The sequence below is a fragment of the Aliivibrio kagoshimensis genome (assembly GCF_050337105.1).
Taxonomy (GTDB): domain Bacteria; phylum Pseudomonadota; class Gammaproteobacteria; order Enterobacterales; family Vibrionaceae; genus Aliivibrio_A; species Aliivibrio_A kagoshimensis.
This window is the reverse complement of sequence record NZ_JAKJSQ010000036.1, coordinates 1-42,732: the sequence shown is the minus strand read 5'-3', so window position 1 is coordinate 42,732 and position 42,732 is coordinate 1. Positions and strand designations below refer to the sequence as shown.

The following is a 42,732-nucleotide window of genomic DNA, read 5'->3' as shown; positions in this document are numbered from 1 at the left end:
AATATTACCATTTAGTACACTAACCACTTTGGTTGAATGACGGCTAATCACATCTAAAATGATGTACTTATCCTTGTGGAGGTTGTTTTCACTATCTTCGACCATAAAACTACAGCCATTGTTAGAGAGATCTCGCAGTTTAACCTGCACCTCTCGGTCATCGATATGAATAATCCCCTTCATATCCACTTCAAATCGAGGTTCACGCCTCAGTTGATGCAATTTCATGGTTGAGGGCATTGCAACAATTAAAATTGGTATGGGTTGAAGAATCACATGCTGAATGAGCGTGCGAAATAAAATAATGGACCCTTCACCTTGACCGGATATGGCTTTTACGGTCAGTTTAAACCCTTCCTGCAAAAAGTGTTCTTGCGATTCAAGGCTGATTGCTGGGAACTTTAATAGTAGGTAACTTTGAGAGTCAGAACCAATAAACAGAGTATTACATTTCAATCTTTCACCTAGCGGCGTGGTAATAGAAATATGCACTAGGGTGCTTTTAAAGATCATATTAAGACCCGAGGGGCCAGTAGTGATTTTTTCTCTATTTACTTTATCAACATCAATGCTTTCACTTGCTTCCATGCTTTTATCTCAACGTAGAAATTTCATTAGAACAATAATTATTGACCCTATTATGCAATTTCACAATAAAGTTAGACTATTGAGTGGTGAGAATAGGTAATGCAATCTCTACCATTGCATTTAGATTGGTACAGCGCGTTATCCGCCTTCTGTAAGAGCTCATTAAGCGTTTTTTCCACATCACTGTTCGCGCTCTGATCGCAATTAAAATAACAAACCCCAAAAGAGACCGTAATCTCTCTATCAATCAAGTTGATATGTGAGAGAGCCTCTACCAATCTATCTATCACCAACTGCTCGATACCTTTACGAGTTTCCGGTAACCATAGTATGAACTCTTCACCACCAATTCGAGCAGCAAAGTCATAATGCCGAATAGAACTTTTAATGCATTGAGCCACGGCCACTAAGACGTCATCACCCATTTTGTGACCAAAGTGATCATTCACATATTTAAAATGGTCAATATCGATAATGATCAAGCTACCTTGCCCACCAAACCTATTGATTCTGTGTAGATCATTCAACACAAGCTGTTTCATCCCACGATGATTGGGCAACTCAGTCAAACTGTCGTGGAAGGATTGGTACTGCAGCTTAATATTTAACTCTTTTAGCTCAGTCTCTTGTGCTCTTCTTGATAGCTCAGACCCTATCCAAGATGCCATCAACTCAAGAATGTCAATGTCTAACTCACTGAACGGAAAAAAATGCGGCTCTTGACTCGAGAAGCTCAGCGTTCCATACGGCTTCCCGTTGCACAATATCGGAATCCCAACGTATGCCTCAACACCTAAGTGTTGATAACTGGCATGACTACTGAGATTTTCACTCTTAGCAATGTGCTCAATGGCTAGTGGCTTTTTTTGTTGATATGTCACATCACAGCAGGTATCGCTTAATGCAAACTCATCCCCAATTGAAATATCCACGTCTGATGGGGTCACACTGCTAATAACAGTGTAACGATCGCCTTCTATCTTAGAGAGGATAGCCGTGTTTAAATTAAACCGTTTTAATCCCATAGTAATTAATTGAGATATTTGGCTATCAAAGCCTTTTTCATAGTCATTACTTATACGATAAATCTCTCGAATTACCGATTCTGAACTGAGAATTTTATGAGTATGACGATTACTATCTAACCATTGAATTGCATCGTTCTTATTGGTGAAAAACCGTCTTTTATAATTCTCTTTTTCTACATTCATCATCTCAAGTTGGTACTGCAATAAATCATACTCTTTAACCACAAACAGAGTGGCAATCAGGTTCTTTAAAATGAGGATATCTATCCATTTTTTGACTGATTGTTGAAAAGCAATAGTGCCAATATCCATCTGTGTCGCATCAATCAAAAACACCCATGAAGAGGGTTTTTCTTTTTCAATAATCGAGCGAACTTCAAGAAAGAAATGGTCGGTAATTCTCTCTTCCCAGCAGCCAAAAGCCTTAACATCCACAGTGTTGTCATGAAAAGAAATCTCATAGTGTGAGGTATTGGCAGAAGGTAAAATAATTGGGCTTGAAAGAAAACGCTTAGTCTCTTCAAAATTGATCGGTTTTGAAATTAAGTAACCTTGAAGATTGTCACAACCATGATCGAGTAGCCACTTCGCTTGTAGTGAGGACTCCACACCTTCCGCTACAATCTCAAGATTCAACCCCTTCGCTAGACCAATGATAGCTTGAGTGATGCAGACAAAACTCTCATTTGAAGGAATACCATCAACAAACGATTTATCAATTTTTAACTTACTCACGGGAAGATCTTTCAGCCGCGAAAGCGAGGAATACCCTGTACCAAAGTCATCAATTGATATTTTCATACCATAAGCATTAAGCGCTTCAAGTTGCGAAAAAATAAGTCCACTTTCATCCGAAATCATCTCTTCAACAATCTCAAGCTCAATGTTACTTGCGGCAATATTATAGGTGGTGAGTATCGACTTTACTCTATCGACAAAGCCAGGTTCTATCAGTTGTTGTGGTGAAACATTGATTGCAATGGAGCTCACATTAACGCCAGCTTCAATAAAACGCTGATAATCATGGCAGACTTGTTCAATAAAAAAGTAACCAAATCTCGACATTAAATTCATTGCATTGAGTAAGCCAATAAAATGAAAAGGAGCAATAATGCCATGTTCAGGATGTACCCACCTTGCAAGAGCTTCAAGGGAGCACTTTTTACCTAATCGCTCATTTCTAATTATTGGCTGGTAAAAAGGGATAATATGGTTGTTATCCAAGGCGTAAATCAATTCTTGCTTAAAGAGCTCGCTATGCTCTAAAGGACGAATCTCGGAAGAGAGGTGTTGAGTGAAATCATACTCACAATGTTTTTGTTCAATCAAACTTGGTTTTGAATCGATGATCTCGCTTTCATTTTTCTTCATATGCAAAAATCTTACCTTTTGAGCACTCGTATAACCATGATGGCTACAATATAGAATTTATTATTCATCAAATTAGGAACATTAAAGAAATATACATCTCGTACATGCCTGCATAAAATACCATTAACTTAATACATTAATGAACCATTTAATATTATATCCAACTGACTATTTTACCTCTCTACTTTAGTATGAAGTTAATGATTGAATTAATTATTACTGCTCTACTCAAACCAACACAGAACAAAATGAAAACACATAAATAACTGTTTTACCTATAAAATAATTACCAATTAAAAGGAAAACCAGTTACATGATGGAAATATAAACCTATATATTCATTAATAATATTTTAATATGTTGCATTAAAAATAAACCTTATGATAAATAATATGCATCAACACTAATAGTATCAACTCCTTACAATATGCATATCTTGGAATATAATATCAACTCTAATGACTATTCAGTCAGAAATCAGCATTCCGTTGGTCAAGGTATACAAATCTTGTTACTGTTAACCCTCTCACTACATAAATGGAAAGCGCTATGACCCCTGCACCTATTAAAGACCTTATTGCCTTTGATGATTTTGCTAAATTAGATATTCGAGTAGGCACTATTTTATCAGTAACGGAGGTGGCGAAATCGAACAAGTTGATGAAACTAACCGTTGATTTTGGTGACCATACGCGTTCAATCCTTTCTGGTATAAAGCAAGAACGCGACAACCCACAAGAGATAGAAGGGAAACAAGCGTTATTTGTTGTGAACTTACCAGAACGAAAGATGGCAGGAGAGTTATCGCAAGGTATGCTATTTGATATTGGTTATGAAGATAAAATCACGCCTTGTTTAGCCATGCCGGAAAACCCCATTCCCAATGGCAGTCGGGCGGGTTAATTAAAATGAAAATGGATTATAAACAAATATTTGACCGTTACCCCGAACAGGCAAAAGCACCTCTATTACTGATTAGAAACTTAATAATAACTATTGCCCAAGAGCAAGGATTAGGCAATATTGAAGAGAGCCTGAAATGGAATGAGCCTAGTTATTTGGTCAAAACCGGGAGCGCCGTTCGCTTGGATTGGAAAGCGAAAACACCCGATCACTATTACCTCTTCTTTAATTGTAATACCAAACTGATCGATACATTCCGGGAACTCTACTCAGATACGCTTCAGTTTCAAGGTAATAGAGCAATAGTGCTGAGTATCCATGAGCCGCTTCCAACCGAAACCATTAGGCAGTGTTTGACCCTAGCGATGAACTATAAAACCATCAAACATCTGCCATTATTGGGCGCATAGAGAGTCATCCAAAGTGGTGGGGAGAAAAAATGAAGAAAGTTTGTGTTAATGACAAGATGCAGTCAGACTATTTCTATTTTTTAACCGAACCGATGGGGACCCATTTTTCACCCGACTTTGCTCCAGAGCTCACACCAGCACAAATGCTAGCACTGGGTGTTTTTGGAGGGAAGTATCTAACCGACTGCCAAGATGAGTTTCCTGCGGAATGGTTCATCCATGCTAAATTAAGCCCTGAACACAAAGATATTACTCTTAACTACTTCTGCGTTGATGCTTCACAACCGCTCAGTGAGTGGCAGAAGAAAGGCTGGATCCATACCGATGATCCACGGGGTTGGTTTCAATGGTATTGCCGCTACTACATGGGTCGTAGAAATGAGGTCGAAGATAACCGTCAAATAAAAAGGTGGAGAGCGTTTCGCCGACATGCTGGAGCCATCAAGAAGTATTGCGAGCCATTCGATCACCATTGCCGTCGCAAACAGCGACAAGCACTGCTCCATTGGGCGTATGATTCAAGAAACATGTAGTGACCTCATTTTTTATAATTTTCGCTCAATTAAATGGTTACTCTTTTAAGGAAATATGATGATTTTTACTACCACAGAAACCGTTCCAAATCGTGAAATTGCAGATATATTAGGTGTCGTCACTGGTAATGTTGTGCAATCAAAACATATAGGTCGTGACATTATGGCAGGTTTAAAGGGCATTGTTGGCGGCGAACTAAAAGGCTACACCGAGATGCTGACCGAAGCTCGAAACGTGGCCATTGAACGTCTTGTCACTCAAGCCAGTGAGCTTGGCGCAGACGCCGTTGTTGGCATTCGATTTACCACCAGTGCGATAATGGATGGATCATCAGAGCACTAGCCTTCTAGTTAACTCTTTTATGAAAATACCACGTTGTAAAAGTAACGGCTAACAGAGCTCCACTATAATCAGCAATAGGGAACGACAGCCAAATCCCTTCTACACCTAGCCACTTTGGTAGATTCAGCAACACAGGCAGCAATAAAATATAGGTACGAGTAGAGTCTAGCAACATGGCCGGTAACGCCTTACCCATCGCTTGAAACACCCCACTGCACATCATGCTACTAGCCGCACAGACAAATCCTAAAAACGCAATCGACGAGATGTCACTGGCCACCGCAATGAGCTGGATGTCATCGGTAAACAGGGTTAATAGCCATTGCGGTTTATAGACCAGAATTAGCGTCACGATACTTGTCCAGATGGTACCAAAGGCAATTGCCGTTATCAGAGACTGTTTTACCCGAGCAATTTTTCCTGCACCATAATTAAAACCCGATAAGGTCTGTAGAGCGATCACCATTCCTAATAGAGGTAAAAACAGCAGCATAAAGCTTCTCATCAGCAAGCCGTGTGCGCTTATCATCATACTGGCGTCACTGCCGCTATAGAGTGTAATGGCATAGATAGTAAGTGCGAGTGTAAACGCGAATCCACCATGGGATAAAAACGTTGGCAAACCCAATGCCAGCACCTGCTTGTGTGTCTGCCAATTATAACGAAGATATCTCCACTGCAATTTGACTCTGTCTGAACCACTAAGTTGTAGACGTATCGCTAACGTAAGCGACAGCATCATTGCGACTACCGTTGCCCAAGCAGCGCCTGCAACTCCCCACTTAAAGCCAAAAATAAACAGTGCATCAAACAAGATATTTGCAAGGGATCCAAACAACATCACTTTCATCATATCTTTTGCTTTTCCCGATGCTCTAAAACATTCACTTAATGTACCGGAAGCAAAACTAAATGCTGTAATGGATAAAATCGGTAAGAGATAGCTATTTGCATTGCCGAGTAAATTGCTAGGCAGTGCTAATAAATCAAAAAGTGAGTGACGAGAAAAGAACATAACGACACTGCAAATCAGACCAACAGTGATCGCAAATAACATACTATTAGAAAAAACTTGGCTCGCCCCCTCTCGGTCCCCACTGCCAAGCTTTCTCGAGATGATCGACGCCATACCCGTACCAAGTAATCCACTGATACTAATTATCAACATATGGATAGGAAATACCGCTGACACCGCGGCCATCGCTTCAATACCAACACCACGAGTGATAAAGATGGCGTCAATAAAGCTGTATAGTCCGTTGATCATCAGCGAAATAATGATCGGCAGTGCTAACAGCATAAATTGCTTAGTGATGGGTTGTGTCAGCAGTGGCTCTGAACTTGAATGCTCTGCAGGTTTTCTTATCGATTCAAGTGTTACACTGGCACTCTCTTGTACGGTACTTTCGGTATTCATATTGAAGTCCTTTAAAAATGAGATCCTCTCAGAAGTCTCCATAAATGAATAAATCCACCACGTTAGTTCACCTTTATCATGATTTCAAAATGAAAGATGTTCAACTCGCAATTAATCTCTAAATAACGTTCAAAAACATAACGATGTACAGGTACTATGTTGGCATTTGGTAGATATTCACTTAATAACCAGAGGTAGAACTGTTCGTTATCACTGCTAGTTCCTAAGAACTCAATCAACAGATACCGGCCCGCTGGTCGAGTTCGTGTCGCTATGCCCGCTTTATGTACCCAACTAATATCATCAAGTTGGTAACCGGACTCATAGCGGCAAACCTCTTCAGGGGCTAGCCACTTATTGTCCCAACAGAACGCAACAGACTTCCCCTCTTCAATGGCAATATCGTGATGTGCTAACCAATGATGCATCTCACTCCATGCCTCTTTAATACCTGCTAACGCATACCCTTGCTTACTGGCAATGCAACAGTAATGAGATTCCTCAACGTTCACCACATCAATGCGCTGTATTTTGTCTGTTATTTCATTTATTTGTAACTCTGAGAGGGAGCCATTGTATAAAAGCGATGGGGAAATTTCTTTTCCATACTTGCTAAAAAGTTTTCCATTCTTGCTATCTACCCCTTTTGTACCTTTGCGGTGATTCGATGCCGAAAAACCAAAGTAAGCTCGAAAGGCCTTTGAAAAATTAGCCGATGATGAAAATCCGCAAGCTTCGCTCACTTCACTCATTGAGGGTGGGTTTACTCTAATTAAACAGTGGAATGCTTTTTCCAGTCGTTTTCTACGCACAAATTGGTTAAAGGGTTCATTGGTCAATTTTTTAAAAATACGATGAAAATGAAACTCAGACAGATGTACTTTACTGGCAACTTCAGCAACGGTTAATGATTCTGACAAATGACCTGTAACATAATCGATAGCAGTTTGAACACGTTGTTGGTTACGAAGTGGCATCAATACTTACCTAGTAATACATTAATGCCAGTTATCATTATGCGATTAATGGAAGAAAGCAAGACATAACAACGCATAGCCAACCGTTTCGATAGAAGAAAACTAATCCAATACCACTGACTCAATAGCGTTGCGTCCCGCCTCTTTCGCACGATAGAGCGCATTATCGGCTGACTCATAGAGTTGTTCCATTGTATGTTTTGAAGTGTTGGATATTACAAGTCCAAAAGAAGCCGTCACTACCGGTTTTGAGCTATTAAATTGATGCTCTATCTGTAACTCTTCAATCGTAATTCTGAATTTTTCCGTAAAAGCGATGGCTTCATTTGGGTCTAACCCTGAGAATATGACACCAAACTCTTCACCGCCTAGTCGGAAACAGTAATCTGACGAGCGATGACAAAGACTTTGTAATGCACTTGAAACGAGAACCAATACATGGTCACCATTATGGTGGCCATAGTTATCGTTATACTGTTTGAAACAATCCAAATCGATCATAACAAAGCTCAGCCACTCATTATTGCGATGTATCCGGTTCATCTCTGCAGGCAGCACATGGATGTAATGACGACGGTTAAACAGCCCTGTTAATGGGTCGGTAATGGCCAGTTTCTCATTTTTTTTCTTCTCTTGTCGTAATTGCAATTCTATTCGCTTTCTTTCAGCCACTTCAAAACTCAATGTATTGTTCAAGTTTGACAGTTTATTAGTCCAATAACTCAATATGACAAGCACTAGCAGTGAAATCACAATCACTTTCCAGACTAAACTGTAATCGAAACCGTGCTCATATTGTAGAGTAACCCAACGAGAATAAATCGTTCTCTTCTCTCCTTCAGAAAGTGAATCTAGTGCCTTTTGCAAAATAGTCTGCAAAATTGGCCAGTCGCTGCGCACCGCCATACTGAGATCGAATCGATAGGGAGTAACACCTGATACTTTTAAATTAGTAAAACCCTCCCGTTGTATCACATAATTCACCGTGGCAATATTTCCTATATACGCCATCACCCTGCCAGAAGAGACTGCTTCTAATGCCGCTGTCACATTCTCCATTTCAACCTGTACAATGTTTGGATGAGTAGTCTGTATCATCTCTTGCGACGCATAACCTTTGATGACCGCTACCTCTTGGCCATTTAAAACGTCAATATCTCCAATAAAAGGGATCTCTTGATTGGTGATTATCATCATCGGAAATCTAAGATAAGGTCGAGTGAAATTCAAATATTTTTTTCGTTCGGAAGTGATCGCTAGGGCAGGGTAGAGATCCAATTCACGCCGCTTACTCGCCTCTATCACCTCTGGCCACGTCATCTCGGTAGTAGGTACCATCTCTATACCAAGACGCTCTTCTATCAACTTGATGTAATCTGCAGCAATACCTTGATATACCCTATTCTCATTAACGTATTCAAAAGGGGGCCAATCAATATCGATAGCCAATTTAATGCTCTTATGATTATGCAACCAATTGATCTCATTCTCCGTCAGTTGAAGCACTTTACTGCTTTGATAATAAGAATCGAGCAGATTAATGATACTGAAATTATAGAGTTTGCTGCCGTCGTGCACCTTTGACAGTGTCTTAAAGTCAATTCGAGCCCAATTATCTTCCATAAAAAGTTGGAACATTTGTATGTTTTGATGGTTTATTGAGTGCATTTGAGAATGAAACTGAGTCGATTCATTGACAAAGTCGTTATTACTTAAATAGTCTTTTAGCAGGATGATCCCCCACGCAGCCTCGGTAAAATGCCCTCCAATCGTGATATGACTATCTATGCTCTCCACAATATCGAGTGCGTCTGGTAACCAATCAATTCCACCAACAATAATACTGTCCATGGGTAATGCTAGCTCCGTCATTGCGTCTCGAATGCCTAAAGCTATATTGTCTGAAGCAGCCCAAACCACATTAATACTCGGATGCTGTTGATATTTTTCAATAAATAGACGCTTTGATTCACTACGACTCCACCCCTTTCCAGCATCAGTTTCAGCAACCACCCTTACTTTGGGATCATAATTAATAAATTGATATAGGCCTTGATTGCGCTGTTGAGTCGAAACCTCTTTCAAGTTGCCATTCACCACGAATAAATTTATCTGTTCAATATTGTTATCATAGGCTCTTTGAAGCAGCTGCTCTGCCAACAAAGCACCCAGTCTCTTATCATCCGGAAGAATCGCGCCAATCCAAGATTTGTATTTTGTGCGTGGAAGTAGATCGTTGGTCATAAAACCCGTGTTATACAAGATACTAGGGATATCATAACGCTCAGTGATCGCGAGAATACTTTCACCATTTTGCTCATAGTTCATAAACAAAATACCATCGACACCTTGCTCACAAGCATCAAGCACCTGTTGTACCATACGTTGGGATTGATTCTCAGCATTAAAAACCTGTAACGTTACGCCAAGGTCATCCGCCGCCGCCTGTGCAAACTTTATTTCTAAATGCCAAAACGGAGTATCCAGATTCGGGACAAACAGGGCAATTTCCGTCGCTAAGAGTTTGAATGGCATGAACAGGCATAAGAGCAGTACTAAGAAAGGTTTCATTAAACACAACTCCACTCACATGCTGAATTAACAAGTATAGGTCACCTATTGACAATACTGATAATAAAGGGACTGATAAGGAACTATCGTGAATTGTTTAGTTGTTATCGCACATCCATTAGAAAATAGTCTTTGTAAGTATTTAGCTGGCAAAACCATTCGGCATTTAGTAAATAAAGGCTATCAGGTAACAGTAAAGGATCTCTATGCTGAGCAATTCAACCCCGTATTAAGCCAAGCCGAGAGGGGAAGTTACTACGACGAGCAGTTAGATATAAGTCAAATGAGCGAAGATATCGAACAGCTTAAGCAAGTAGAGTCATTAGTATTGATCTTTCCGACGTGGTGGTTCAGTTTTCCCGCTATTTTAAAGGGGCGGTTTGATCGTGTATGGGCACCGGGGCATGCTTATGAACATGCTTCTGACTATGGTCCAATAAAGCAGTGTTTAAGTAATTTGAAGGAGATGAAAGTTGTCACTACTTTAGGATCCCCATGGTGGGTAGATACTTTTGTTTTAAGATGTCCGGTGAAAAAAGTATTAAAACTTGCTTTATTAGGCGCCTGTGCATCCAACTGCAAATTCAAAATGCTATCTCTGTATAAGAGTGAGGAGCTTACCCCCTCAAAAATCGAAAAGTTCGTGCATAAAATTGAATCTACCTTTTAATTTAAGATAAGCTGCGCAAAATCAGATCAGACATTTGATCAGCACCAAACTTCATCGGTATGGTAAACAGAATGGAATAGTTTCAAGGTTCATCATGAAAAACAGTCTCGCTTTACCAATCATTATCCTACTACTTTTACCCGCCTGTGCCGAGTTAAAAGCAACCGGTAAAGCAATCGGACACAAGACCAAAGATGTAACCACTTCCATCGGCCACGCCAGTCGAGACGTGGCCAAATCCGTCAGTTCAAACACCAAAAAAGTGATTGACGATATCAGTGATGAAACCCAATAACACAAAGAATCGTCACACTCTCTCACTACATCCCGTAGCGAAATGGTTTACCAGCATTCACCATATCACGGTGCACAGGAGCAAGCGCATTGGCGTACGACGCGAGTAATTGTATAGTATATTCACTGCGCTCCTGCATTGGTTGATCACTACATTCATTGTCTGAAGTTAAACTACTTTCGCAGTTTCTGAAAATCAGATGATCAGGCAAGAAACAGACGTGATTGTTCTTGTTTCCCGTCATTCGTAATTCACTGATTGGGTACACCCCATTAATACTCGATGAAACACTGACCAACAGTGCAGGCTTATGCGCCAACTCATTATCGGTAGTCAGCATCAAAAAGTTTTTCAACGCGGGGGTAGCCATGCCGTGCCACTCAGGAGTAATAAAAACAAAAGCGTCAGACTCTTTCAGCATTTTGGCAATAGGATCCCACAGCTTCCACTCATCGGTACCTTGCCATACTCCTTCATTCCACATAGGAAGGGCCAATTGGTGTAAATCGAGTATATCTACGTTATCAAAGTGAGGTGCAGTTAAAGTTTGCAGATAATTCGCCACCTTTACACTTTGAGAGCTCGCTCTTTGGCTTCCAGAAACAATCGTTATATTCATAATAAATCCCTTTTCGTTTGTTATATTTGAAGTGGTTTAGCTTGTGCTGGCAGACTAGGAGCTGCCAACACAATAGATAATAAAATTGAGAGTGCACCCAGAAGTTGTGGCCAAGTCATGGTTTGATTAAGGATAAAATAGCCAAGTACACACGCTGAGACACTGCTTAAAAACCCGAGAAATGAAACGGTTACAGGTGGAAGCTTTTCGATACCACGAAACCATAAATAATAACCCAACATTGCTCCTACAATACTTAAGTAGCCATAACCTAAGTAGTTAATTGAGGTAAGCTGTGAAGGCACTCCCTCTAACCAGAGTGAAACAGGAAATAAAATAATCCCACCAAACAGCAGCTGCCAACCGGTAAATCCAAGCATAGTCATATTCGTTGGGCGACCCCATTTTTTTGTAAGCACAACACCTGAAGCCATACTTAAAGTGCCTAAAATAGCAATAAATACTCCTTCAATATTAAGCTCTGCGGCACTGTTCAGCACTAACAATCCAACACCACATATGCCGAATACACTAGCAAGCAACTGTTTCGAAGAGAACTCAGTATTTAATAGATACCAGCTCATGATCATGACAACAACAGGCTGACTAGACATCACCATTGATGCCATCCCACCAGGAAGGTAAGTAGCGGCATAAAACAAACAATAGAAAAAAAGCCCGATATTTAAAAAACCAAGCGCCGCCATCCGTAACCACCACATCCCAGATAAGCTCGCTCTACTGATCAAAACCAGCAATATCCCAGCCGGTAACGCACGAATGGTTGAAGCGATAAGTGGGCTTTCAGGAGGAAGCGCCTCTGTTGTCACAATATAAGTGCTGCCCCATATTATGGGAGCAATTGCAGTCACACCTAGGGTTTTCATCTGTTGAATCCGATTCATATTTAGCCCGTTCCTTAATGATTAGCTGACTAATTTGTCTTTTCAAAAAGACAGTTTTTAAAGATTAAGGGGAAAGCAACTTTTAGTCAAGTATCTTTTTAAAATGATACTTTTCAGAAAACATTGTATACTTAGTTTTTAATCAAGTATCTTTTTGAAAAGAATCAATCAGGGCAAACCGATGGCAATAAATAATAGAGACAGTGTTGATCATATTTTAGCTCAGTGGGCTGCTGCGAGGCCCGAGTTGGACAGCTCTACCATGGGGGTTGTTGCACGCTTACGCCGGACAAGCAATATATGGACATCTAAATTAGAAGTGGTTTTTAAAGAGCATGGCATGAGTATTGTGGAGTTCGATATATTGGCCACCCTGCGTAGAACTAATGCTGCCGTAACTCCGACCGAGCTCTATCACGCTCTAATGCTCTCTTCTGGAGCAGTAAGCACACGCATTGAACAGCTAGTAAAACGTGGGTTTGTGCAAAGAGTCGCTAGTGAAGAAGATAGAAGAAGTTGTAAAGTAACGCTTACCGAGAAAGGGATTGAGCTCATTGACACAGCTGTGAATGAGCATGTTGCTAATATGGATAATATGTTGACTGTACTTAGCCACAAAGAGCAACAACAGCTCAGCCTACTACTAAAAAAAGTTCTGTTATCCGAGCATGAAGAATAAAAATATATCTAACTCAATGATTCGTTGAGTAATATGGAGGTTCTATGATTTTTACTACCACTGAGACGGTTCCAAACCGAGAAGTAACAGAGATATTGGGCGTAGTCACCGGTAATGTCGTTCAATCAAAGCATATTGGCCGTGACATTATGGCTGGTTTAAAAGGGATAGTAGGCGGAGAGCTTAAAGGGTACACAGAAATGCTTACAGAGGCTCGAAATGTTGCCATTGAGCGTCTGGTATCTCAAGCCAGAGAACTCGGTGCCGATGCCGTGGTAGGGATCCGATTTACCACTAGCGCTATCATGGATGGGTCCTCCGAAATAATGGCTTTTGGAACCGCGGTGAAGTTACAAAACTAGTGAGTATTAAAAAGGGAAGAGCTTCAGCTCTTCCCTTTTACCATATAGACTCATAACACCTTAGCAATATTCGCTATAAGGGTTCTTTTGGATCAATGGAATGCTCTGCTCAAACTCAGACAGCGTCACATCATTTTGAGTGAGGGTAACTGATCTTTCGTCCATCACACTCTCTCCAAACTGGTAGCGAATGGTTTCACTGCCAGTACATGCACGTTGATCTGATTGTTCGCTATTACTCTTAACAGTAAGGTTTCTTTGCTGATAAGCCGAGATGCGATCATCACCATATTTTTTAACCAGCATGCTTAGCGTTTGCGTAGGTGAAAGAACTAAAGCCGTTGCATTGTTACCACCAAACCCTTTGGCATTTAAAATTACCGCTTTGTAATTTTCACCGCAATGGCCTGCAAAATAGTGATCAGTCAAAATATTCAAGTGCGTTTGATGTACATCTTCAGCAACGTACTCAATGGTTTTAATCCCTGGGATCCAACCGTATTTCCAAACGCCTAAAGAAGCAGCTAGCTGATCACCGGCAGCGGCACTCATAGAGTGGCCTACGTAAGATTTAATAGCGGTTACAGACCAATTATCAATCTCAAACGTCTTAGCAACTTCATTTAAGATGTGGCTTTCAGTAACACGGTTCTGAGGTGTACCTGTACCATGTGCTTGTACAAAAGTCTGCTGTAAGCCCTTTTCACCTAAAATGGCTTTCGATAGTGCGGCCGCTTTAGCAACAGTGACGTAGTTACCGACACCCGGCGCTGAAATCGATTTTTTATTTGCATCCGCGTTCACAAAAACATCGGCCACTGAACCAAGGATATTCGCACCGAGTTTTAGCGCTAATTCATCATCCATTAATACCGCAAACTGAGACGATTCAGCCATGGTAAAACCTGCGTTATCTGAGAAAGGACGGCACGCTCGGCGATTATCAACCACATCACTATTATCTAACGCTTTTAGTTGTTCATCTTCAGCCAAAGCACCCATTACTCGGAAACCTTCCATCACCTCTGACACCACAGGTGCCTCAGCACTGCCGACAATCACGACTTTTGACTTTCCGTGTTGAATGTCGTGCATGCCTTGACGTAAGTTATAAAGGAAAGAGGCACACGCGCCCATATTGGTACCCGTTGTGCCAATGCTATTCACTACATAGCCGTTAACAAAATCGGCGGGCATCTCAGCAAGTGACAACGCCATCATCTTGGTACTCACACGACCACCAGTCAGCGGTGCTGCAACCATACCCGATAATGATTGATCATCAATTTGTGCCAATGCCGACCCAGCGTAAACCGAGACTTCATCTGGGCTGATGTGTTTGAGTACTTCTTGCCACTCAACACCCATTGAATTTAACGCATCTGAAGCACCATAAACGGTTAATTTCAGGCCACGAGGGTGAAAGCGCGAGTTGTACAGCGTACCAGGATCAAATCCAGCAGGGATATTACCGCCACTTGAGACAGGAAACGTCACACGATCTTCTAATAAAGCATCGATCGAGCCATGCACTGTGATGTGTGCTTTGCTACCAATGAGCTCAACCTTCCAATTATCTGGGATTTTATTAGGCAGTTTTGATTTTCGTAATGTAAAGCTCAACTGATCAGAACTGGTTGTTGATTCTGCTGTTTCTTGAGGAGTACTACTCAACGTAGCTTTATATTGATAAAGGATATTATCAGGATCAAAAGAGTCTATTCGGCGGACTAATGTTCCCGCTTTAATCGCTTCAATGATCTCAACACTGACTTTCTCATCGTGTTGAATCAGTCCCATTCGATGGGCTAAATCTTGCCAAGTACTGCTCATCTCATCATCAGAGAGCACATCGGCTACCATACGCTTATAACTGTGAAAACCTGAACTACGACCAGCGGCATTCATGCCACCGAGTCCTACAATTAATGGTAACTTTGTCATTTTGACTCCAAATCAATATTGCTATGTGTCTAGAATAGCAAGATAAATGGGTTAATCCTCTTACAAGTGCGCCAAAATAACTTATATTTGTGCCACTTTATCGATATCATATGAAATAGGTCTATTCGTATCACTCAGGCGTACCATAAATAATAGGAGTCATGCATGAAAGTGGGGTTTGTTCTCTACCACCGAGCCTTAATAACTGGGGTATCGTTAGCAGCTGAAATGCTCAACAGTGCGGCAAGTCTGCGCGATCGTAGCACTCAACGACGAGACCCTTTTGAGATAAAGCTGGTCGCGCCAACCCTGCAATCTCCATCGTTGACAGCTGGGATTCGTTTGCAACCTGACATCACTTTTGAAGATGAAACCGAGTTCGACATTATTGTACTGCCACCCATGTGGGGGAACCCCTTCTCATCGATTGGCCAGATCCCTGAAATTGTTCCTTGGTTGGTCAAACAGTACCAAAAAGGGGCGCAATTGGTTGCCACGGGAACCGGTGTTGCTTGGCTGGCAGAGACTGGGCTGCTTGATCACCAAGTGGCCACTACTCATTGGTACTTTTATGACAAATTTTCCGCCCGTTACCCTAACGTCAAACTCAATCGACAAGCATCCATTACCGCGGCAAACGGCCTATTTTGTAGCGCCAGTATCAACTCCCAATCCGAGATGATTCTCTACTTCATCATGGAGCGTTTTGGTCAAAAGATTGCCAATACCATTGAAACTCATTATGGCCACGAAATCTCGAAAACTAGCCACCAGCCTTTCTACCAAATTGGTGGTGAAGTGCAGTTCGATGAGTCAATTGCGTTTGCTCAAGATTGGATGAAGCGAAACGTGGCGCAAACCATCACCGTGCAACAAATAGCCCAAGCGAGTGGGCTTCCCTTACGTACCTTCAACCGAAAATTCAAAGAACAAGTTGGGCAATCCCCACACCAACATTTGCAAAAAATTCGCATGGAGATTGCACAACAACTGATTCGAGATTTCAGCTTATCAATTCAAGATGTGGCAGAGCAGGTCGGTTACAAAGACGCTTACCACTTTTCTACTCGATTTTTACAACAATTTTCGCTCACACCAAGTCAGTATCGAAACATGGTAAAAGCAAAGATTTACAATGTTGACTAGCGGAGTATCTCTTTATTAAACTCAGATGCAGGTAAACCCCGCATTAACATCATTAAAAATACATTAAATGACAAATATATCAACAACTTAATATCCACGTTCAGTTCTCATAATTACCATCAATACCTATACCTAAACCCATGAATAATAGTATTGTTTATGATTTAGAAATATGCAGCTTATTTCACAGCCTTTTACTTTATGAGGGTGAAATATTCAAAGTTGATGGAGTTGTGGTATGAAAAGGATATTCATCACTATTTTTTGCTTGATGGCATCAATGGTGACTTGGGCTGAAGGATCTTTCCAATGGGGTATCTCTCCTTCAGGACGTACCCAACCTCTAAAGCCCACTACTTCACTATTTATACACGCCACTGAAGGGAAGTGGATTCAATTTAATATTTGCAACGTCAACAATAAATCCACCACCATTGGCGTTTATAATACGGTAGTAAATGGTGAAGGAAAATTTCAAGCTCATGAACTAAAAGTGACCCTTACCTCTGCTCTACCTACAATGTCATGCAGTGACCCCATGACAGGAACTCTCGCAGCCAGCTCTCTTCAATATCAAGTTCCTGCTGGCGAGTCAGGTGTCTATATGATTAATATGGATTCTGATGAAAACGGCGTATCGTATGATAACGAAGTTCGACATAAACTTTGGGACCTATCAGCCACAGACGGCCCAACGGATCTCATTACACCTAGTGAAAGTACTGGTCAGGTCTTTTCATACACTTGGCAAAACTGGACCTATAGTGCGAGTCAATCAGAAGCAACCTCAACGACTCTTTATGTCCTTACAGATGGCGGTTTTACAGATACTCATTATGTATGGGCGCTAATGTTAAATGACTTCTCTGGTTACGGTTATGATATTTCAGCTAATCACATCGGACTGAATGCTCCCCATTCTGGTATGAGTATCTCTGAAGGCAGCACAACAGATCCCATCGCTCGATACCCAGTCTACCTCTCATACCCAAAAGCGGCGAACCCTAAGCCCGCCCCGATTCAGATACCCAACTTTGAACCGGGAAAAGAGCCGATATTCTCTAATGAGTCAGAAGATGCTGATTTTTTTAATCCCGATCTTAGTGAAAAGGGAGCATTTATTTTTACCCCTAATGTAACCGGTACCTACGCCGTGATTGTCGATACCAACAGTGACGGCATCTATGGCGATAACGATACGGTACTTATTGGAACAATGACAAAAAATGTCGAAGTGACCCAGCTCTGGACAGGTAAGGACTCTTCAGGTAACTCGCTACCCCAAGGGGAGTATGGTTCTCAAGTTGAACTGCGAGTCGGTGAATATCATTTTGTGGCACGAGATGCAGAAACCAGCGGTGGTGGCGTTGATAACGGCTTAACCATCATGCAAGCGACCAATGAGCATACATTTGAAGGTACACACATCTATTGGGATGACAAATCTCAATTAGGCTTTGAATCGAAGCTGTCGCCTTCGACCATCACCTCTTTAGCTGCAACGGGATCCCATAGGCATACTTGGGGAGATTTCACCAATAGCGGCATGGGTAATAACACCTACATCGATACTTATGTATACGGCAACAGTTTGCGCTACACCTTGATTTCCGAAGTTCAACATACAGGGACACCTGAATGGGTTGGAGGCAATACAAAGTCCGTACAGGTAATGGAAGGAGGCAATGAAGCCACTGATTTTGAGTTAGTTGACAATACAGGAACCGCTCCGTATACCTTCACTTTAGGTGGGGCGGACAGTGATGATTTCTCTATTGAACCAGGCAATATTCTTCAGTTTATAGCAACGACAGACTACCAAAACCCAACCGACCAGGGCACTGATAACACCTATAATATCGTGGTGATTGTCACTGATGGCGACGGTAAATCATCTCAACAGGCAATTTCCGTTAAGATCCTAGAGAACCAACGACCAACAGCCAATGACCTGACAAAAAATACTCCTGAAAACGTCACCTTCGAGATTGAATTACTCGCCAATGATGGTGACAACCACCCGTTAACTTACACCCTTGCTAACCTACCTGGCTTTGGCACTCTCTCTGCGTTAGTTGGAAACCGTCTAACCTATACCCCTAACACCGACTATATTGGCACCGATCAGTTTGAGTTTTTTGTGAACGATGGGATTCATTCATCTGCCAATAGTGTTATCCGTATCAATATTGGCAACGATTTTGACGAAGATGGCATTCCCAACTTCTTAGACTCAGATAGTGATAACGACGGAATACCCGATCTAATCGAGGGCACTTTTGATACCGACAGTGATGGTATGCCTGATCACATAGACATCGACTCCGACAACGATGGTTATCTTGATAGCCAGGAAAATGGTGATTTTAATAATGATGGCATCAATGACAGGTTGCAGGCAGCAACAACAGTAGAAACAGGAGTCAATGGGGCAGGTTCGTTGAATATATTCAGCTTGATAGCACTATTCGCTACATTATGGTCACGTTGTACCAATTTCAGTGTCCCACGACAGTTGCTGTTGATCGCTATCTCATGCACCTTGATAATTAGCCCCGCTACCCAAGCCTCGTGCGAAGTCTATAACAGTGAAGACCTACTCCCCGGGTGCTGGTATGCAGGCATTGGGCTCGGAGTATCTTATGTTCATCCAGATAAAAAAGAGACCTCTTGGTATGTAACCAAAGAGAGTGATAGCGCTTATAAGCTTCAAGTAGGTTATCAGTTTGACTCGCAGTGGTACGCCGAGGTGAATTACGTCAATCTGGGTAGCGCTGAGCTTTCTAATCACAACCCAATGATCTCACATACACTGGATGTTCCTTATCATAGTATGAATCTCTCACTGGGTCATATTTTCTTCGAGCATACCGCCCCTTGGAATCTCTATGCCCAACTCGGTATTGGCTTTTTGGATACAGACTCCAATCAAGAAGTCGAGCAAAACCACTCCTTTCAAACTATCGCAGGAGCTGGGGTACAGTGGGATATCAACTCTACTTGGCAGCTTAGGGTTGGAGCTGAAGTCTATGACATCGACGCTCAGTTTTATGGCGTTTCGCTGAATCACTACTTTGGTCAATCAGCCATGGAACCAGTAGAGAGTTACGTCATGAACATCACAACCTCCACGGCAATCACTGAAGCCGAAAAAGTGAAGGTTCAGATTCCAGTTAAAGTTGAAAAACCGGTGACCCCATTGAAACCAACGACACTCGTTGTTAACTTTGATAACGCCATATATACACTCAGTGAAGCTCAGAAAGACCACATTCAGAAGTTTGTGGCAGAGCTACCGCATCAAGTCAACGGAACCATCTACATTGCCGGTCATACTGATTCAGTGGGCGCTAAAATGGATAATAATCTCTTATCTCAACAACGAGCCCAAGAAGTGCAAGCACTGCTAAGTCATGCATTTGATTCCACTTATATCGAATTCAAAGTAGAGAGTTTTGGTGAGAGTCAACCTATCGCTTCCAATGACTCAGAAGAGGGGCGACAAGCGAATCGACGTGTCATCGTCATTACTCAATTAGAGGCTAACAACACGCTTTAATTAAAGTGACTAATTTTGTCATTTCTCGTTCACTCTCTTCATTCAGTGGGTGTCCGATATTAATTCGAACACAATCTTGATACAGAGGCAGTGAACTAAACAGCTCCCCAGGACGAATATCGAGTTGCTGGCTCTTTGTTGCCGCTTCAAAAGCGGCAGCATTTAAATTCGGTATTTGTAGCCACAATACCAATCCACCAAGAGGGCTACTCACCCGAACATTTCTGGGTAAATGTCGATCAAGAAAAGTGAGATAGTCTCGTTTATACTCCAGCAGTTCAAAGCGTTTTTTGCGTAGATATTTGCCATATAAACCACTATCAATAAAGTCTGCAATGGCTAGCTGCACGACAGTCGCCACCCCAAAACTGCCAGCGGCAAAGCGTGCTAAATAACCTTGTTGGTATCGGCCCGGTAGACACCATCCCAAACGATATCCTGCTGAAATGGTCTTTGAGATAGAGCCGCACCAGATAATATAACCATCTCGATCATAATACTTAGCGGGTAGTGGGAAATCATTACTGTGCGAAAGCTCAATGTAGACATCGTCTTCAATGATGGGTGTTTGGTATTGTGAAGCCAATTGAGCCAGACGCTGTTTCTGTTTCACCGACATCGTGATCCCTTGTGGGTTCATGTGACTGGTACAAAAAAGGCCTGCTTGAATACTCCCTTGACGAAGATGATGTTCCAGTTGATCGAGGTCTATTCCATCATTTAATGACGGGATCTCGACAATATTCAATGACATTTGTGATAACAATTCAATCAAGCCATTAAAACAAGGGGAGCTAATGGCTACGGCATCTCCCGGTTTGGTGCACACCTCTAATGCTGACTTAACAGCAGAGATACAGCCATGAGTAATCACCATGTCGTCTGAAGCAATTGGGAAACCCTGCTTGGTAAAATGTTCAGACAGGGCATTGAGCAGAAAGGGTTCACCTTGGTAAGCAGGATAACGAGTCACAGCGTCTCCCATTCGTTTCATTGAACGACGAAAGCACTTCTCTAACTCTGAACACACCTCTTCATTTAAGGCGGCTTTGGATACCCCCAACGGACCAGAATATACTGGAGCATTATAAAGCGGACGAGCTAGTTGAGAGACCCTGCTTGTAAATTGACTCCATTGAGGCCGCTGATGTGACAAGTTCTGAGTCGATACATAAAAACCCGCTTGCGGCCGGGCAGAGATCCACCCCATAGACTCTAACTCTTGATAGCAACTTACCGCGGTAGACACACTAACCGCATGCTGCTTAGCCAGCTGCCTTAGCGAGGGAATTTTGCTTCCTTGAATCAGTTTTCCGCTTTGAATATCACTAACAAACTTATCCGCTAACACTTTATAACGCGCCATTACCCACCTACTGTACTGTTTTTTATTTTAATAATTGTATCTGTATTGCTTTTCCATCTCAAGCGACACTGTCCTCACACTAATACGATAAAACGCACGATAAGGAAGTCACCATGAATAGAAAGGATTTTGCAATCACCGCATTAGTCATGCTGATTTGGGGGTTCAATTTTGTCATGATTAAACTCGGCGCCAGTGAGATAAATCCGCTGATCATGACAGCAGCTCGTTTTACCTTAGCGGTAATACCGTTAATATTTTTTATTCGCAAACCCGATGTCGCGTGGCGTTACTTGATCGGTTATGGCGTTATCTTTGGGGTGGGAGTTTGGGGAATGGCCTCTTGGTCAGTCACCGCTGGCGTTACTTCCGGCATGTCATCTGTGTTATTACAAACGAATGTATTGTTCGGCATTGTGGTTGGTATTGTCATTTACAAAGATAGATTAAGTACAACCAAAATAGTGGGTTGCGGGGCTGCGCTATTTGGCTTAGTTATTTCTATTCTCACCACCAATGGCAACGTCACGGTGTTCGGATTAGTGTTAATTATGATTGCTGCTGTGTCATGGACAACCATCGGGATGATTGTCAAAGCGTCTAAGGTCAAACAGGCGTTTGCGTTTAACATCTGGGGAATGCTATTTGCACCTATCCCTTTAGTTTTACTGGCGGTCGCTCTACACGGCACCGAGGTGTTACATCAGGCCTATGAAGTCTGGAACTGGGACATTACACTCGCAGTTATGTTTCAAGCCTACCCGACAACCCTATTCGGTTACTGGGTATGGAACCGCATGTTATTGAAATACCCTTTTAGCACCGTTGCACCACTTAGCTTGTTGGTTCCCATTTTTGGATTACTCAGTGGTTATTGGGTTTACAACGAAACGTTATCAACCGCACAAATCTACTCATGTGGCCTATTTTTATTGGGGATATTGATGATTATCTGGGTGCCAAAAAACGGCCTACTCTTAAGAAAACAGGCTGACTAAAGTTGAATTGCTCTGTTTGACAACCTTAGAACTCTTGGTTCATTTTTTCAAGACACTCTAACAACACCTTCGCTTGGTCAGCATCAACATGTCGAAGTAGGTCATTGACTAAGTCAAGGTGGAGTTGATTGTGTAATCGGTGGATCACTTTGCCTTCCTCGGTCAATGTAACCACAATAGCGCGCCTGTCGGTTGGATGAGCACAGCGCACTATTAAATGGGCATTGACCAATTTTTCAATCTGAACAGTTAATGTTCCGGTGGTGATACCGAGCTTTGTTGCCAGCTCTTTCATTCGTAAATCACCATGTATACCCAGCACTTCTATGGTGTGTATTTGAGCCAACGAGTAACCGGTCTCTTTAACAACAGATTGCTCCCAAGAGGACATTTTGTCGTAAAATTCTGTCAGTGTTTGATTGAGCTTTTCTAAGTTTCGCATAGATTTAGTTCATGAACTTCGAGGGTCAGGTGGTAAATATTATCAAATTTTGCCAATAATTGTTTGTATTCAGCCACCGATTTATCACTATTTGACTCAATAGTAATCGCCGCAGAGTAGTGATTGCCACTCACTTTCCACATATGCATATCCTTCACGCTCGCAAAAGGGGCAAGTTCATCTTTAATTGATTGACGATACGCTTCATCAATATTTTCATCCAGCAAAATGGGGCTGGTCTGTTTGATCAAACCTATTGTCCATTTTGAAATAACAATGGCACCCACAATTCCCATTAACGCATCTAACCAATTCCAGCCATAATATTTCCCGAAAATAAGCGCAATAATAGCCAACAACGACGTGAGTGTATCTGCCAGCACATGCAAATAAGCCGCCTTTAGATTATGATCGTGATGGTGGTGATCATGGTCATGTCCGTGATGATGATTATCTCGAAGTAAAAACATGCTCACTACATTTACGATAAGCCCAATAACAGCAACAAGAATCGCCTCATTAAACTGAATAGCTTGAGGGTTAAACAGTCGGTGAACGGATTCGACGATCATTGCCAGAGCGACAATGCCAAGTGCAATCGCACTGGTGTAACCACCTAATACACTGACTTTACCTGTTCCAAAAGAAAATCTATCGTTATCAGCATGTTTTCTTGCATAACGATATGAGAACAACGCGATACAAAAGGCCGCGGCATGAGTACCCATATGCCAACCATCGGCTAATAATGCCATTGAACCAAAAATTGTCCCCGATACAATCTCTGCAATCATCGCGGTAATTGTCAGTAAAAGAACGTAAAAAGTGCGTTTTTCGCCACTGTGATGATGATCTGAATAGTTGTGATGGTGTTCAGTAGAAAATTTCAATCTAGCCAACTTGTTTGATAATCAAAATACTTGATAGTAATTTAATTTGATGATCAAGGTTTGTCAAGGTTACCTTCACCTCATGCTGGCAATGATCACTTGATTAAACTCGAAGCAACCATAATAAGTCTGTCCTAACTCCAATGGTATTGTAGTCAGTTGTGTAATGGCCATGACCGAATGTACTTTATCATTACCGCCGATATCCAATACTAACTCAACGTTCTCACCCAACTCTTTCATGGTGAGCAGCTCACCGTTTAGACAATTGTGCACTTCTCCGGTTGGCGGCGAATGAGTAATGCTCACTACAGGGGCTTTAAACAGCAGTAAAATGGAGTTATTGAGTGCCAGTTGCAGCTTTTGAGCGCTGGCATGAGTCACTAACGTCTCTACCTTTTGACCGCTCGCTAACACCACCGTGATGTGATCATTAAGTCCGTGAGACTCAATGGCACTGATCTGTCCCGTTAACTGATTTCTAGCGCTGGTTGTTAGAGAGAAATGCGCCATAACATCCAACAGGCTGTTCATGGCGATCGAATCATCAAGCAGTGCTTCTAACGCCATCTCTTGAACTTGTGCGGTTATGGAGTAGACCTTTAAAAGACGCTCACCAAACTCCGTTAATGTCGCGCCGCCGCCTCCTTTGCCCCCTTTTTCACTCTGAACAACAGGAAGAGACAACGCATTATTCATGTCATTTACCGCATCCCACGCCGCTTTATAACTGATACCTGCTAGCTTAGCCCCTTGACTGATCGACCCCGTTACCGCGATCTGTTCAAGCAAAGCAATTCGCCTTGGATTAGCAAACTGTTTTTTTCCTTGTGACAGGGTAAGTAAGGCGTTTAAATCCATTTTTCATCCAAAATATCATGGGGGTTATGTCTTTTTATTATCCCCTTCCGCACAAAAAATACCAACCTCAATCTGTGTTCTTTATCATGCAGTTAAGCCTATTTTGAATATAAAACACCCCTGAGTTCAACAATTGGAGATGATGCACTTGAATATTCGATATATACTTTGGTATATATCGAATCAGAATAATTAACAGGCAGTAATCATGATCTTCTCCCTTCAAGCGATTAGCCGACGTCGAGTCGCTGTTTTTCTTATGAGTTGTTTAGCCTCCCTTCCCAGTTTGGCGGCGGAAAAAGTGACAGTATTTGCCGCTTCATCACTGACCAATGCGTTAAATGAAATTGGTCAACGCTATGAACAGCAAAACCAAGATGTAAAGGTTCTCTTTTCGTTTGCTTCCTCGTCAGCCTTAGCTCGCCAAATTGGCCAAGGGGCCCCAGCTGACCTCTATCTCTCTGCCAATCAGAAGTGGATGGATTTTGTTGAGCAAAAAAGTGCCGTTAATGGACGCAGTCGCATTACATTATTAAAAAATAGCCTGGTGTTAATTGCCCCTAAAAAGAGTGATATCAATACGATTGATATCAATGGCGCGTGGGACATTTTGTCAACAGTAGGGGACAGCCGACTTGCAGTAGGCGACCCGGATCATGTTCCTGTTGGCTTTTATGCTAAACAGGCCTTACAAACACTGCACCTATGGAAAACGGCAGATCCCCTACTTGCCCGTGCTAACAACGCACGTGGCGCATTGGTATTGGTTGAACGTGCCGAAGCCTCATTAGGGGTTGTTTATGCGACAGATGCTCGCGTTGCCCCCAACGTAAAAGTCGTCGGTGTCTTCCCTGCTAGCAGCCACAAACTCATTGAATACCCATTGGCAATGGTGAGTAAAACGCCCAATAAGGCCACTCAAGATTTCTATCAATATTTGCTTAGTGCACCAGCAAAAAGTGTCTTTGAGCACTATGGTTTTGGAGCAAAATAACCATGCTAACCGATTACGAGATTGCCGCTTTAGTATTAAGTCTTAAAGTCTCTTCCATTGCTGTGCTGTGTAGCCTGCCGTTTGGTATTTTTTGCGCATGGTTACTGGCACGAGTCGAGTTTCCGGGGAAGTCTATCGTCGATAGCCTGATTCACTTACCACTGGTATTGCCACCCGTTGTGGTCGGTTACTTGCTGCTCGTCAGCATGGGCCGACAAGGATTCATTGGCCAATGGTTGTATCAGTGGTTTGGGCTTAGCTTTAGTTTCAGCTGGCGCGGTGCGGCTTTGGCGGCGGCAGTGGTCTCATTCCCTTTGATGGTGAGAGCGATTCGTCAATCATTAGAAGCGGTTGATGTGCGTTTAGAAGAGGCAGCAAGAACCTTAGGCAGTAGCTGCTGGCGAGTATTCTTCACCATCACATTGCCCCTCACCGCACCCGGTATTGTTTCAGGCATGATCATCGCTTTTGCTCGCAGTTTAGGTGAATTTGGCTCCACCATCACCTTTGTTTCCAACATTCCTGGAGAAACACGTACCATTCCATTAGCCATGTATTCATTCATTGAAACCCCCGGCGCCGAATTTGCAGCAATGCGACTGTGCATTATCTCTATCGTGATCGCCATGATGTCTCTCATTGCCTCTCAATGGCTGACCAAAAAAGCCCAACAAAGGACGGCCAACGCATGATCACCATTAACATTGCCAAGCGGTTAGGTCATCTCAATCTTAACGTTAACGCCACACTGCCACTTAATGGGGTCACTGCCGTATTTGGTCGTTCAGGTGCAGGAAAAACCTCGCTAGTGAATATTCTTGGCGGGCTCACGGATCCTGACAGCGGATTGATTCAATTGGGAGATAAAATACTGTTCAAAAAAGGAAGCATTAACCTCCCTCCAGAGAAGCGCCGTATCGGCTACGTCTTTCAAGAGGCGCGCCTGTTCCCACATTACAAAGTGAGGGGTAATCTCAATTATGGAGTGCGTCGATCCGACCCAGATCATTTCAACAAAATTGTGACACTGTTAGATATTGAGCCTCTATTAGATCGCTTTCCAATCAGCTTATCGGGGGGGGAGAAGCAGCGAGTCGCCATTGGACGCGCTCTGCTTACTTCTCCAGATCTGTTGTTAATGGATGAACCCTTAGCGTCATTGGATCTTCCTCGCAAACGGGAACTCATTCCCTATTTGCAAACCTTAGCTCGCGAGCTCAGTGTTCCTATCGTGTATGTGAGCCACAGCCTTGATGAGATTTTACAACTGGCGGACTACATGATCGTCCTCAATCAAGGTGAAGCGGTTGCCCAAGGCACACTGACCGATGTCTGGAATAGTGAGCAGATGCGCCCTTGGTTACCGGCACAAGAGCTCAGTTCATTACTCTATGCATCGGTGGCGGGTAAACACCCGATCTACTCAATGACCCAGCTTATCATGGATGATGGCAATCACCTTTGGATTAACGGAGAGCTTCCAAAATCGAAAGATAATAAACCGATTAAAGTTCGAATTGAGGCCAATCATGTCTCTATTTGTACCGAACGACCAAAAGGGTCGAGTATTCGAAATGTGTTAAAAGGGGTGATTAGAGAAGTTCATCATAGCGAAAGTGGTGAGCAGATACAGTTAAAATTAGCCCTTGGTAACGATGAATTATGGGCCAATGTTACGCCTTGGGCCTGTGACGACTTGAGTCTTGTGGCAGGTAAATCGGTTTATGCGCAGATAAAAGGGGTATCAATGGGCCAAATTGACATTGCTCAATCCCATTAAGCTTTGTTAATTGACTTTGTTAGCCAAAGAGTGCTCCAACAATGGAAGCAGAGTTTGGTAACGTGTTGGTAACGTGCGATTACGTTTACTGACCGCATATAAGGTCTCAATTACCTGTCGTTGTGGTTGATGCAGATACAGCTGATCAGGGTGTGCGAATCCGGCAATGGCACTTTGGGGCAGAACCGTAAATCCAATGCCTTGAGATATTGGTAAAAGTATCTGGCTCAGCTGGTTAACATAACCCACGGTGGGCAGATCTTCTGCTCGCAATAGTGAAAACGCCTGACTGCCGCTCTGCTCAAAATAGAGCGCGAGATAGTGCAGCGCATCCGGATGCATGATCACCCCACACGCTTTAAGTTTTTCAATGTCAATTGTTTGACCTTCATAGCGTTTCGGTAAAATCAGGCACAGAGGCTCACTACCGATAATCTTAGTGTGAAACTGACTGCTATTGGGTGCGTAAGTCACTACACCAAAATCCATACTTCCCCGTTCAATGTCATTGAGTATTTTCTGGTTCGGTGCCGCTTCAAGGTGAATCGACAGTTCAGGGTATTGTTGTTGTAGGGTGAGTAACTTTGGGTAGAGCAACAACGCAAGTGAGCCTGAACAGGCAACCTGACACTCTCCTGCATGAGGGTTATCAAAATTCAAACTCGCTAATAACGCCTCTTCATCCTTGGCGACTTGTAGCGCATACTGATAGACCAAACGCCCCTGTTCGGTCAATTCAAAACTTTTGTTAAATCGCTTAATCAACATATGTCCACAATGCTGTTCAAGCTTTTTAATGTGTTGGCTTACCCCTGGCTGAGTCATATACAATTTATCCGCCGTCTGAGTAAAGTGCCCCACGTCAATCAAGGTTCTAAAGGTGTGTAGCCAAATAGGGTTTACGCTCATCTTCCGCTCTCTTATACTACGGCAAGTTGACGGTTCACGGTAATTTTCGCTTGAACCAATCCAGCCATAACAATCACCAAACACCCCGCCATTTGCAGTGGAGAGAGAGACTCATTAAACAGTACCCAACCCAGTGCAATCACGGAAACTGGCTCAACGTAAGCTAAGGTGCCAAAGGTCGCTGCGGGCAGTTTTCGCAACGCAATGATCGACAATACAATACCTAAGAACCCTGGGATTAACCCCGCTAGCAACATCCAACCAAACTGCTCAGCATTAATGGTAAACATCTCATTCCAAGCGAGAGGTAGCACGCACAGAGCACCGACCGCCAACTGATAACTGCTACGCGTAAAATCATGAATGGAGTCATGAATGGTGCGGTTTACCAAAATAAAAGCGCTGTAACAGCTCAATGCTGCCAAACCAAAAAGCAGACCTTTAAACTCAGTTCCCGATAGCGATACGTTAAACTCCATCACCATGGTGAACCCAAGAAACGCGCAGATAATAGCCATAAACTGCGACGAATTGAGTTTCTCATTCATGAAAAAATGAGCGAAAAGTGCCGCCACGACAGGTGCTAAATAGATGGTCATGATCGCCATCATCATATTCATATAGAGCATTGCTTGAATATAAAAAACCATGAATGCGGCAAGAAATCCCCCGTTAATCAATAATGAGAGGCTCGGTTTTTTAAACAGCAACGCAATTTTGTTCACCTTCAATAAATAGAGTACTAGAAATAGTACGCCAAAAAAAAGACGATAGAAGGTGATGGTCTCGGAACCCACTTGGGCATATTTAGCAATGGTTCCCACTGCCCCCATGCTGATCGCCGCAATAATGGCAAACATAGGGTAAAGCCAGGAGGAGAGAAGATTTTTTGACATGAGCTCGACACGTTAACCAGTGGGTCCTTCCACTGTATCAGCAATCCTGCTTTTACGCATCAAACCATCAATTTTTAACTCGAAAACGTCTCACGAGTCCGGTTCGCATACGCAACAAGGGAGAGCATTACCGGCACTTCAACCAGTACGCCAACCACTGTCGCTAACGCCGCTCCTGAGTGAATACCAAACAAGCTAATGGCCACTGCGACCGCCAATTCAAAAAAGTTTGATGCTCCTATCATCGCACCAGGAGCCGCGACGTTGTGTGGCTGTTTCCAACGCTTCATCCATACGTAAGCAACGAAGAAAATCAGGTAGGTTTGAATCAACAGCGGAATCGCAATAAACACAATATCAACCGGGTTATCTACGATAGTCTGTGCTTGAAAACCAAACAACAAAATCACAGTACCCACTAGACCAAAAATGGACATCGGTTTTAACCTAGCACTAATAACATCAAGCTTCTGCTGGTTATGGATGAAATAACGAGTCAGTGTGCCTGCCACCAAAGGGATCACCACAAATAGCGATACCGATAATAATAAGGTATCCCAAGGCACCATCACATCAGTAACGCCCAGTAAAAAAGCGGTGATCGGAGCAAAAGCAACCACCATAATCAGATCGTTAATCGCGACCTGCGCCACCGTATAATTGGCATCTCCTTTGGTTAATTGACTCCATACAAACACCATGGCAGTACAAGGCGCAACACCTAATAAAATCATCCCTGCAATATATTGATCACCTAACTCTGGAGAGATCCACGGACCAAACAGATAACGAATAAACAGCATCGCAAGCAACGCCATGCTAAAGGGTTTGATTAACCAATTCACTACCAAGGTGATGATGATCCCTTTTGGTCGTTTATGAATATTACGTACTGAGGTGAAATCCACCTGCATCATCATCGGGAAGATCATTAGCCAGATTAACACCGCAATCACCATATTAATCTGGGCATATTGAAGGTTACCAAGAAAAGAGAACAGCTCAGGAAAAAGCAGGCCGAGACCAATCCCCGCCAGCATACCAAAACCGACCCAAACACTTAAAAATCGCTCAAAAATACCCATTACTTCTGCCTTTTATTCATGTCGTCACAGGATGGACAAAATGTTGATAAATCAATTGGCGCACACGCACTCTTCGGATCATCAACACAACACGCCTCTGTCATGTAGGTGATCAGCTCCAGCATTACACTCAAATTGGCACGATAACGTTGATATCGCCCCTCTTGCTCTACCGACACCATTCCTGCGTGTAACATCGCTTTTAAATGAAATGATATTGAATTGGGTGCGATATCCATCTCACGCGCCATCTCTCCGGCGACTTTGCCTTCACGTCCCGCTTTGACCAGCAATCTCCAAGCTTCTAACCGAATACCTGAAGAGAGAGAGTCAAAAATGGTAGTTGCTTGTTCGTTATTCATACTCACCCCTATATTATGATTCGATAATACAAGAATTATTGAATTAATCAACGAAAATTAAGCCTCGACAAGAACGAGGCTTAATATTAAGACCAACTCCCTGTTGTGGAGCCAACGTTACATCGTCGGTCTTTCTATCTCAAAATGGCTATTCAGTGGCATAGAGCGACGGTAGCCACGTGATAATTGCACATACTTAATCCATAAGCGCTCTAATTGAGTTTTGGCTTTAGTTGGGTTATTTACCACCTTCACAAAGTGTTTCTCTTCGCTGTTCTCAGGCAGTAATTCACCATTCTCTAACGACAACATGGTGTCTCCATACCGTATCAAAAGCTCCTCCTCAACCAAGGTAAAATCCCCTGATTTAGCAAAACCTCTGGCGTACCTTTGGTCATCAAAAAATCGTGTTTGACCATGGCGAAATTCTATTTCAGACATGTCGTTCTCTTTTTAAATAACGCCCACAATTGAGCAATCCTCTATCGCGAAAAATAGTCTCAAGTGAGTAAAAATAGAAACAAATTTTTTTTGTCGAAAGGATAAAAATGATTTGTTAGTCAGCGTGAAAAAAACTTGATAGATTCTCGCTTCTTGAAGCTCCGGTGCCACTCTCAAGCGTACCCTTCAAGTAATAATCCATGTCGTTGTGGTATTGGTGACGACTGTATCCCCCATGCAGTCGTTAATAGTCTCTTTTAATTATTAATGAGTGAAATGAAAGAAAAAATTGTTATCGGTTGGCGAGAAACTCTTGCTCTTCCAAGCCTAGGAATCCATCAGATCAACGCAAAAATTGACACAGGAGCACGGACCTCTTGCCTACACGCCTTCAAAGTCGAACGCTTTGAAAAGTGTGGAAATCAATGGGCGCGATTCTGGATTCATCCAATACAAAACGACTTGGACACAGTGGTAGTTTGCGAAGCTAAAATCATCGATCAACGCAGTGTTAGAGACTCTGGTGGTCACGAAGAGCAACGCTATGTTATCGAAGCAGATGTTCAGCTTGGAGACCGCACTTGGTCCGCTGAATTTACCTTAACTAACCGCGAAAATATGAAATTTAGGATGTTGTTGGGTCGCACTGCGATGCAAGAGCATTTGTTAGTTGATTCATCTTTGTCTTACACCATCGCTTTCAAGGAGTGCAAATAATGAAAATTGGTATTCTTTCACGTAACGCGTCACTTTATTCTACTCGTCGTCTGATTGAAGCGGCACAAAGTCGCGGACATGAAGTTAACGTTATTGATACGCTACGCTGTTATATGAATATTAACTCTGACAAACCAGAAGTTCATTATAAAGGCGAAGAGCTGACTGGATTTGATGCGATCATCCCTAGAATTGGCGCGTCGGTGACTTTTTATGGCACTGCAGTACTTCGTCAATTTGAGATGATGAATGTATTCCCGGTCAATGAATCAGTGGCCATATCACGCTCTCGTGACAAATTACGTTCCATGCAACTATTGTCACGTAAAGGCATCGGTATGCCTATTACAGGTTTTGCTAGCAAGCCGGATGATGTTAAAGATTTATTGGGTATGGTTGGCGGTCCGCCTGTGGTCATCAAACTGCTTGAGGGCACACAAGGTATTGGTGTTGTTCTCGCAGAAACACACAAAGCAGCAGAGAGTGTGGTTGAAGCCTTCATGGGGTTAAAAGCCAACATCATGGTGCAAGAGTACATCAAAGAGGCTGGCGGTGCTGACATCCGATGTTTCGTGATTGGCGATAAAGTTATCGCGGCAATGAAACGTCAAGGAGCAGAGGGCGAATTCCGCTCAAACCTTCACCGTGGCGGCAGTGCATCTTTAGTTAAGATCACACCAGAAGAGCGTAAAACAGCAGTGGCAGCCGCTAAAATCATGGGGTTAAACATTGCAGGTGTTGATTTGCTACGTTCTGAAAGAGGCCCATTAGTGATGGAAGTGAACTCATCACCAGGTCTAGAAGGCATCGAAGCAGCAACAGGCAAAGATATTGCTGGACTCATTGTCGAATTTATTGAGAAAAATGCTGGGCAGAAAGGAACGAAAACACGTGGCAAAGGCTAAAAGAAATCATTCATTTGAAATATTGAATAATCACATTGCCCCTGGCGAGAGAAAAGTGGTTGAGGTAGAAGTAGCAAAACTTTACACCCACTCACCGCTCTCTATTCCGGTGGAGATCATCAACGGCCAGTTCGCTGGTCCAACATTGATGGTCAATGCTGCTATACACGGTGATGAACTTAATGGCGTTGAGATCGTAAGACAACTTATCAACACCATTGATCCGTCAAAGCTAAAAGGTACCGTTATCGCGGTGCCTATTGTTAATGTATTTGGTTTTATCCATAAATCTCGCTATTTACCCGATAGACGTGATCTTAACCGCTGTTTTCCAGGCAGTGAAAAAGGGTCATTGGCATCAAGAATGGCTTTTACCTTTTTTGATTTGATTGCAAAGAAGTGTGATTACATTTTGGATCTGCATACTGGTGCAATACACCGTACCAATTTGCCACAAATACGAGCGAATTTAAGCAATGAAGAGACGCTCAGGATTGCTCAAGCCTTTGCTACGCCAGTGATTATCGATTCACCACTGCGTGACGGTTCACTGCGCAGTGAAGCAGAAAAACAAGGTATCCCAGTGCTAACCTATGAAGCAGGAGAGGCGTTGCGCTTTGAACCCATTGCCATTAGCGCCGGATTCCTGGGAGTAAAACGAGTGATGCAGGCCATTGGCATGTTACGGGCAAGCAGAAAGAGAACCGCGCCCCCTATCATTGCCAAATCCACTAGCTGGTTACGTGCTGAAAGTGATGGCATTCTACGCACCATTGTCACCTTAGGCGAAAAAGTTGAGAAGCGGCAAGTGCTGGCTTACATCAGCTCACCACTGGGTCACAGTGAAATAGAGCTACGCACACATAAAGGCGGAATTGTTATTGGCCAGCAGACGCTACCATTGGTCAATGAAGGTGATGCCGTGTTCCACCTTGCTTATTTTCAGCAAGATGATAACGAAGTAGAACAAGCAGTAGAAAACTACATTGAAGAGGTGGGTGATCTTGATGTGGATCCACTGACTACTGGGCAAATAAACCTTAATTAATAGAACGGAACAGTGACAGTGAAAAACCCGATTCACCTAAATAGGTACATCGATGCAAGAAGTTAAGTTACTTCTCCTATCGCTTCTCGATCTCGGCCCATTCAGTTGGGCCGCTCTTTTTTGTTGTGCCTTTAACGGCACAATAATCGGTGTCGAGCGACAAGTGCGCGGTAAACCAGTGGGCATACGAACATCGATACTGATCATATCAGGTACCTATCTGTTCATGTCTCTGGCAGCCTCTCTATCAAGTAATCCACTGGATCATGCCAGAGTCCTTGGTCAAATCATTACTGGCATTGGATTTCTAGGCGCAGGGGTTATGATGACATTGGATGGTAAAATCCATGGCGTGACTTCAGCGGCCATTATCTGGATGCTCGCGGCAGTCGGCTTAATGATTGGTTTGGGTTACTTACACCAGTCAGTGATCATTACTCTGCTCACCATCAGCGTTCTACTTGGCGTAGATAGGGTGGAGAATAGTTTTAAAGCGCTTACAAGAGGTGTTCACCACAAGTTTCTTAAGCGGAAAACATCAACACACTAGACAGGTCCGATCAGAAAACTGTTGCCTCAGATTCACGTGTGCTATCTTAATCTGCCCAAATATATAACAAAGCAGAAGACACGGAGTTCACTGATAATGAGTGTAGAGCAAGCCTACTATTTTAGTGTTGCCTTGATTAATTTGGTATTCGCTCTTGCAGGCACCAGAGTTAAGGAGCATGAAGGAAGTTCTAATTCCATACAGTTCTTTATGATCTCCTTTTTTGCCTACTTTATCAGTTGGTTCGTATACGTATTTGAAGTCAATAAAACTCTTGAGATTATTGGAGCCTTAACGGCTTCAACTTTTGTATGGGGCATGGTCATGTTTGGTGCTAAACGTTGTGCAGTAAACATACCTTGGCAGTTACCCATAGGGTTATTCACCCTTCAATGTTTCACGCAGATTTATACCTTACAACAAGATGATTTGACACATTATTTTCATGTAAGTGCGGCTTTTCTTCCTATCGCATTTTTTGCCATTGGATACATGTTTTTAAAATTAAAAGTGGAGCGGAACCCGTCAGATATTGCGGTGGGATACGCGTACATCGCCATGGCTCTTGTTGTTATTGGTCGTTCAATATTATTAGAAACCTCCCCAGAATGGTTCGCCCAATCTAGTTTATATTCACAAATTATCTGGCCTGCCTTTTGCACCACTATCGGTGTTTTTGCTCTATTAAGTTACACAGAAGAAGCTCAAAAAAGAGTGGTGAAAGAGTCTAATACGGATCTCTTGACTGGCTTGAATAATCGCCGCCTGTTTGATGTTGAGCTCAGTAATTTTTTGGCCAGTTCACCCAATTACGGTGCACTTATCTTTTTTGACCTCGATGGATTTAAACCAATCAACGATAAATATGGTCATAACATAGGTGATCGAGTTCTTATTGAGCTTGGGATTCGCTTAAAAAAATCAGTACCAAGCAATCAAATCTTAGCGAGGTTGGGGGGAGACGAATTCGCTCTGTTACTTACCGACATAGGAGACGTTCAATCAGAAGCGAGGAGGCAAGCTAAGAAGATAGCACAACGAATGCAAAAAGTGATAAAAACGCCCATTCGTTTTGGAGAGTACACCATTCAGGTAACAAGTAGCATAGGGATTCATATCATCACTCCCGGTAGCCAAAATGAAGTATTGATACTGACGGAGGCTGACAACGCCATGTATCAGTCTAAAGCGATAAAGAAAGGCAGCATTACTTTTTCTGACGACTTAGCTAAGTCCGGCTACCTAACAGCAAAAATCGGTGTTAGCGATATTGACCAAGAACATGAAGAGCTTGACGGCTTAATTCACTCATTATTAAACAGTAAGACAATCACGCCAGAGAATATCAGGAGTCTAAAACGGGGTTTAAAACGGCACTTTAACTCTGAAGAGAAACTGAGCAGTGAATTAGAATTAAATATGACAGCCGAACATATTCAAGATCACCATAAGATACTCACGTTGTTTTCAGATATTGATACAAAATCAGATAGCTATTTAACGACAGAGTTCGTGACTATGCTTAGTGAACGAGTATCACAACATACAGTTGAGCATGATCAATTGTTATGTAGAGTACCCCAAACACCTTAGAGTACTCACATTGACATTAGTTAATATCGAGAACGATTTTCCCGCGAGTTCGACCCGACTGACTCTGCAAATGAGCATCAACGATCGTTTCTAGTGTGAAATGATGTTCAATCAAAGGCTTCAGTTGTTCGGATGCGACGAGTGCATTCAGCTCTTTCAAGATTCGACTACTTGGTTCAATAAACACAAATGCGCCTCGCGCTTGGTGAGCTGCGGCTAATGCTTCATCAGGTTGCTCAACAATCGATACCAGCATACCGCCTTGTTTCAACAATTCCCAAGAGAGCTTTTGTATCTCGCCACCTAATGTATCGACCACAACATCAACGGGTTCAATTTGTTCGTTCAATGGAGCCTTTGCATAATCGACAGCTTGATCTGCACCGAACTCTTTCAATAATGCTTGGTTTGCTGCTGATGCCGTCGCAATAACCGTTGCTCCTTTTGCTTTCGCGATTTGAATCGCTAAATGCCCAACACCACCAGCACCTGCATGAATAAGCACTCGCTGTCCCGCTTCTACTTTTGCGACATCAACCAAGCATTGCCATGCAGTAATACCCGCTAGTGGTAGAGCGGCAGCTTCAGAGAAATCAAGTTTTGATGATTTCAATACCGCTTCATCTGCTTTCACCGCAATAAAGTCAGCATAGCTACCGTCACGATTGATCGCAGGGCGGCTGAATACTTCATCGCCCACCTTAAACTCAGTAACCTTGGAACCCACTTCAGTGACGATGCCAGCCACGTCCCAACCCAGAGTCACAGGTAAGTCATAAGGAATAAACGTTTGTAAATAACCTTCACGAATTTTCCAGTCCACAGGATTTATGGCTGCAGATTTTACCTGTATCAAAATATCATCATCGTTGATGATCGGCTTTTCTATATTGTCTAATTGTAGAGTTTCGGTGCCACCATATTGGTGAATTCGGACAGCGCGCATAGGGAGTTCCTCTTGTGATTTCTTTGTATCAAATATCGATTATAGCGCTTCGCCATTAACCGTTAGTTTTACATCAATGTTTCCACGTACTGCATTTGAGTATGGGCATACCTGATGGGCAGTATTCACTAGCTGAACCGCTTGCTCTTGATCTAGGTCTAACTCTACAGAGAGACTCACTGATAACGCAAAACCACCGTTATCATTTGGACCTATACCTACTGTTGCAGTGGTTGGTGCTGATTGAATGGCCACTTTCATTTCACGGGCAACGTGCAAAATTGCGTTGGAGAAACACGCTGAATAACCCGCTGCAAATAGTTGCTCAGGGTTTGTTGCTTCCCCTGTTCCACCCATCTCTTTTGGATAGCTTAACGCGACAGAGAGTTTATTATCATCGGTAGAAACTTGTCCGTTACGCCCTGCAACTGCTGTTGCTGATGTTGTGTAAAGTGTCGTCATGAGTATTAATCCTTCATCGGTTGAGTATTAGTGCGTTATTCGCACATTAATGTTCAATGTTAATTGCGCGAAATTCAATTGCGCACAACCTAGTTTGAAGAATAGTAATTGAAATAAACGCGGTGCGCAAGTATATTGTGCACAATTAATTATTATTTATTTAGGCAATCAACATGAACGAGCAAGAAAAAGAGAATTATCTCAGCTTGGATAATCAGGTCTGTTTTGCGCTTTATAGCGCTTCCAATGCAATGGGACGTGCCTATCAACCGCTATTAAAAGCCTTAGACCTCACTTATCTACAGTACATTGTTATGATGGTCCTTTGGGAGAAGCAATCAATAAACGTCAAACAGTTAGGTCAAGAGATGCATCTAGACTCAGGCACGCTTACCCCACTGTTAAAGCGCTTAGAGGCAAAAGGCTTTGTCAATCGAACTCGAAGTCAGGAAGATGAAAGAATTCGTGTTATTTCTGTCACCGAACTCGGCATTCAGTTACGCGAAAAAGCGAAAAATATCCCAAGCGAGATGATGTGCATGTCTAAGATGAACATTGAAGAGCTTATCCAACTCAAAAAAGAGTGTGAACAGTTACTGGCAAACCTCACGGAGTAAACCTTATGGCAAAGCTATCGAGTCCATCTTGTGACAGAAACAAACAGCCCATCGTCGAACAGTTGTCTCACTACTTCAAAGACAGCAAGCGTGTGTTAGAAATTGGTTCTGGCACTGGTCAGCATGCCTATTTTTTTGCTTCTCAGCTCCCTCACTTAAACTGGCACACCAGTGATAGACCAGAAAGCCACCCCAGTATCCATGCATGGATTGCCCATTCAGATTCCGAAAACATCATCAAACCGATTGAATTCACCGTTGGAATCGATGGATGGCCAAACCCAGATATCGACGCGGTATTTACCGCAAACACCACCCACATAATGCAGCCACATGAAGCAAAAACCATGATGGAGATGGTCGCCAACAATCTGCCTAAAGGGGCGATATTTTGTCAATATGGTCCGATGAATGTCGAGGGTAACTTCACCTCAGAGAGTAACCAAGCCTTTGACCAAACCTTAAAACAGAGAGGATTTGGCGGCATTCAAGATATTGAACAATTAATCATTTGGGCGGAGGGGTTGGATCTCATTGCAACCATACCAATGCCCGCTAATAACTTTCTATTGGTGTGGGAGAAGTAATGTCGAAACCAAAGGAAAAGGGAAAGAACCTGGGCATTCTGTTTGAGCTAGTCAGATTTGTTCAACCCTACAAGGGACGAGTCGCCGCTGCACTTATCGCACTGGTTTTTACCGCCGCACTAACCTTATCCATCGGCCACGGTGTACGTATTTTGATTGATGAAGGGTTTGCCCAACAGTCAATACAAGATCTTGGTACTGCGATTCAAATCATCCTTACCATCACTGTGTTTATCTCTATCGGCACCTTTTTCCGTTTCTATTTGGTCTCTTCTGTGGGTGAGAGGGTCAGTGCTGACATTCGACTTGCGGTATTCAATCACGTGATTACTCTACACCCTAGCTACTTTGAAACCAATGGCAGTGGTGACATCATGTCTCGGATCACTACCGACACCACCTTACTACAGAGTATTATTGGCTCATCATTCTCAATGGCCATTCGCAGCGCGTTAATGTGTGTCGGTGCCATCATCATGTTGTTTGCTACTAATATCAAACTGGCTTTAATCGTCTTAGCATCGGTCCCTTTCATCCTAGTTCCGATATTAGTGTATGGCCGACGTGTTAGGGCGCTATCCCGTCAGAGCCAAGACTCTATGTCTGATGTGGGAAGCTACGCTGGTGAAGCGATAGAGCACATTAAAACGGTTCAAAGTTATAGCCACGAAACCCAAGAGAGCGCCTCGTTCTCAATTGAAGTAGAAAAAGCCTTTGAGATTGGTCGTCAACGCGTTAAGCAACGTGCCATTTTAATCTCAGGCGTTATCGTGATTGTATTTAGTGCTATCTCCGGCATGCTATGGGTTGGTGGAACCGATGTTATTAATGGCACGATGTCGGCAGGAGACTTAGGTGCCTTTGTCTTCTACGCCATCATGGTGGCCTCATCCTTAGCAACCATTTCCGAAGTACTTGGCGAACTGCAACGCGCAGCAGGCGCAACAGAAAGGTTGATTGAGATATTGCAGGTTGAGAGCCATATCCTTGCTCCTAGCCAGCACGTCACCTCAGCTGACACTCTTTCCGCAGAAGTGGCGTTTGAGGATGTCACTTTCCACTACCCTTCTAGGCCAGATCAAGCGGCCACTGACCATCTAGTATTAAAAGCAGAAGAGGGAAAAGTTCTGGCGCTGGTTGGCCCGTCCGGTGCAGGAAAAACCACTCTATTTGAACTGCTACAACGTTTTTATGACCCCCAATCAGGATCGGTTACTCTTGGTGGCGTCGATATTCGTCAATTTGATCCCAACGATCTGCGTAGACAGATGGCATTGGTGCCACAACAACCTGCTCTATTTAGTCATGACGTCTTTCACAATATTCGTTACGGTAACCCAACAGCCACTAATGAGCAGGCGATAGAAGCGGCTAAAAAAGCTCATGCGCATGAGTTCATCATGTCACTACCACAAGGCTATCAAAGCTTCCTTGGTGATAAAGGAGTCAGGCTCTCAGGAGGTCAACGCCAGCGTATTGCCATCGCTAGAGCCATCTTAAAGGATCCCAACATACTGCTTCTTGATGAGGCTACCAGCGCGTTAGACAGTGAGAGTGAGCATCATGTCCAGCAAGCCCTGCAAGCGTTGATGAAAGGCAGAACAACCTTAATTATTGCGCATCGCCTTTCAACCATTCAACATGCAGACCGAATAGCCGTATTGGATAAAGGTCATTTAGTTGATGTGGGCGATCATCAATCACTACTGAAAAGTTGCGAGCTGTATCAACGTTTGGTTGAGCTGCAATTCAAACAGCCATAAACCGTCGAGGTCTATTGTGGACAATGAACAAAATCGAGTAAAAAAAGCCACGCGTATTGAGAGCGTAATGAACTCCGCCATGTGGCACTTAGGCCAACGAGATCTCACAGAGAGTGAATTGCTCAAGAAGCTTCGAGTTAAAACAGATAATGAAGAGTGGATAGCCGGCACCCTAGAGAAACTGCGTGGTTTTGGCTATCTCAAATCGGATAATGAATTTGCTGAAAAATTCGCAGAACGGTCGTTTTCCAGCGAATATGGCTCTGGCTACATTCTCGAAAAACTCAAAAAAAAAGGGCTCAAAGAAACACAGATCCGTGAAGTCATTACCCAAGTAAAAGCAGATCGGCAGATCGATGAGCAGACCATCTTGAACGATCGAATTAATCAGCACTATCAAGCCTTCGACATGAGTAAAGAGAAACTCACCTCTGCCCTGCAAAAAAGAGGGTTTAGCTACTCTCAGGTCAATGACGCGATAAAACAACACGCTTGCTTCCATCAGCTGCAAACCAATCTAGAGATCAAAGCGGAAAAAGCCGATTTAGAGAAAGAGGTGATGAAATATGTACGTAAAGGCAAAGGGCTTACCGTTATTCGCCAAGAGTTGCGTCAACGTAAAATCGACACCACCGATCTTGATGACTTAGTAGAGCGGCTAATTAACGCCGAAGCGATCGATTTCTATACCAACTGCTTAGAACAGCTGCAGAAGAAGTCCTACGATCTCAACACCCATAAAGAGCGCAGCAAAGCCTATGCGATGTTAAGTCGTAAAGGGTTTTCATCAGAAGAGATTAAATACGCCATGAGTGAAGAGGAGTAGATACATGATGAAGGTGAATGAGTGCGTCTCTTTTATGTTGATTGATAACGGCAATGTCTTACTTGAAAAGCGCTGTAAAAATAAAAAAACAGATGCAGGGGTAACGAACATTCCTGGCGGGCACATTGAAGAGGGTGAAAATCAGGTTCAGGCATTATGACGTGAAGTGAGTGAGGAGTTAACGGTCACTGCAACGTCATACAAGCATCTTTGCTCACTTTATCACCCAACGAGTGAGTTACAGTTAATTCATTATTACATTGTGGATGGCTGGGAGGGAGAGATCTCAGCACAAGAAGCCGAAGAGGTTCAATGGCATCCATTGTCATCCGCTCCAGTCGGTATTGAAGCGGATCATTTAGCTTTATCTGAATTCCGCAGAGTGGGTGTAAAACTACGAAACACTCTATGCTAATAGGACTATTGACCCTATAGCGGGAAGGCGAAATGGGTTATCGCCCTCGTCATGTATCAGTCCGAATACAATTAGCCTCGGTTAATCGTGATATCGGATATATATCCACGTTTTGTACTCACCAACGCTTGTTTTAGCATACCTGCAGCTTCCAATGCAGTCATGAAGGTTGAGGTATTAAGATCTTTGCCACTGGTTTCCCAAAAACGGGTCGCCATTCCACCGGGATAGACGGAGATTATCTTCATCGGGCAATCCTTTAGCTCTAAACGCAATGACTCAACAAATCCACGTACCACCCATTTTGCAGCGCAATAGGTTGACTCCCCAGATTTCCCTGCTTTTGCAGCCGTTGACATGACTACAACGACATCCACTTTTTGGTTGCGATATCTCCGAACCAATTCTCGTAAAAAAAAGATCGTTGAGGTCACGTTATTATCGAGGAGCTGCTTAATCGCAATGGGGACTTGTTCTTCAATACTGCCAAAGTAGCCACTGCCGGCACAATGGATCACAGTGCTTGGTGCTTCCGTTAACGAATCGAATAACTCAGATACGCTTCGTGGATCACATAAGTCAGCACTGCAGGTAACGACTTTATCATTCAATGGAGCACTTATTTGCTCTAGACGTTGTTGATTACGTCCGGTCAGAGTCAATAACGCACCATCGTCACTATACAAACCCGCCAACGCTGCACCTAACCCACTGCTCGCTCCAGTAATCATGATCATAAAAATTCTCAGGCAATTTATAGTGCCCCTAATGTAGCCTGTTTATTCATCATTTTCATAATTCAAATAACAACTTGAACAAAGAATAAAATCCCCTCCAATTTTTACCATATGCAATTGGACAATCTTAAAAGACAACACTACCTTGGATAGAGCAATATCTGATTGCCGCAGAAGTTAGTATCTCTGTTATTCATAAATATTTTTACCAATCGGTAAATG

At 42.9% G+C, this 42,732-nt stretch carries 43 protein-coding genes and 1 pseudogene; 24 read left to right on the top strand and 20 right to left on the bottom strand.

What is annotated here, in order from left to right; genetic code table 11:
* Together L4C32_RS12700 and L4C32_RS12695 are read right to left on the bottom strand one after the other, a co-directional pair.
* A partial coding sequence (locus L4C32_RS12700; protein ID WP_428197249.1) for a flagellar brake domain-containing protein occupies positions 1-588 on the bottom strand: 588 nt, incomplete at its 3' end.
* Positions 589-659: 71 nt separating this feature from the next.
* Complete coding sequence (locus L4C32_RS12695) at positions 660-2,987, bottom strand: sensor domain-containing diguanylate cyclase (RefSeq protein WP_428197248.1); 2,328 nt, start codon at positions 2,985-2,987, stop codon at positions 660-662.
* A gap of 549 nt (positions 2,988-3,536) precedes the next feature.
* Between L4C32_RS12695 and L4C32_RS12690 the strand changes: the two genes are divergently transcribed.
* The 4 genes from L4C32_RS12690 to L4C32_RS12675 are packed head-to-tail and all read left to right on the top strand — an operon-like array spanning position 3,537 to position 5,176.
* The gene (locus L4C32_RS12690) at positions 3,537-3,890 is read left to right on the top strand and encodes a tRNA-binding protein (RefSeq protein WP_428197247.1); all 354 of its coding nucleotides are present in this window, start codon (positions 3,537-3,539) and stop codon (positions 3,888-3,890) included.
* 5 nt (positions 3,891-3,895) lie between these two features.
* Positions 3,896-4,300 carry a DUF1801 domain-containing protein gene (locus L4C32_RS12685; protein ID WP_428197246.1) on the top strand — a complete coding sequence of 135 codons (405 nt, stop codon included), beginning with the start codon at positions 3,896-3,898 and terminating at the stop codon, positions 4,298-4,300.
* 29 nt (positions 4,301-4,329) lie between these two features.
* The gene (locus L4C32_RS12680) at positions 4,330-4,833 is read left to right on the top strand and encodes a hypothetical protein (protein ID WP_428197245.1); all 504 of its coding nucleotides are present in this window, start codon (positions 4,330-4,332) and stop codon (positions 4,831-4,833) included.
* A 58-nt stretch (positions 4,834-4,891) separates the two neighbouring features.
* Positions 4,892-5,176 (top strand): heavy metal-binding domain-containing protein, encoded by a 285-nt coding sequence (locus L4C32_RS12675; protein ID WP_428197251.1) that lies wholly within the window; start codon positions 4,892-4,894, stop codon positions 5,174-5,176.
* 4 nt (positions 5,177-5,180) lie between these two features.
* Here the strand turns inward: L4C32_RS12675 and L4C32_RS12670 are convergent, their stop codons facing one another.
* From L4C32_RS12670 to L4C32_RS12660, 3 genes are all read right to left on the bottom strand, one after another.
* Positions 5,181-6,593: an MATE family efflux transporter gene (locus L4C32_RS12670; protein ID WP_428197244.1), complete on the bottom strand. Its 1,413-nt coding sequence runs from the start codon at positions 6,591-6,593 to the stop codon at positions 5,181-5,183.
* Positions 6,594-6,655: 62 nt separating this feature from the next.
* Positions 6,656-7,570, bottom strand: coding sequence for a helix-turn-helix domain-containing protein (locus L4C32_RS12665; protein ID WP_428197243.1), 915 nt, complete (start codon positions 7,568-7,570; stop codon positions 6,656-6,658).
* Positions 7,571-7,672: 102 nt separating this feature from the next.
* Positions 7,673-10,141, bottom strand: coding sequence for a diguanylate cyclase (locus tag L4C32_RS12660; RefSeq protein ID WP_428197242.1), 2,469 nt, complete (start codon positions 10,139-10,141; stop codon positions 7,673-7,675).
* Between the two features lie 88 nt (positions 10,142-10,229).
* On the opposite strand from L4C32_RS12660, the gene L4C32_RS12655 reads away from it, so the two are divergent.
* Both L4C32_RS12655 and L4C32_RS12650 read left to right on the top strand, forming a co-directional pair.
* A complete protein-coding gene (locus tag L4C32_RS12655) occupies positions 10,230-10,811 on the top strand; it encodes an NAD(P)H-dependent oxidoreductase (protein WP_428197241.1) in 582 nt (193 codons plus the stop codon).
* 94 nt (positions 10,812-10,905) lie between these two features.
* Entirely contained in the window at positions 10,906-11,106 is a 201-nt protein-coding gene (locus L4C32_RS12650; protein WP_428197240.1) for a hypothetical protein, read from the top strand.
* A 25-nt stretch (positions 11,107-11,131) separates the two neighbouring features.
* On the opposite strand, the gene L4C32_RS12645 is transcribed toward L4C32_RS12650, so the two are convergent.
* Complete coding sequence (locus L4C32_RS12645; protein ID WP_428197239.1) at positions 11,132-11,725, bottom strand: NADPH-dependent FMN reductase; 594 nt, start codon at positions 11,723-11,725, stop codon at positions 11,132-11,134.
* A gap of 20 nt (positions 11,726-11,745) precedes the next feature.
* Positions 11,746-12,630, bottom strand: coding sequence for an EamA family transporter (locus L4C32_RS12640; protein ID WP_428197238.1), 885 nt, complete (start codon positions 12,628-12,630; stop codon positions 11,746-11,748).
* Positions 12,631-12,811: 181 nt separating this feature from the next.
* On the opposite strand from L4C32_RS12640, the gene L4C32_RS12635 reads away from it, so the two are divergent.
* Complete coding sequence (locus L4C32_RS12635) at positions 12,812-13,309, top strand: MarR family winged helix-turn-helix transcriptional regulator (RefSeq protein ID WP_428197237.1); 498 nt, start codon at positions 12,812-12,814, stop codon at positions 13,307-13,309.
* Positions 13,310-13,353: 44 nt separating this feature from the next.
* Positions 13,354-13,671, top strand: a complete 318-nt coding sequence (locus L4C32_RS12630) for a heavy metal-binding domain-containing protein (protein ID WP_428197236.1) — start codon at positions 13,354-13,356, stop codon at positions 13,669-13,671.
* 60 nt (positions 13,672-13,731) lie between these two features.
* Here L4C32_RS12630 and L4C32_RS12625 read toward each other — a convergent pair whose 3' ends face one another.
* Positions 13,732-15,615: a beta-ketoacyl synthase gene (locus L4C32_RS12625; RefSeq protein WP_428197235.1), complete on the bottom strand. Its 1,884-nt coding sequence runs from the start codon at positions 15,613-15,615 to the stop codon at positions 13,732-13,734.
* Between the two features lie 165 nt (positions 15,616-15,780).
* Between L4C32_RS12625 and L4C32_RS12620 the strand changes: the two genes are divergently transcribed.
* Together L4C32_RS12620 and L4C32_RS12615 are read left to right on the top strand one after the other, a co-directional pair.
* Complete coding sequence (locus tag L4C32_RS12620; protein ID WP_428197234.1) at positions 15,781-16,761, top strand: GlxA family transcriptional regulator; 981 nt, start codon at positions 15,781-15,783, stop codon at positions 16,759-16,761.
* Positions 16,762-16,999: 238 nt separating this feature from the next.
* Positions 17,000-20,320 (top strand): OmpA family protein, encoded by a 3,321-nt coding sequence (locus L4C32_RS12615; protein WP_428197233.1) that lies wholly within the window; start codon positions 17,000-17,002, stop codon positions 20,318-20,320.
* On the opposite strand, the gene L4C32_RS12610 is transcribed toward L4C32_RS12615, so the two are convergent.
* Positions 20,304-21,686: an aminotransferase-like domain-containing protein gene (locus L4C32_RS12610; RefSeq protein WP_428197232.1), complete on the bottom strand. Its 1,383-nt coding sequence runs from the start codon at positions 21,684-21,686 to the stop codon at positions 20,304-20,306. The two genes, L4C32_RS12615 and L4C32_RS12610, sit on opposite strands and share 17 nt — an antisense overlap.
* Before the next feature lie 113 nt (positions 21,687-21,799).
* Here L4C32_RS12610 and L4C32_RS12605 point away from each other — a divergent pair, with 113 nt between their 5' ends.
* Positions 21,800-22,684: an EamA family transporter gene (locus L4C32_RS12605; protein ID WP_428197231.1), complete on the top strand. Its 885-nt coding sequence runs from the start codon at positions 21,800-21,802 to the stop codon at positions 22,682-22,684.
* A gap of 25 nt (positions 22,685-22,709) precedes the next feature.
* Here the strand turns inward: L4C32_RS12605 and L4C32_RS12600 are convergent, their stop codons facing one another.
* The 3 genes from L4C32_RS12600 to L4C32_RS12590 form a co-directional block, all read right to left on the bottom strand.
* Positions 22,710-23,126 (bottom strand): MarR family winged helix-turn-helix transcriptional regulator, encoded by a 417-nt coding sequence (locus L4C32_RS12600; RefSeq protein ID WP_428197230.1) that lies wholly within the window; start codon positions 23,124-23,126, stop codon positions 22,710-22,712.
* Complete coding sequence (gene dmeF, locus L4C32_RS12595) at positions 23,114-24,016, bottom strand: CDF family Co(II)/Ni(II) efflux transporter DmeF (protein ID WP_428197229.1); 903 nt, start codon at positions 24,014-24,016, stop codon at positions 23,114-23,116. Before dmeF ends, L4C32_RS12600 begins: the two co-directional genes overlap by 13 nt.
* A gap of 75 nt (positions 24,017-24,091) precedes the next feature.
* On the bottom strand, positions 24,092-24,877 hold the full coding sequence (locus tag L4C32_RS12590; protein WP_428197228.1) for a TOBE domain-containing protein: 786 nt from the start codon (positions 24,875-24,877) through the stop codon (positions 24,092-24,094).
* A 208-nt stretch (positions 24,878-25,085) separates the two neighbouring features.
* On the opposite strand from L4C32_RS12590, the gene modA reads away from it, so the two are divergent.
* The 3 genes from modA to modC are packed head-to-tail and all read left to right on the top strand — an operon-like array spanning position 25,086 to position 27,651.
* Complete coding sequence (gene modA / locus L4C32_RS12585; protein WP_428197227.1) at positions 25,086-25,871, top strand: molybdate ABC transporter substrate-binding protein; 786 nt, start codon at positions 25,086-25,088, stop codon at positions 25,869-25,871.
* 2 nt (positions 25,872-25,873) lie between these two features.
* A complete protein-coding gene (gene modB / locus L4C32_RS12580; RefSeq protein WP_428197226.1) occupies positions 25,874-26,563 on the top strand; it encodes a molybdate ABC transporter permease subunit in 690 nt (229 codons plus the stop codon).
* The gene (gene modC / locus L4C32_RS12575) at positions 26,560-27,651 is read left to right on the top strand and encodes a molybdenum ABC transporter ATP-binding protein ModC (RefSeq protein ID WP_428197225.1); all 1,092 of its coding nucleotides are present in this window, start codon (positions 26,560-26,562) and stop codon (positions 27,649-27,651) included. Before modB ends, modC begins: the two co-directional genes overlap by 4 nt.
* A gap of 6 nt (positions 27,652-27,657) precedes the next feature.
* Here modC and L4C32_RS12570 read toward each other — a convergent pair whose 3' ends face one another.
* The 5 genes from L4C32_RS12570 to maoP all read right to left on the bottom strand — a co-directional run bounded on the left by L4C32_RS12570 (position 27,658) and on the right by maoP (position 31,344).
* A complete protein-coding gene (locus L4C32_RS12570) occupies positions 27,658-28,560 on the bottom strand; it encodes a LysR family transcriptional regulator (RefSeq protein ID WP_428197224.1) in 903 nt (300 codons plus the stop codon).
* Positions 28,561-28,571: 11 nt separating this feature from the next.
* Positions 28,572-29,456, bottom strand: coding sequence for a DMT family transporter (locus L4C32_RS12565; protein ID WP_428197223.1), 885 nt, complete (start codon positions 29,454-29,456; stop codon positions 28,572-28,574).
* Positions 29,457-29,530: 74 nt separating this feature from the next.
* Positions 29,531-30,541, bottom strand: a complete 1,011-nt coding sequence (arsB, locus tag L4C32_RS12560; protein ID WP_428197222.1) for an ACR3 family arsenite efflux transporter — start codon at positions 30,539-30,541, stop codon at positions 29,531-29,533.
* Positions 30,541-30,903, bottom strand: a complete 363-nt coding sequence (locus L4C32_RS12555) for an ArsR/SmtB family transcription factor (RefSeq protein WP_428197221.1) — start codon at positions 30,901-30,903, stop codon at positions 30,541-30,543. The genes arsB and L4C32_RS12555 overlap by 1 nt, the downstream gene beginning before the upstream one ends.
* Before the next feature lie 117 nt (positions 30,904-31,020).
* Positions 31,021-31,344, bottom strand: a complete 324-nt coding sequence (gene maoP / locus L4C32_RS12550) for a DUF413 domain-containing protein (protein WP_428197220.1) — start codon at positions 31,342-31,344, stop codon at positions 31,021-31,023.
* A 276-nt stretch (positions 31,345-31,620) separates the two neighbouring features.
* Between maoP and L4C32_RS12545 the strand changes: the two genes are divergently transcribed.
* The 5 genes from L4C32_RS12545 (at position 31,621) to L4C32_RS12525 (ending at position 36,157) form a co-directional block, all read left to right on the top strand.
* Positions 31,621-32,061, top strand: a complete 441-nt coding sequence (locus L4C32_RS12545; protein WP_428197219.1) for an ATP-dependent zinc protease family protein — start codon at positions 31,621-31,623, stop codon at positions 32,059-32,061.
* A complete protein-coding gene (rimK, locus tag L4C32_RS12540) occupies positions 32,061-32,966 on the top strand; it encodes a 30S ribosomal protein S6--L-glutamate ligase (protein ID WP_428197218.1) in 906 nt (301 codons plus the stop codon). Before L4C32_RS12545 ends, rimK begins: the two co-directional genes overlap by 1 nt.
* Positions 32,953-34,014 (top strand): succinylglutamate desuccinylase/aspartoacylase family protein, encoded by a 1,062-nt coding sequence (locus L4C32_RS12535; RefSeq protein WP_428197217.1) that lies wholly within the window; start codon positions 32,953-32,955, stop codon positions 34,012-34,014. The genes rimK and L4C32_RS12535 overlap by 14 nt, the downstream gene beginning before the upstream one ends.
* A gap of 52 nt (positions 34,015-34,066) precedes the next feature.
* A complete protein-coding gene (locus L4C32_RS12530) occupies positions 34,067-34,564 on the top strand; it encodes an MgtC/SapB family protein (RefSeq protein ID WP_428197216.1) in 498 nt (165 codons plus the stop codon).
* Between the two features lie 96 nt (positions 34,565-34,660).
* Positions 34,661-36,157, top strand: a complete 1,497-nt coding sequence (locus L4C32_RS12525) for a diguanylate cyclase domain-containing protein (RefSeq protein WP_428197215.1) — start codon at positions 34,661-34,663, stop codon at positions 36,155-36,157.
* A gap of 16 nt (positions 36,158-36,173) precedes the next feature.
* Here the strand turns inward: L4C32_RS12525 and L4C32_RS12520 are convergent, their stop codons facing one another.
* A complete protein-coding gene (locus L4C32_RS12520; RefSeq protein WP_428197214.1) occupies positions 36,174-37,103 on the bottom strand; it encodes an NADP-dependent oxidoreductase in 930 nt (309 codons plus the stop codon).
* Positions 37,104-37,142: 39 nt separating this feature from the next.
* A complete protein-coding gene (ohr, locus tag L4C32_RS12515) occupies positions 37,143-37,565 on the bottom strand; it encodes an organic hydroperoxide reductase Ohr (protein ID WP_428197213.1) in 423 nt (140 codons plus the stop codon).
* Positions 37,566-37,738: 173 nt separating this feature from the next.
* On the opposite strand from ohr, the gene ohrR reads away from it, so the two are divergent.
* The 5 genes and pseudogenes from ohrR to L4C32_RS12490 all read left to right on the top strand — a co-directional run bounded on the left by ohrR (position 37,739) and on the right by L4C32_RS12490 (position 41,773).
* Complete coding sequence (ohrR, locus tag L4C32_RS12510; protein WP_428197212.1) at positions 37,739-38,182, top strand: transcriptional regulator OhrR; 444 nt, start codon at positions 37,739-37,741, stop codon at positions 38,180-38,182.
* Positions 38,183-38,187: 5 nt separating this feature from the next.
* Entirely contained in the window at positions 38,188-38,769 is a 582-nt protein-coding gene (locus L4C32_RS12505; RefSeq protein WP_428197211.1) for a DUF938 domain-containing protein, read from the top strand.
* Positions 38,769-40,532 (top strand): ABC transporter ATP-binding protein/permease, encoded by a 1,764-nt coding sequence (locus L4C32_RS12500; protein ID WP_428197210.1) that lies wholly within the window; start codon positions 38,769-38,771, stop codon positions 40,530-40,532. The genes L4C32_RS12505 and L4C32_RS12500 overlap by 1 nt, the downstream gene beginning before the upstream one ends.
* 67 nt (positions 40,533-40,599) lie before the next feature.
* On the top strand, positions 40,600-41,358 hold the full coding sequence (locus L4C32_RS12495; RefSeq protein ID WP_428197250.1) for a recombinase A: 759 nt from the start codon (positions 40,600-40,602) through the stop codon (positions 41,356-41,358).
* 7 nt (positions 41,359-41,365) lie between these two features.
* Positions 41,366-41,773 (top strand): annotated as a pseudogene (locus L4C32_RS12490) (NUDIX hydrolase).
* A gap of 71 nt (positions 41,774-41,844) precedes the next feature.
* On the opposite strand, the gene L4C32_RS12485 reads toward L4C32_RS12490, so the two are convergent.
* Positions 41,845-42,510, bottom strand: a complete 666-nt coding sequence (locus L4C32_RS12485; RefSeq protein WP_428197209.1) for an SDR family NAD(P)-dependent oxidoreductase — start codon at positions 42,508-42,510, stop codon at positions 41,845-41,847.
* Positions 42,511-42,732: the final 222 nt, after the last annotated feature.

Excerpts from the sequence above, each read along its gene's own strand:
- L4C32_RS12695 (WP_428197248.1), bottom strand. The coding sequence starts at position 2,987 with ATGAAGAAAAATGAAAGCGAGATCATCGATTCAAAACCAAGTTTGATT.
- L4C32_RS12690 (WP_428197247.1), top strand. The coding sequence starts at position 3,537 with ATGACCCCTGCACCTATTAAAGACCTTATTGCCTTTGATGATTTTGCT.
- L4C32_RS12685 (WP_428197246.1), top strand. The coding sequence starts at position 3,896 with ATGAAAATGGATTATAAACAAATATTTGACCGTTACCCCGAACAGGCA.
- L4C32_RS12680 (WP_428197245.1), top strand. The coding sequence starts at position 4,330 with ATGAAGAAAGTTTGTGTTAATGACAAGATGCAGTCAGACTATTTCTAT.
- L4C32_RS12675 (WP_428197251.1), top strand. The coding sequence starts at position 4,892 with ATGATTTTTACTACCACAGAAACCGTTCCAAATCGTGAAATTGCAGAT.
- L4C32_RS12670 (WP_428197244.1), bottom strand. The coding sequence starts at position 6,593 with ATGAATACCGAAAGTACCGTACAAGAGAGTGCCAGTGTAACACTTGAA.
- L4C32_RS12665 (WP_428197243.1), bottom strand. The coding sequence starts at position 7,570 with ATGCCACTTCGTAACCAACAACGTGTTCAAACTGCTATCGATTATGTT.
- L4C32_RS12660 (WP_428197242.1), bottom strand. The coding sequence starts at position 10,141 with ATGAAACCTTTCTTAGTACTGCTCTTATGCCTGTTCATGCCATTCAAA.
- L4C32_RS12650 (WP_428197240.1), top strand. The coding sequence starts at position 10,906 with ATGAAAAACAGTCTCGCTTTACCAATCATTATCCTACTACTTTTACCC.
- L4C32_RS12645 (WP_428197239.1), bottom strand. The coding sequence starts at position 11,725 with ATGAATATAACGATTGTTTCTGGAAGCCAAAGAGCGAGCTCTCAAAGT.
- L4C32_RS12640 (WP_428197238.1), bottom strand. The coding sequence starts at position 12,630 with ATGAATCGGATTCAACAGATGAAAACCCTAGGTGTGACTGCAATTGCT.
- L4C32_RS12635 (WP_428197237.1), top strand. The coding sequence starts at position 12,812 with ATGGCAATAAATAATAGAGACAGTGTTGATCATATTTTAGCTCAGTGG.
- L4C32_RS12630 (WP_428197236.1), top strand. The coding sequence starts at position 13,354 with ATGATTTTTACTACCACTGAGACGGTTCCAAACCGAGAAGTAACAGAG.
- L4C32_RS12625 (WP_428197235.1), bottom strand. The coding sequence starts at position 15,615 with ATGACAAAGTTACCATTAATTGTAGGACTCGGTGGCATGAATGCCGCT.
- L4C32_RS12620 (WP_428197234.1), top strand. The coding sequence starts at position 15,781 with ATGAAAGTGGGGTTTGTTCTCTACCACCGAGCCTTAATAACTGGGGTA.
- L4C32_RS12615 (WP_428197233.1), top strand. The coding sequence starts at position 17,000 with ATGAAAAGGATATTCATCACTATTTTTTGCTTGATGGCATCAATGGTG.
- L4C32_RS12610 (WP_428197232.1), bottom strand. The coding sequence starts at position 21,686 with ATGGCGCGTTATAAAGTGTTAGCGGATAAGTTTGTTAGTGATATTCAA.
- L4C32_RS12605 (WP_428197231.1), top strand. The coding sequence starts at position 21,800 with ATGAATAGAAAGGATTTTGCAATCACCGCATTAGTCATGCTGATTTGG.
- L4C32_RS12600 (WP_428197230.1), bottom strand. The coding sequence starts at position 23,126 with ATGCGAAACTTAGAAAAGCTCAATCAAACACTGACAGAATTTTACGAC.
- L4C32_RS12590 (WP_428197228.1), bottom strand. The coding sequence starts at position 24,877 with ATGGATTTAAACGCCTTACTTACCCTGTCACAAGGAAAAAAACAGTTT.
- modA (WP_428197227.1), top strand. The coding sequence starts at position 25,086 with ATGATCTTCTCCCTTCAAGCGATTAGCCGACGTCGAGTCGCTGTTTTT.
- modB (WP_428197226.1), top strand. The coding sequence starts at position 25,874 with ATGCTAACCGATTACGAGATTGCCGCTTTAGTATTAAGTCTTAAAGTC.
- modC (WP_428197225.1), top strand. The coding sequence starts at position 26,560 with ATGATCACCATTAACATTGCCAAGCGGTTAGGTCATCTCAATCTTAAC.
- L4C32_RS12570 (WP_428197224.1), bottom strand. The coding sequence starts at position 28,560 with ATGAGCGTAAACCCTATTTGGCTACACACCTTTAGAACCTTGATTGAC.
- L4C32_RS12565 (WP_428197223.1), bottom strand. The coding sequence starts at position 29,456 with ATGTCAAAAAATCTTCTCTCCTCCTGGCTTTACCCTATGTTTGCCATT.
- arsB (WP_428197222.1), bottom strand. The coding sequence starts at position 30,541 with ATGGGTATTTTTGAGCGATTTTTAAGTGTTTGGGTCGGTTTTGGTATG.
- L4C32_RS12555 (WP_428197221.1), bottom strand. The coding sequence starts at position 30,903 with ATGAATAACGAACAAGCAACTACCATTTTTGACTCTCTCTCTTCAGGT.
- maoP (WP_428197220.1), bottom strand. The coding sequence starts at position 31,344 with ATGTCTGAAATAGAATTTCGCCATGGTCAAACACGATTTTTTGATGAC.
- L4C32_RS12545 (WP_428197219.1), top strand. The coding sequence starts at position 31,621 with ATGAAAGAAAAAATTGTTATCGGTTGGCGAGAAACTCTTGCTCTTCCA.
- rimK (WP_428197218.1), top strand. The coding sequence starts at position 32,061 with ATGAAAATTGGTATTCTTTCACGTAACGCGTCACTTTATTCTACTCGT.
- L4C32_RS12530 (WP_428197216.1), top strand. The coding sequence starts at position 34,067 with ATGCAAGAAGTTAAGTTACTTCTCCTATCGCTTCTCGATCTCGGCCCA.
- L4C32_RS12525 (WP_428197215.1), top strand. The coding sequence starts at position 34,661 with ATGAGTGTAGAGCAAGCCTACTATTTTAGTGTTGCCTTGATTAATTTG.
- L4C32_RS12520 (WP_428197214.1), bottom strand. The coding sequence starts at position 37,103 with ATGCGCGCTGTCCGAATTCACCAATATGGTGGCACCGAAACTCTACAA.
- ohr (WP_428197213.1), bottom strand. The coding sequence starts at position 37,565 with ATGACGACACTTTACACAACATCAGCAACAGCAGTTGCAGGGCGTAAC.
- ohrR (WP_428197212.1), top strand. The coding sequence starts at position 37,739 with ATGAACGAGCAAGAAAAAGAGAATTATCTCAGCTTGGATAATCAGGTC.
- L4C32_RS12505 (WP_428197211.1), top strand. The coding sequence starts at position 38,188 with ATGGCAAAGCTATCGAGTCCATCTTGTGACAGAAACAAACAGCCCATC.
- L4C32_RS12500 (WP_428197210.1), top strand. The coding sequence starts at position 38,769 with ATGTCGAAACCAAAGGAAAAGGGAAAGAACCTGGGCATTCTGTTTGAG.
- L4C32_RS12495 (WP_428197250.1), top strand. The coding sequence starts at position 40,600 with ATGAACTCCGCCATGTGGCACTTAGGCCAACGAGATCTCACAGAGAGT.
- L4C32_RS12485 (WP_428197209.1), bottom strand. The coding sequence starts at position 42,510 with ATGATCATGATTACTGGAGCGAGCAGTGGGTTAGGTGCAGCGTTGGCG.